Raw genomic sequence first — 57,671 nt, forward strand, 5'->3', positions numbered from 1 at the left:
TCGGGAATCGGGAATCGGGAATCGGGAATCGGGAATCGGGAATCGGGAATCGGGAAAAGGCTAAGGGTTCGTCATCCCAGCGCAAGCTGGGATCCATGTTGCCGTTGCCCGAGCAACTTCAAAAGCAAGATCGAAATGGACGACCGGCTGCGCTGTTGTAACGCGCCTCCAGCTGCGCTGGAGTGACGACAGCAAGCCGCTCTCCTTACCTCTCGCCCTCGGCCGCAAGCCCCGGGCGCACGTACCGGTCCAGGATCGACTGCAGCGGCGACAGCTCCGGATACTTCGGCAGCACCTCGTCCAGATAGGCGACGAAGCGCGGCGCGTCGGCCAGGTACTTCGGCTTGCCGTCGCGATGGTGCAGGCGCGCGAACAGGCCGAGGATCTTGAGATGCCGCTGCACGCCGGCGAAATCGGCACCGCGGCGGAAGTCGTCGTACGCGGCGGGCACCGGCATTCCAGCCGCGGCGGCGCGGACGTGGTAGCGCTCGAGCCAGGCATCGACGCGCTGCGGCGGCCAGCTGTGGAAGGCGTCGCGGAACAGGCTGACCGGGTCGTAGCCGACCGGGCCGCAGACCGCGCCCTGGAAGTCGATCACCGCAAATCCACCGGCGACCGGCATCAGATTGCGCGGCATGAAATCGCGGTGCACGAACACCTGCGGCTGTGCGAGCAGGTTCTCGATCAATGCCTCGTGCGCCCGGCGCAGGCCGGCGCGGTCGCCGTCGTCGAGCGCAACCCCCAGGTGGCGGACGAGCAACCACGGTTCCAGCAGGTCGAGTTCGAACTGCAGCATGGCGCGGTCGTAGCGCGGCAGGTCCGGTGGGCAGGCGATCGCCTGCAGTTTCAGCAGCTGCTCGAACGCGGCCTCGAACAGGATGTCGGCGTTGGCGCCGTCGATGATCTGCAGGCAAGTGTCGCGGCCCAGGTCTTCCAGCAGCAGGAAGCCGGCGTCGAGGTCCTGCGCCAGCACCTGCGGCACGCGTACGCCGGCGTCCAGCAACAGCTGGCGGATGCGCAGCCACGGGCGCGCATCCTCGAGGTCCGGCGGCGAATCCATGACGATCCGGCTGCCCTCGGCACCGACCGCACGCCAGTAGCTGCGGAAGCCGGCATCGACCGAGGCGCGCTCGAGTTCGAGCGCGGGATCGCCGGTGACGGCGCGCACCCAGGCCAGGCGGGCGGCGGCACGGGCGGCCTCGGGGACGAGCGCGGCGATCTGGATGGCGGTCATGCGCGCAAGGGTAGCAAGCGGGCAACGCGTTCAAGAAGCCGGTCTCGGATCCGCTGCCCTCGTAGGAGCGCGCCATGCGCGCGATGCCGCGGGCATTTCGCCGCCATGGGATTCCGGTCATCGGCGTACCTTCCGGCCGACGACCGGACTGCCCATGGCCGAGGCTGGACACGTCGCCGGCATCGCGCGCATGGCGCGCTCCTACGAAAAGGCAGCCGGCGCCAGCAGCGACTCAGATCTTCAGGTACCGGCCACGGCGGTCCATCGCGACCATCAACAGCCACCAGAATCCGACGAAGGCGAGCGCGAACGCGAGCAACGGACCATAGGGCCGAAGCGCAACGTCATCCAATCAGCGAAGCCAATCCGGTAGATCGCCTCCCGCCCGCCCGCCGTGGCGACCGCGCAAGCAATCGGCCTCAGCGACGCTGCAGGGGGACCCACCATGCATAGGCGGCGAACATCGCCGCCAAGGCCAGCCCATCCAGCGCGAGGATCATCGGCAGATGACGGACGCTGGCGTGCGCGACCAGCAGACCGGAAGCCGCGACCAGCAAGCCTGGCGACAACGCCAACCAGGCCTTGCCGAAGGCGACGCCGACGCGCCTGCCGCAGGCGCGACAGGCGATGCTGGCCGACGGGCCGAGCAGCAGCTTGCGCGACGGCGACAGCGCGCGGCGGCCGCAGTGCGGGCAGTCGCTGGCCGTCACCGCTCGAGCCGCCTCAGGCCTGCGGCAGCGGCGTGCCGCCGTACTCCTCCACGAAGGCATCGAACTCGCCCACGGTGTAGGGGCCATGCGCCCACACCGTCGCCGGGTAACCGCCCGAGGTGATCGTGGTCGTGGGGATGTGGACCGTGGTGTCGCTGCCGAAGCGATCGACATCGCCGCCGAAGTCGTCGAATGTGTGGTGCATCCAACTGCGCAAATGCTCGAGCTGCTCCGCCGGCATGCCGTTGACCCAGTCGACGAACTGCTGGCGCTGCTGCGCGTCGGTCAGATCGTAGCCCTTGAGTTCGGCGTACTTCGCCAGCAGCGGCACCGGGCTGTGACCGTCGCCGCTCTGGTCGACCAGGGCGTCGGCCACTTCCGGGGTGAAGCCGGCTTGCTGCAGGAATTCGGCCGAGGTGGCGTTGTCGTGCTTGTTGGACTCGTTGACATTGGCCACCAGGCCGATGCCCACCGCCGCCACCGCCACCAGCGCGATGCCCACCGGACCGCCCCAGGCACCGATCAGACCGGCTCCCGAGGCCAGGGTCAGCGCGCCACCTGCGGCGGAGACGCCCCACAACGCGGCGGTGGCGTAGTCGCCTTCGGCGGCGGCCTTCAACCCCAGCGCGAAATCGGCCACGGCGGTCACCCCGGTGGCGATCTTGCCGGCGAGTGCGCTACCGAGCGCCCGGGTTGTGGTGCCATCGGCGCCGCGCGCCACCAGGAAATCGGCGGTCTTCTGCGTCAGGCCGAAGGTGTCGGCGCCGGCCTTGAGCCAGTTGGCGTAGCTGCCCGGCTCGTTGAAGGCGCGGGCGGTCGAATTGAGAAAGGCGAAGCTGGTGGTGGCCACGCCTGCGGCGCGGAACAGCTGGCCGATGCCGGTGTTCTTCTCGAAGCCGTTGATGCCCTGAAGGTTCTGGTTGAGCCTTTCCAGGCGTGCGTTGGCAGCTTCCGGGGTGTCGCCGGCGGTCGGCAGCGCCTGCTTCAGTTCGCCCACCGCCTGCTGCAACTTGGCCTTGTCCACCCCGTAGGCGGTGGCGAGCGCGGAACTGTCGAGCCGCGCCAACGCCGCTTCCGCACGCTGCATCGAAGCCGGATTCGCCGGATTGGCACCCTGCAGGTCCGGCAGCACATTGGCCTTGACGTAGCTGTTGGCGACCTCGCCCAGCAGCTTGCGGCCGCCCTCGCTGACCTTGGCGTAGAGCGCGTAGTCCTTGAGCCGGGTATCGGTGGCGATCTCCGGGTGGCGCCCGAGCGCGGTGCTGAGCGCGAGCTGGTTCTCCGGATCGTCGAGCAGCCCCGTGATCGTGTCGTCGTAGCCGCCGGCCTGCTGCAGCGCATCGATCTGCTGCTGCAGCTGGATGCCGTGCTGCGCGATCTCCTCCTGCATGCCCTCGAGCTTCTGCTCCCAGGCCGGGCCCTTGCTGGCGACGTAATCGTCGATCGCCTGTTGCAACTGTTCGGGGGTCATGCTGCCGCCGTGGTTGGCAACCAGCCAGTTCAGCTCTTCGGTCTCCTGGATGTAAGCATCGACCTTGTCGTTGAGCGCGCCGCCGGCGAACTGCTGCACGCCGTCGATCACGATGTCGCGGCTGGCGCCCACGGCCAAGGCATAGGCGGGGCTGCCGCCCTGCGCGAGGTGGTTGGTGAGGGCGTTGATGTCGCCGAAACCGGTCCGTTCGGCGATGAGCCGGATCGCCTCGTCGCCGTCGGCACTGCCGCTTGCGCGGTCCATCACCGTGAGCAGGGTCGCCATGCCCTCGGGCCCGATCGGCCCGCCACGGTCGTTCAGGGCGTAGGCTTCGAACGCGGGCACGGTGCCCTTCAGCAGCGCGCCGGCGAGCTCACTGTCGAGATTCTCGGTCAACGTATCGAGGCGTTGCGCTGCGGTCAGTGCCGGCACCGCGTCGCCGTCGCCGTTTTCGGGCGGCGTGTCCAGCGGCTCGGTGGCCCAGTCTGCGGCATCGCTGATGATGCTGCGTGCGGTGGGATCGGCCAGCAGCGCCTGGCGCGTGGCGGCGTCCGCCTCGGCATAACCTTCGCCCAGGATCTGCAACCGCTGCGCGGGGTCGGTCCCGGCCTGCGCCGCGATCACGATGTCCTGCGTGCTGTCGCCCGCGGCCACTTCGGTGTCGAGCGGCATCTCGCCATCCCGGAGCAGCTCCGCCGCCCGGCGCGGCAGCGCCTCGGTGGTGATGCCCTGGTCGCTGACGCCGCCGACCTGGTCGACGTAGCGCTGCACCGTCTCGTACGCCTCGAGTTTCTGGCCGTCGGTGGCGGTGCTGTCGGCGATGCGGTCGACCGTGGAGACCACCTTCGGATCGAAGCGGGTGTCGTGCCCGCCTTCCACCAGCAATTGCATCGCCCTGCCCGGCAAGGCATCGGCCACGATGCCTGCATCACCGACGCCACCGACCTGGTCGACGTAGGTCTCCACCGTGCCGTAGGCGGCGGCGCGGTCGGCCAGGCTCACGCCTTCGGGCAGCAGCGGATCCACCGCCGCCGCGACTTCCGGCCGCACCGCGGTCGGCAGGCCGGCGTCCTTCAGCAGCTGCGCAGCCTGCCGCGGCAGGACCTCTTCGAGGATGCCCTGATCGCCGATGCCGCCAACCCGGTCGACATACGCCTGCAGCGCCTGGTAGCCGGACACGGCCTGGTCGACATTCGCCCCCGGATCGGCCACGGCGTCGACCGCCACGGCCACCCGCGGATCGATCGCGGTGGGAATGCCGGCCTGGTCGAGGATCCGCAGCGACTGGCCGGGCAACGCGGACGGCTCCACGCCCTGGCCGCCGATACCGCCGGCCTGGTCGGCGTGCTCCTGCACGGCGAGATAGGCCTCGTGCTTCTGTTCCGGCGTGGCGTCATCGGCGATGACGCCGTCGACCGCCCGGGTCACCTCCGGATCGACCGAAGGCGGCGGCAGGTTGAGCTCCTCGCCAACCGGCAGCAGCTCGGGCGAGCGCACCTGCGGATTGATGTCGAGGATCGCCTGCGACGTGGTGCGGTAATCGTCGGCAATGCTGGCCAGCGTTTCGCCTTCGCGAACGGTATGCGTTGCCGGGGGAGGTGCGGGCGGCGGCGGCGGTGGCGGCGGTGGGATGTAGACGGTCCGGTCGTCGATGAGCTGAGCCATGGCGGCGTGGTCGTGATCGTGGCGGGAGGCTGAAAGTGCCGCTGCACTTTTGAACGCATGGCGAACGCCGGCGCGCCATGTCTCGTGCATGTCATCACCACGTCACCGGCTTGTGCGCGCCAATCACGTTTTGCTGCCCCTTGCACGCACTGCATGGTGCTGCCGCGCCGTCAAGTGGGGAATGCCCCAGGGAGGGTTGGCGCCTGCTGTCATCGATCCGGCAGGCGTGAACGCCGTGATTGCGCAACCCATGGCGATCTCGGGCCGCCGCTCCGGTCGTGACTGGCGCCGACCTGCCCACTGCGACCGCGCCTGCCCTTCTTCAGATCTTCAGGTACCACCCGCGTCTGTCCATGACGTAGACCACGCCCCACCAGAACGCGACGAAAGCGATCGCGAACGCCAGTGACGGCACGTAGGGGCCAAAGCGCGGCGTCATCCACGCGGCGAAGCCGACCCGATAGATCGGTTCCCACCAGCCGATGGCGACCAGCAGGTAGACCATTGCACCGGAGCCCGCGTATGCGGCGATGGCGTTGACGCCGAAGCGGCGGCCGAGCGCCGGCCAGCCGCGGCGGTCGACCAGCACGTACGCCGCGGCCAGCGCCAGCATGGCCCAGCCGCCGGTCCACAGCACGTAGGGCGAGGTCCACAGCTGCTTGTTGAACGGCACCGCCTGCGCCCAGAACGCGCCGAGCGCCAGTGCGGCGATACCGACGAGACACAGGCGGCCAATGCGGCCGGCGCGCAGCCAGCGGCCGGCGCACAGGCCGAGCAGCGTGGTGGCGATGGCGCCGAGCGTGCTCACCAGGCCCTCGGGATCGTGGCCGCGACCGCTGGCGGCATCGTATTGGTACAGCAGCGGGCCGAGCAACACGGTGTCGACGCGGCTGGCCAGGTTGTGCCACGGCGCAACACTGCCGCCCGCCGCCAGCAGCGCCCAGTATCCCAGCAGCAGCGCGGCGAGCAGGTATCCCTGCGTGCGCGCTCGGGTGTACAACGCCAGCGAACCGACCACGAGGAAGCAGATCCCGATCCGCTGCAGCACGCCCCACGGCCGGTAATGCGCGAGCTCCAGCGTCCACCAGGCCAGCAGGTGCAGGGCGAGCCCCAGTGCGATGATGCGCAGCGCGCGAACGAGCACGCCGTGCTGCAATGCGCGCGGATCGCCCCCGCTTTCCACGCGCGGCACCAGGCCGAGGGCGATCGAGACGCCGACCACGAACAGGAAGAACGGGAAGACCAGGTCGGTCGGCGTGCAGCCGTGCCATTGCGCATGCTGCAGCGGCGCGTAGACATGCCCCCAGTCGCCGGGATTGTTGACCAGCAGCATCGCCGCCACGGTGAGCCCGCGCAGGGCGTCGACGGAGGCGAAGCGCGGCAATGGCCGGCGCGGCATGCTTGCCGGCTGCGCGGCTTGCGTTTCCCGCACCGGAAAGCCTCTAGTCACGGAAACGGCGCGGCGGGAGGCTGCGATGGCGATCCGGCCGCACCAGGAAAGCCGCCTTTGCGTTGTCCGAAGCCGGTTTCTCCTCCTTTGAAAAAGGGGGACACAGGGGGATTTGCTCTTCGTGAAGCAAAAGCAAATCCCCCCAGCCCCCCTTTTTCAAAGGGGGGAAAGCTGCGGGCTCGGACTCATGAATCATCCGGTTTGCCGCCGATCCAGGTGCGCGCCACCTGCAGCTCCGCGTCGAGCAGCACCAGGTCGGCGCGGCAGCCGGGCGCGATACGGCCGTGGCTGGCTTCCAGTTCAAGGCACTGCGCCGGATAGGTCGAGGCCATGCGCGCGGCCTCGTCCAGCGGCAGGCCGAGCAGGTGCACCGCGTTGCGCACCGCGGTGGCCATGTCGAGCGCGGAGCCGGCCAGCGCGCCGGCGGCGTTGCGGCAGACGCCGTCGACCACGGTGATGCGCTCGCCATAAAGCGCATAGCTCGGGTCGTCCGATCCCACCGGCGGCATCGCGTCGGTCACCAGGAACACCTTGCCGCGCGGCTTGGCGGCGACCGCCAGGCGCAGGCTGGCCGGGTGCGCGTGCACGCCGTCGAGGATGATGCCGCACCAGCTGTCGCGGTCCTCCAGCGCGGCGCCGACCGCGCCGGGCGCGCGCCCCTGCAGCGGGGTCATCGCGTTGTAGAGATGGGTGAAGCCGCGCACCCCGGCGTCGAGACCGGCGCGGATCTCCTCGTAGGTGCCCGCGGTGTGGCCGGCGAAGACGATGGCGCCGCGCTCGACCAGCGCACGGATGCGCTCGGTGGGCACCCGCTCCGGCGCCAGCGTGATCAGCGTCGGGCCGTTGTCGAGTGAGGTGGCGAGCGCGATCTCGTCCGCGTCCGGTACGCGGAACTTGCCGGCATCGTGCGTGCCCTTGCGCGCCGGCGCCAGGTACGGTCCCTCCAGATGGATGCCGAGCACGCCCGGCGTGTCCTGCGCGATCGCGTCGCGCACCGCGGCGATCGCGGCGCGCATGACCTCCACGTCGTCGCTGATCAGCGTCGGCAGCAATGCGGTAGTGCCGAATCGCCGGTGCGCTTCGGCAATGGCGCACACCGCTTCCACCGTCGGCGCGTTGTTGAACAGCACGCCGCCGCCGCCGTTGACCTGCAGATCGATGAAACCCGGCAGCAGCGACCCGCCCTGGAGGTCGAACGTGCGGGCATCCTGCCGCCGCGCATCGCTGGCCGCCGGCATCGCCGCGATGCGGCCGTCGTCGCCGACCAGCACGGCGAGGTTGTCGCGAAAGCCGTCGTCGGTCAGCACGCGGCCGTTGACCAGCACCGTCGCCATCACACCGTCTCCGTCACCTTGTTGAGATGCGGCGGCGCGTCCGGATCGAACCCGCGCGCGCGCGCCAGCGCCTCGACCGCACGATAGAAGCTCTGCACCGTCAGCAGCGGCGCCACGGCGGGGTGCGGCGCCGCTGCCACCGGCAGGGTCAGCCCCGGAGACGATCCGGCGTCGTCATGCCGCGAGGCCGTCCACGTGGTCGCACCCCGCGCGCGAAACTCCTGTGCCAACGCCAGGGTGCCGCTTTCGGTTTCGTCGTTCTGCGCCAGCACCAGCACCGGGAACCCGGGCCCGACCAGCGCCATCGGGCCGTGCTTCACCTCGGCCGAACTGTAGGCCTCGGCGTGCAGGCCGCAGGTTTCCTTGAACTTGAGCGCGGCCTCCTGCGCCGCGCCCAGTCCGAGCCCGCGTCCCAGCACGAACAGGTTGCGTGTCCGCACCAGGCCGTCCACCAGCGGCGACCAGTCCTGCGCCCATGCCTCGCGCATGGCGTCGGGCGTCCGCGGCAGCGCATCGAGCAGCGCGGCGTCGTCCTTCCAGCAGGCGGCCAGCTGCAGCAATGCGGCCAGCGACGCCAGATAGCTCTTGGTCGCGGCGACGCTGCGCTCGCTGCCGGCGTGCAGCGGGATCACGGTGTCGGCAAGCGCGGCCAGCGGCGAGTCCTCGACGTTCACCATCGCCACCACGCGGGCGCCGGAGCGGCGTGCGTCCTCGGCGTTGTGCAGCAGGTCGGGGCTCTTGCCGGACTGCGAAATCACGATGTAAAGCGCGCCCTGCAGCTGCTGGCGCGCGGCGTACACCGACCCGACCGACGGCGACGCCGAGGCGGTCACCCGCCCGAGCTGGGTCTCGAACAGGTACTTGCCGTAGGTGGCGGCGTGGTCGGAACTGCCGCGCGCGCAGGTAACCACGAACGGCGGCGGATCGCGCCGCAAGTCGCGTGCGAGTTCCGCCACCACCGCGGCGTTGCGCTCGAATTGGCACGCGACCACGTCCGCCGCCTCCGCGGCCTCGCGGAACATCCAGCTGGTCCCGCCCTGCGTCGTCTCCGTGCCGGAGGCGGCCGGTCTGTGCATGCTCATTCCTGTGTGGGTGCGGGCGTGCGCGGCCGCATCGGCGCGGTGGAGCCGCGCACCACCAGCTGTGGCACGAAGCCGTGGTTGTGGACGGGCACCGCACCGTCCGCGTCGTGGCTCTGGCGCAGCTGCGTGATCAGCAATCGCGCCGCGTGGCGGGCGATGTCCTCGGTCGCCTGCTTGGCGGTGGTCAGCGGCGGCCACGACTGCTTGGAGAACGGACTGTCCTCGAAGCCGGCGATCGACAGGTCGTACGGCACATTCATGCCGGCCGACTTGGCCGCGGCCAGCACACCGGCGGCGATCTCGTCGTTGGAGCCGAAGATCGCGGTCGGCGGATCGCGCAGCGCCAGCAGCCGGCGCGCGCCGCGAAAGCCGTCGTCGAAGGTGTAGTCGCCCGGGATCACCAGGTGCTTGTCGAGGGTGATGCCGTAGTCCTTCAACGCCTTCTCGTAGCCCAGGTAGCGCTCGGAACTCGAACGGTGCTCCTCCCCGCCCCACAGGAAGCCGATGCGCTGGTGGCCGAGCTGGATCAGGTGCTCGGTGACCTCGTAGGCGGCGTCGCGGTCGTCGACGAAGACGCAGGGGTGGCCGTCCTGCGGGTCCTCGGCCGCGGCGATGATCCGCACCAGCTTCACACCGCGTTCGGTCAGCGCCTCCAGCAGCTCCATGCGCTCGGACATCGGCGGCGCCAGTACCAACCCCGCCAGGCGCGAGCGCCGCATCCAGTCGCACAGCTCGTCCACTAGCAGCGGCGAGCTGGCGTCGCAGGGATGGATCTGCAGGTCGAAGCCGGTCTCGCGGCAGGCCGCCAGCACCCCGTTCTGCACGCTGATGATGTAGTACGGGTTGGGATTGTCGTAGGCCACGCCGATCACGAACGCGGTCGCGCTGCGCAGGTTGCGCGCCGACGGATCCGGCTCGTAGTCGAGTTCGGCGACCGCGTGCAGCACCCGCGCGCGCGTGGCCTGCATCACCGACGGCTCGTTGTTGATCACGCGCGAAACGGTCTTCAGCGATACCTTCGCCCGTTCGGCGACGTCCCGGATGGTCGGTCTGCGCACTGGTTCGTCTACCTCGCCATGGAGCGGCTCATGATGCCGCGGGTCAACGCCTGCTGCCCATGCCGACGCGGTGGCCGCTGCGCGCATAGAACAGGATGTACAGGTAACACGGCAGCATCAACAGCAGGAACACCAGCTGGAAATCGAAGTGCTGCTTGAACACCGCGAATGCCTGCGGAATGATCGCGCCGCCGGCGATGCCCATCACCAGCAACGCCGAACCGGTCTCGGTCGACCGCCCCAGCCCGCGGATCGCCATCGGGAAGATCGCCGGCCACATCATCGCGTTGGCGAAACCGAGCGCGGCGACGAAACCCACCGACAGATAGCCGCCGGTGAAGAACGCACCGGTGGTGAACACGATGCCCAGCACCGCCGACACGCTGAGATAGCGCTCCTGCGAGATGAAGCGCGGGATCAGCACCAGCCCCGCCAGGTAGCCGAGCAACATCGCGAACAGGGTGAACGAGGTGAAGAATTTGGTCCGGTCCAGCGGCAGGTTCAACGCCTGTCCGTAAGTGCCGATGGCGTCGCCGGCCATGACCTCGGCGCCGACGTAGGTGAACAGGCACAGCACACCCAGCCACAGGTGCGGGAACTGGAAGATGTTGCGCCGCGCACGCGGTGTGCCGCCATCGGCGCCGGTGTCAGCGCCGGTCTCGGCATTGGCTTCGGCCGGCTTGAGTTCCGGCAGCGGCGAGAACAGCACGCCGACGGCGACCAGCATCAGCAGCCCGGCCATCGCCAGATAGGGGGTATGGATCTTGGCGGCGAAGGTGTCGAGCAGCTGCGCGCGCGTGGCGAGGTCGGCGGCCTCGACCTGCGCCGCCAGGTCGCCGATGCCGTGCAGCACCAGCGTGCCCAGCAGCAGCGGCGCGAGGATGCCGGCGGTCTTGTTGCAGATCCCCATCAGCGCGATCCGTTGCGCGGCGCTGTCGATCGGCCCGAGGATGCTGACGTAGGGATTGACCGCGGTCTGCAGCAACGCCAGGCCACCGCCGATCACGAACAATCCCGACAGCGCGCCGGGGTACCAGCGCTGGGTGGAGAACTCGCCGAACAGCATCGCCCCCACCGCCATCACCGCCAGGCTCAGCGCCAGGCCCTTCTTCATCCCGGTCCATTTCAGCACCCAGGCCGCGGGCAGGGCGAGGAAGAAATACGAGAGATAGAACACCATCAGCACCAGGAAGGCATTCACCTCGTCCAGCTCGAAAGCCAGCTGCACGAAGGTGATCAGCGGCCCGTTGATCCAGGTGAAGAACCCGATGATGAAGTACAGCAACCCCATGATCGCGATGGCCATGGTGAGGTGCGAGCGTGCGCTCATGGTCGCGACAGCAGACATCCTGGCGTCTCCCGTGTGATGGATTCCGGCCTGCACCGGAGCTTGCCGGCCACGCGTGTCTTGCCGAGGCCATTCGAGTCCAACGTTGTCATATCTTTCTTGGATTTACCACGATTCGCACCGAACAATTGCGACTACCTGCTGTTGTCCTGCAGCATTTGTCTCACGGAGACTCTATTTGTCCCGCCGACGACAGGGCATATTAATGCCATCTATGCCAGCTATAGATGTTGATATTCAATCAAACCAACAGAAATGATACCAATGAACACAAAACTGCAACAAACCCGACGCGGCCTGTTGACATCGTTGTCAAACTGTTTCCAAACTCGATCACAGCTTCCGGTGCGCATCGCACCGGGACCCGCACACCTTCCAGCAACGGGAATCACGTGGCCGCCACTGCAAGCCCACTGCGGATCGACGCCATGAGCGGCAGCGCAAGGCCGTTCATCGCCGCCGACGTCGGCGGCACCCACGTCCGCATCGGTCTGGTGCGGCGCAACGACGACCCGTCGCACCCGATCGCGGTGCTGCAGTACCGCAAGTATGTCTGCGCCGAGTGGCCGGGCCTGGTCGACATCATCGAGGATTTCCTCGGCCGGCTGGACGGCGTGCGGGTCGAGGAGGGCGCGATCGCCAGCGCCGGCTATGCGCTCGAGGACGGCTCGGTGATCACCGTCAACCTGCCCTGGCGGATCTCGCTCAACGCCATCCGCGACCGTCTCGGTTTCCGCGAGTTCCGCCTGGTCAACGACTTCGAGGCGGTGGCTCACGCCGCCGCCTACGTCGATGCCAGCCAGGTGCTGCAGCTGACCGGGCCGGAGACCGCCCCGCGCGGCCCGACCCTGGTCGTCGGCCCCGGCACCGGCCTGGGCGCGGCGGTGTGGATCCCGACCGCGAAGGGGCCGGTGGTGCTCGCCACCGAGGCCGGCCAGGCCGCGCTGACTACCGGCAACGCGCTGGAGGCGGCGCTGCTGCGCGAGCTGCAGCGCGAACGCGACCACGTGCCGAACGAACACGCGTTGTCGGGGCCCGGCCTGATGAACCTGCACGCCGCGCTGGCGGCGCTGCGTGGCGCGGCGCACGACTACCGTTCGCCGGGCGAGATCACCGCGGCGGCGCTGGACGGCAGCGACCCGCTGGCGCGCGAAAGCCTGGAGGTGTTCTGCGGCCTGCTGGGCAGCACCGTCGGCGACATGGCGCTGCTGTACGGCGTCAACGGCGGCATCTACCTGGCCGGCGGAATCCTGCCGCAGATCCGCGAATTCCTGCTGCGCAGCAGCTTCGTCGAGCGCTTCCTCAACAAGGGTCCGATGCGCGAGGCGCTCGAGCGCATTCCGGTGAAGCTGGTCGAGCACGGACAGCTGGGCGTGATCGGTGCGGCGACCTGGTACCTGTACCGGCGTGAGGCGGCGTGAAAGCGCAGGGCCCGCTGTCGGCGAGGGGACGAGGCATGCCGCCGATGGCCGGGCGTCATGCGGAACGGAGACACACAGGCACGGCCGCGGGATGCGAACGCTCCCGTGCCGCAATTCAAACAGTGACGGGAGAGACACCATGACATACCGCAAATCCGTTCTTTCGGCCGCGATCGTGACCTGCCTGGCGTTCAATGCGCAGGCGCAGGATCCTGCCGACAGCCGCGAAGACGCCACCGAGTTCGAGACGATCACCGTGACCGGTATCCGCGCCAGCCTGGAGCGCTCGCTCGACACCAAACGCAACAACGACACCGTATCGGAGGCAATCACCGCCGAGGACATCGGCAAGTTTCCCAACACCAACGTCGCCGAAGCGATGTCGCAGATCCCCGGCGTCTCGCTCGACCGGCGCTTCGGCCAGGGCGAGCGGGTGAGCATCGACGGTACCGACCCCAGCCTCAACCTGACCTTCCTGGACGGGCATCCTGTCGCGCAGGCGATCTGGCTGTACGGCGAACAGCCGAACCGCGGCTTCGACTACACCCTGCTGGCACCACAGATCCTGGGCCGTCTGGAGGTAATCAAGTCCTCCGAGGCCCGGCTGCCCGAGGGGAGCCTGGGCGGTACGGTGCTGATGCACACCCGCCAGCCGCTGGACATGGAGGCCAATGCGATCGCCGGCTCCGTCGGCTACAGCTACAACGACCAAGCCGGCAGCGGCGCCCCGAACGCCGCGCTGCTGTACAGCTGGAAGAACCCGGTGGAGACCTTCGGCATCGCCGTATCGGCGCAGCACTACGAAGAGAAGGTCGACCGGCAGGGGCTCGAGGTTTTCGGCTATGCGCCGGCTTCGACCTTCGCCAACGCCGCTTCGCCGGACCTGGACCCGGACGCGATGGTGCCGAACTCGATCAATGCGGCCTGGTTCCAGCAAGAGCGCGAGCGCGACAGCGCCGTGGTCAACCTGCAGCTCAAGCCGAGCGATGCACTCGAGTTCAATCTGCAGGGCCTGTACATCCGCGAGAACTTCGACAACTACAACCAGTCGCTGTACAGCTTCCTGACCTGGAATCGGGGCACCGAGGCAGCGGTGGACGAACTGAACCAGGGACCGGACGGCGTGGTCACCGGCGGCCATTCCAATGCTCATGCCGATCCCGAAGGCGGCACCGTCATCTACGACAACAATGTCCGCGAGTCCGAGGTCACCACCAAGGGCCTGGACCTGCGCGGCTCCTGGCAGGGCGATGTCTGGGGCGTGAAAGGCCAGATCGGCCGCAGCGAGTCCGACAACAGCAATCTCGCCCAGTACTTCATCGAGCCGGTCTACAACGGCGGCTTCAGCTGGGACATCGACAAGGGCATTCAGTTCGACGATCCGGACGCCGCCCGCGATCCGGCCAACTGGGGATCTAATGGCTGGCTCGGCAACAACGGCATCTTCTCGACCGACAGCGAGGACAGCTACGGCCAGGTCGATTTCAGCGTCCGCCTCGACGGTGTCTTCAACCTGCTGCAGTTCGGCGCGCGCCGGGCGAAGCACGAGGAGAGCTTCGCGCTCAACGTCTACAGCGGCGTCAATACCGGCTTCCTCGACGAAGTCGGAACGATCGGACTCACCGACATCCGCGGCTTCCATCCCGATCACGGTCATCACCTCCAGGTCGGCCGCGACAACGTGATCGACTGGATCCGCAACAGCCCTGTCGATTACGACAGTCCCGATCCTGCCAGCTATCTCAACAACACCTGGGCGCTGGAACAGACCAACACCGCCGGCTATGTGCAGGCCAACTTCTCCACCGGCGCCGTACGCGGCAATGTCGGCCTGCGCTACGTGGAGTCAGAGATCGAGGGCAGCGGCTTCGTCTACAGCGGCACGCCGACGCTGGACGACCTGGACAGCAAATGGCAGACCCGAACCGGCAAGGAGGACTTCCTGCTGCCGTCGGTCAATCTGGTATTCGATCCGGGCAACGACTGGGTGTTCCGCTTCGCCGCCGCCAAGGTGATCGCCTGGGCACCATACAATCAGCTGGTCAACAACACCTTCCTCAACGACACCACGCTCACCGGCGCCGGCGGCAATGCCGAGCTCTCGCCGTACGAGTCGACCAACTTCAACCTGTCGGCGGAGTGGTATTTCGCCGAGCAGGCGGTGATCGCAGCCTCGGTGTTCTACAAGGACATCGACAACTACGTCGACACCAGCGCCACCATCGAGCGCCAGTACAACTCGATCCGCGACAACGATCCCGCCGCCTGGGCGGGCCTTGTGGGCAGCAACGGCTGTACAGAGGATGGCTATTGCGACTACAGCATCTCGCGACCACGCAACGCCGGCGGAGGCGAGGTCAGGGGGCTCAACCTCAACTACCAGCAGCCGTTCGGCGACAGCGGTTTCGGTCTCACATCCAGCTACACGTACGCCGACGGCGAGAACAACACCGGCAATCCGCTGCCCTATCAGTCGCGGCACAGCGTTGCCCTCAGCCCGTACTACGAGATGGGCCCGATCAGCGCGCGCCTGACTTACAACTGGCGCGACCACTACCTCGCCGGCGGCTACGTGGCCGGCGCCGCGCCGGCCAGCGTCGACGACTACGCAGAACTCGGCGCCAGTCTCGGATGGAACTTCAACGACAACTGGTCGCTCACGATCGATGCGCAGAACCTACTGGACGAGGAATACTTCCAGTATCTGGGCGACAAGAGCCTGCCGGTCGGCAAGTACCACACCGGCCGCCGCTACATGGCGACCGTCCACTTCAAGTTCTGACCCATCGGCATGATGTGATGAACAGCAGGCCCGGGCGAACCGGGCCTGCGCCTTTCAGGAGAAGCGCATGAAACTCCCGCATCGCCATGCCCGTCGGCTGCAGCTGGCTGCAGCCGTAATCCTGCTCGCGATACTGGCTCCGGTCGCTGCCAGGCCGTTGCCCGGGTCGACGCCGATACCGATTCCCGCCACGCTGCAGTCCGGCCAAGGCCGCTACGAGCTGCACGTAAACCCGACTGTCGCCGCCCGAAGCGCGCCAGCGGCCCGGGTTGCCCGCCACTTCGCCGACCTGGTCCAGCGCACCCATGGGTTGACCTTGCAAACCATCGATTCCGAGCATGGCGCCGGCGTGACGTACACGCTCGACCCGACCGCCACCTCGGACGATGAGGGCTACGTCCTGGACATCGACGACGACGGCGCGCGAATCCTGGCCCGCGACGAACGCGGCCTGTTCTACGGCGCCGTCACGTTGTGGCAGCTCCTGGACGCCGAGGGCCGGCTTCCGGCCGTGCGCATCGAGGACGCACCGCGCTTCGGCTGGCGCGGGCTGATGCTGGACTCGGCGCGGCACATGCAGTCGGTCGAGGAGATCAAGCACCTGCTCGACGCCATGGCCCTGCACAAGCTCAACGTCTTCCACTGGCACCTGACCGACGACCAGGGCTGGCGCATCGAGATCAAGCGCTATCCGCGCCTGACCGAGGTCGGCGGTTGCCGGATCCCGGCCGGCGACGCCGGCACCGATCCGGCGACCGGGCAGACGCGCCCGTACTGCGGCCACTACACCCAGGCGCAGATCCGCGAGATCGTCGCCTATGCGGCCGAGCGCCACATCACCGTGGTGCCGGAGATCGACATGCCCGGCCACGCGCAGGCCGCGGTGGCGGCCTATCCGGAACTGGGCACGGTGGCGGGCGAGACCGCGGTGTCCAACGAGTGGGGGGTCCACACCTATCTGTTCAACGTCGAGGAGGACACGTTCGGATTCCTCGAGAACGTGCTGACCGAGGTGCTGGCGCTGTTCCCGTCCGCATACATCCACGTCGGCGGCGACGAGGCCGTCAAGGACCAGTGGCAGGCGTCGGAGCAGGTGCAGGCACGCATGCGCGCGCTCGGCGTGGCGGACGAGACGCAGCTGCAGGCATATTTCATCAGCCGCATGGAACGTTTCCTGTCCGCCCACGGCCGCAGGCTGATCGGCTGGGACGAGATCCTCGAGGGCGGCCTGCCCGCCGATGCGACGGTGATGTCGTGGCGTGGCATCGAAGGCGGCATCGCGGCCGCGCGCCAGGGCCATGACGTGGTGATGTCGCCTTCCTCCGATCTCTATTTGGACTACCTGCAGACCGATTCGCCGAACGAGCTGCCGGGTCGTCCCGCGACCATTCCGCTGCGGCAGGTCTACGCCTTCGAACCGGTCCCCGAGGCGCTCGACGCCTCGCAGGCACGGCATGTGCTCGGGGTGCAGGCCAACGTCTGGACCGAGCACATGCGCGACTACGCCCGGGTGCAGCATGCGGTCTTCCCACGGATCGCGGCCCTCGCCGAAACCGGCTGGTCGCCCGCGGACAGGCGCGACTACGACGATTTCCTGGTCCGGCTGCCGGCGCAGCTGCGGCGCTACCGCGCGCTCGGCATCGCCTATGCGCAGACGCCGTTCGAGGTGCGCATGACCGTGGAAACCGCGGACCGCGGCACGGGCACCATCGAGGTGGCCCTGTCGAACCCGCTCGGCTATGACGGCATCGGCTATACCACCGACGGCGAGGATCCGACCGCCGAATCACCAGCGTACGAAGCGCCGCTGGTCCGGCCACTGCCGGCCGAAGTGCGCGCGCGGGTGTTCGTCGATGGAGAGGCGCTGGCCGATGCCAGCGTGCAACGCTTCGATGCCGCTTCGTTGCTGCGCCGCAGCGACGAGGCGCTGAAGATGTGCACCGGCGCGCTGATGCTGCGGCTGGAGGACGACGGCCCCGCCGACGGCGACCGCGCGCGGTTCAACGTCGACATCTTCAATCCCTGCTGGCAATGGGATGGCGCCGACCTGGACGGCATCGCCGCGGTGCAGGTCCGCGCCGGCCGCATCCCCTATTACTTCCAGCTGCATCATGACGAGTCCAATCGAAAATTCCGCACGCCGAAGTCCGCACACGGCGAGCTGGAGATCCACGCCGGTTGCGACGGCGAGCTCCTGGCCAGCGCGCCGCTGCCGGAACACCCCGATGCCGATGGCTTCATCGTCCTCGATGCCGCGCTGCCGGAGCAGGCGGGAACGCGGGACCTGTGCATCACCTTTACCGGCGACACGCGGCCGACGATGTGGGTGCTGGATGAGGTGCGGTTGATCCCTCGATAAGTGCGCCGTACGGACGATTCACATCAGACGCCACACCACGCCGGCAGGGCTATCGCGGGCATGGCCCGCCTTCTACGGCCGCGGCAGCTCTTGCCGTTGTAGGAGCGCCTCATAGGCGCGAGGCCCGCATGGTCCCGGTCCACCGCGCGTCCGGCGACGTCGGTATCGCGCGCATGGCGCGCTCCTACGAAAGCGGACCGCCTCTGCCGCTGTTGTAGGAGCGCCTCATAGGCGCGAAGCCCGCATGGTGCCGGTTCACCGCGCGTCCGGCGACGCCGGTTTCGCGCGCATGGCGCGCTCCTACGAAGGGCGGGTCCGGCCTCGGTCGAGATGGAGCAATGCATCCCGCCACGGCGTCAGCCGTACCGCCAGCCCCGCGACGACGCCCAGCGTGTTCGCCAGCGCATCGGCGCGCTCCATCTGCCGGGTCTCGGTCAGTGCACCCTGGGCGTACTCCAGTCCCACACCCAACAGCACCAGCCCGATTCCGGCGCCCAGCAGCGATGGCCAGCGCGCGTAGAGCTGCACTGCGCCGGCGGCGAGCACGAAGTACGCGATGAAGTGTCCGAGCTTGTCGCCGCTTTGCACCGGCGGCATCGGCGGCGGCGGTGCCAGCGACAGCACCACCACGATCGCGATCGCAACGCACCACAGTCCGGTCCACAGCCGCGGCCGGCGGAACGGCTTCAGCGCGCGTCCCAGGCGCAGCCGACTCACAGCCGGTGGCTCAGGTCGCCAGCGAGGAAGGCGTGATCGAACGTGACCTCGCGCGCGAAGCCCATCGCCTGGAAGCGTTCGCCCATCGCATCGGGCAGGGTCAGCGTCTTGACCTGCTGCCGCAGCGCATAGCGGCCGGCCTCGTCGCTGGCGCGCCTCTCGTGCTCGGCCAGCAGTTCCGGCAGGCCGTTGCCGAGCAGGAAACTCGCCTGCGTACAGTAGCCGGCGAAGTCGAATCCGGCGCCGGTGCCGGCCTCGGCCAGGGCGGTGAAGTCGACCGAGGCGGTGAGATCCTGCAGTCCCGGGCGCGCAAGCACGTCCGCGACCAGCTGGTGGCGGTGGAACGCACGCAGCGTGCCGTCTTCGCGCTGCGGCCGGTAGTACTCGCGGCGCGGATGGCCGTAGTCGACGAACAGCAGCGCGCCGCGGTCGAGACCGCCGATCACCGCCTGCAGCCAGTACGGCAGCTGCGGCAGCAGTTCGGAGCGGTAGCCGTCGGCGAACGGCGCATCGAGCTGGCGCTCGACGTGGCGCACCGCGGCGGCGAGCAGCGCATCGGCGGGCCGGTCGACACGGACGAAGCCGCCGTCGTCGCCGAGTGCAACGTGCTCCTCGAACACCTCGCCCTCGCGCAGGGTGAAGCGCGGCGTCGGCAGCGCATCGATCACCTCGTTGGCGAACAGCACGCCGTCCCAGCGCGCCTGCGGCGGCCCGTCCAGCCACGCGACCCGCGCGAACGCCGCCGGTGCCAGGCACTGCTGCAGGTGCATGCGCTGGCGCTCGCGCAGGTCGGCGCTGGGTTCGAGGATGGCGTAGCGGGCCGGCATGGCGTCGATCGCCAGCAGCCGCCCGATCGCGTCCTCGGCGAAACGGCCGCTGCCGCCGCCGATCTCGACGAATTCGGCGGCGGCGCCGAGCTCCCGCAGCACCGGCGCCACCGCCTCGGCCACGCACTCGGCGAACAGCGGCCCGAGTTCGGGCGCAGTGACGAAGTCGCCGGCGGCGCCGAACTTGGTCGCGCCGGCGCTGTAGTAGCCCAGACCAGGCGCGTAGAGCGCCAGTTCCATGAAACGCGAGAACGGGATCGCGCCGCCGGCCTCGGCGATGTGTGCACGGATCAGCGCCTGCAGGCGCTCGCTGTGCGCGAGTGCATCGGCGTCCGGGGCGGCAATGGGCATGCGGGCTCCTGAATGTTCTGTTGCCAGTTTACGGAAAGCGGGTGGAATGCCGCGAGGTGGTGCGGGGTTCGGGCGCCCGACCAATGCCAAGACCAAAAGCAAATCCCCCTCAATCCCCCTTTTTCAAAGGGGGAAGCACAATCGCGCTAGTCGCTGTGATACCGGCATGGCTTGGGCACAGCCCGACGACTGACGGGGTGCCCCAGACATCTGTTGAGTATCGATGCCTGCCACGCAAAGACGCTTCGCACGAATGACGCTATCGTGTCTGCCGCACCATAGACACGGAGCCGCCATGGCAGACCGCCCCGTCGCCCTCGTCACCGGCGCCGCACGCCGTCTCGGCGCGGCCATCGCGCGCCGGCTGCACGCCGACGGCTACGACCTCGCCCTGCACTATCGCAGCTCGCAGGCCGAGCTCGATGCATTGGTCGTCGAACTCGAGACCGCCCGTCCGGGCAGCACCCTGGCGCTGCAGGCGGAGCTGGGCGAATTCGACCGCCTGCCGGAAATGATCTCCGCCACCGTCGGCCGCTTCGGCCGCCTCGACGCGCTGGTCAACAACGCCTCGGCCTATTTCGCCACCCCGCTCGGCGAGGCGACACCCGCGCAATGGGACACGCTGTTCGCCAGCAACGCGCGCGCGCCGTTCTTCCTCGCCCAGGCCGCGGCGCCACACCTGAAGGCGGTGCGCGGCGCGATCGTCAACATGACCGACATCTATGCCGAGCGGCCGCGCCCCGGACACGCCCTGTATTGCATGGCCAAGGCCGCGCTGGTGATGGCGACCAAGGCGCTGGCGCTGGAGCTGGCGCCGGATGTGCGGGTGAACGCGGTCGCCCCCGGCGCGATCCTGTGGGGTGACGACGAGACCGACGAAGCCCGCAAGCAGCGGATGCTGGCGCGCACGCCGCTGGCGCGCACCGGCACGCCGGAGGAGATCGCCGGCACCGTGGCCTGGCTGCTGCGCGACGCCGGCTACGTCACCGGCCAGGTGATCGCGGTCGACGGCGGGCGCCTGATCGCTGGCTGAGCCGGACAACCCGCCAGTCCAGACCGTTCGACATTCACGCCCTCCGCCGCCCCCTGTAGGAGGGGCTTCAGCCCCGACCCGGCGAAGTCGCGTCGGGCAACAGGGCGCGCGGTGCCGGTCGGGAAGCTGCGTGCGGGGCTGTCCGTGCTCCGCTCGGTTTCCGGGGTCGGGGCTGAAGCCCCTCCTACAGGGACCACGGGCGTGGAAAGCGGATGATTGGACTATCTGCTTGCCGTTCACCTTGATCCGCGTTGGTCCGCGTCGATCCGTGGCGAAGCGTTTCGCCGGCCGTCAATCCTTGGCGAATGCCCGCTCCAGATGCAGCTCACGGAAGGCGGCCGGTGCATCGTGCGAGACCGCATAGCGGTACAGCACCGCAGAGTACACGCCGCTCAGCGCCGCCTGGAACACCCCCAGCAGCAACACCGCGACCAGGAACAGTCCGCCCACCAGGATCGCCAGGCCCAGCCACGCCTGCAGGGCCAGCACCGTCAACCCGATACCGAGCAGCACGGTGCCGAACGTGATCAGCCCGAACGCCGCGCCGATGCCGATGTTGCCGATCGCGTTCTCGCCCCAGGTACGCTTGAGCAGCGACATGCTTTGCTTGAGCGCGTCGATCGGGCCGACGTCGCGACTGACCAGCACCGGCACCACCAGGAAGGTCGCCAGGGTCCAGGCCGCGCCCAGTCCGCTGCCGACCAGGCGCACGATGAAGTTGTTGTCGCGGTTCTTCAGCGACTGCAGCAGCACGCCGACGGTGGCGGCGATCGCGGCATAGCCGAGGATCGCCGGCAGCCGCCGTTTGGCCGCATCGAAGCCGTCGGACAACGTCGGATTGCCGCCGTCCAGGCGGACCATCGCCGCCGCCACCAGTGCGCTGTTGCAGAAGATCATCACGCTGTACTGGCAGAAATAGAACAGGAACCCGAACACCACCGATCCGGCGCCGAAGCCTTCCGCGAACACCCCCAGCAGCGACATCGGGATCAGGAACGTCGCCAGCACCACCAGGGTGGCGGCCCCGGAGATGACCGGGAACAGCATCAGTTCCTTGTCGGACCGCAGCACTGCCGCGCTGGCCTTGACCAGCGCCCAGCTGCGCGAAAATTTCTCGAACATGCCCTGCCTCCCCCTGTGACCTTCAGTTATCCTGCCGCCCGGTGCCTCCCGCGACAAGCGTCTGAAGTCATGACGGGCCTCCGGCCGGAATGTGACCCCAGGTCCGCCGGTTGGTCCCATAGAACCTCGATTGTCTGAAGCCGTGCACCGGCCGCCGGGATCGCCCGGCCCGCCCATCGGCGGCGTCGCGACTCCCGTCGCTTCCATAAACAGCCCGAACAATGCGGGAGCGACGGAAGTCGCGATGCCGCTGACTTTCCCGCTCCGCGATCTCCTGTTCGCCGCCGGCCGCTCGCAGGCCCTGCCGGCTCAGGCAATTCCCGCGAGGACGACCGGCGTCATCGGCGTATCGCGCTCGGGCGATGCCGCCCACAGCTCGGCCAGGGTGCGCCCGCTCCGCGGCTCGACGATCTCCGGCGCGATCTCTACCAGCGGGCGCAGCACGAAGGCATGGCGCAGCTCCGGCCGCGGCAGCCGCAGAGCCTGCCCCGGACTCGATCCGGGGTGATCCGGCCCCTCCAGCACCAGGTCGTCATAGAGCACCAGGTCGAGGTCCAGGGTGCGGTCGCCGAAGCGCGGACCGCTGCGGTCGCGGCCGTGCGCATCCTCCAGCGCGTGCAGCCAGGCATCGAGCGCGTAAACGTCCAGGTCGCTGTCGATCACCGCCGCGGCGTTGAGGAAGTCGGCGCCGTCGAAGCCGACCGCGCGGGTGCGATAGACCCGCGACACGACCGCGCCGGGAAACCTCGCCTCCAGCGCGGCGATCGCCGCCGCCAGGTGCCGTTCCGGCTCGAGGTTGCCACCCAGGCTCAGGCAGGCGCGGCCCATCTCAGGTGGCGTCCGGCTGCCCGCCCTGCCCCTGCAGCCGCGCCAGCGCCGCAGCCACGTCGGCGCCGCCCGGCGCCTGGAACAGCCGCAGGCCGAACTCGGGCAGCACCGCCAGCAGATGGTCGAAGATGTCCGACTGGATGCCCTCGTACACGGTCCATGCGGTGGTCGCGGTGAAGCAGTACACCTGCAGCGGAACGCCGGTGGCGCCCGGTTCGAGCTGGCGCACCATCAGGGTCATGTCCTGGCGGATCTGCGGGTGCGCACGCAGATAGGCCTCCACGTAGGCGCGGAAGGTGCCGATATTGGTGACCCGGCGGGTGTTGACCGGATCCTTGCCGGCGGACTCCAGCTGCGCGTTCCATTCCTCCAGCTCGCGTTTCTTTGCATCCAGGTAGCCGTCGATCAGGGCGATCCGGCGCAGGGCGTCGCGCTCCTGCGGTTCCAAGAACCGCACCGACGACTGGTCGATCAGCAGCGCGCGCTTGATCCGGCGCCCGCCGGACTCCTCCATGCCGCGCCAGTTCTTGAACGAGTCGCTGATCAGGCGATAGGTGGGGATGGTGGTGACCGTCTTGTCCCAGTTCTGCACCTTGACCGTGTTCAGCGCGATGTCGATGACGTCGCCGTCGGCGCCCAGCTCCGGCATCTCGATCCAGTCGCCGACCCGCAGCATGTCGTTGCCCGACAGCTGCACGCTGGCCACCAGCGACAGGATGGTGTCCTTGAACACCAGCAGCAGCACCGCCGTCATCGCGCCCAGGCCGGACAGCAGGATCAGCGGCGAGCGGTCGATCAGCGCGGCGATCGCCAGCACCGCGGCGATCAGGAACACCACCAGCTTGGCGACCTGCAGGTAGCCCTTGATCGGCCGCGAACGCGCGCGCGCGGCGTCGCGGGCATACAGGTCGCCGAGCGCGTTGAACAGGTTGCCCAGCGCCAGCGCCACCGTCAGCACCACGTAGGCGCGGGCGACGTTGCGCACCACCAGCACCGCCGCCTCGGGCAGATCCGGCACCGCGGCGATGCCGAACGAGATCACCAGCGCCGGAACCACGTGCGCCAGCCGCGACAGCACGCCGCTCGCCAGCAGCGCATCGTCCCAGTGCATCGGCGAGGCCTGCACCAGCTTGCGCACGATGCGCAGCAGGATCCGCCGGGTGATCCAGCTGGCGAGCGCGGCGCCGAGGGCCAGCGCCAGCAGCCCGAGCAGGGTGCCGGCGTAGGGCACGCCCGCCAGGGCGGGAATGGCATCGATCAGACGTTGCATGCGGACAGGTTAGCAGGGCACCGCGACACGCCGCATCGTCAATCCGCGCGACCGCGCTCGATGATCACCCCGACCGCGCGCGCGCCGCGCACCGCGCCGGGCTTGCTCAGCTTCAGCCGCAGCCAGTCGACGCCGAACTCGTCGAGCACGAGCTGCGCGCAGCGTTCGGCCAACGTCTCCACCAGCCCGAATTCGGACTGCGACACGTACTCGATCAGGCGCTTGCTGACCGCCTTGTAGTTCAGCGTATCGGCGATGTCGTCGCTGGCCGCCGGAACGCGGTTGTCGAATCCCATCTCCAGGTCGAACAGCAGCGGCTGGCGGATGCGCCGCTCCCAATCGTAGATGCCGATGACGGTCTCGATTTCGAGCGCTTCTATGAAGACGATGTCCATGGGGCCGGGAATGGGGAATCGAGAATGGGGAATGGTAAGAGCAAAGGCAGGCGCGCGCTTTTACGATTCCCGATTCCCCATTCCCGATTCCCGGCCTGCCGCCGCCAGCGGCGGCAGGCTCGCCATTTCCCACCGCGGCAGCGCCCGCACCGTCGCGTCGTCGCGCTGGCCGGCGGCCAGGCGCAGGGCGCCGGCGAAGGCGATCATGGCGCCGTTGTCGGTGCACAGCTCGGGGCGCGGGAAGCAGACGCGGCCGCCGCGGGCGGCCGTCATCGCCTGCAGGCGCGCGCGCAGGCGGCGGTTGGCGCCGACGCCGCCGGCGACCACCAGCACTTCGCCGGCGGCCGCCTCCAGCGCACGCTCGCACTTGACCGCCAGGGTCTCGACCACCGCGTCCTCGAAGCCGCGCGCGATGTCGGCCCGCGTCCGTTCGCTCTGGTCGCTGTCGCGCCAGGCCAGCAGCACCTGGGTCTTGAGCCCGCTGAAGCTGAAATCCAGCCCGGGCCGGTTGGTCATTGGCCGCGGGAAGCGGTACGCGCCCGGCTGGCCCGGCTCCTTGTCGGATTGCGCCGCCAGCGCCGCCAGCTGCGGCCCGCCCGGATACGGCAGGCCCATCAGCTTGGCGGTCTTGTCGAAGGCCTCGCCGGCGGCGTCGTCCAGGGTCTCGCCGAGCAGGCGATAGCGGCCGATGGCCTCGACCGCGAACAGCTGGGTGTGGCCGCCGGAGACCAGCAGCGCCACGAACGGCGGCTCGGGAGGGTCGTCCTCGATCAGCGGCGCCAGCAGGTGCCCTTCCATGTGGTGCACGCCGAGCGCGGGCACGTCCAGTGCCCAGGCCAGCGACCGCGCCACCCCGGCGCCGACCAGCAGTGCGCCGACCAGGCCGGGACCGGCGGTGTAGGCGACGCCGTCGATGTCGGCGACCGTCAGCCCGGCCTCGGCCAGGGTCTGGCGGATCAGCGGCAGCAGCTTGCGCACGTGGTCGCGGCTGGCCAGCTCCGGCACCACCCCACCGTACTCGGCGTGCAGGGCGATCTGGCTGTAGACCGCCTGCGCGCGCAGCCCGGCCGCGCCCGCCAGCGCCGTGTCGTAGACGGCGACGCCGGTCTCGTCGCAGGAGGTTTCGATGCCGAGGACGCGCATGGGACGGGAAATGGGGATCCGAGAGCGGGAATTCACCCTGACGCCCCGCCGTGGCTTGCGGGCGCGGGGCCAGGGCGGCTATCATACGCGGCTCGCCGTGGCCTGCCCGGCGGAGATACCGTCCCGGAGATTCCATGCCAAGCGTCAAAGTTCGCGAAAACGAGCCGTTCGAGTTTGCCCTCCGCCGCTTCAAGCGCACCTGCGAGAAGGCCGGCGTGCTGGCCGAAACGCGCAAGCGCGAGTACTACGAGAAGCCGACCCAGGAGCGCAAGCGCAAGGCCGCGGCCGCCGTCAAGCGCCAGGCCCGCCGCGCCTCGCGCGACGTCACCAAGCGTCAGCGCCTGTACTGAGTCCCGCCCCGCGCCGAACGCGCGGAGCGACCGTACTCCAGCAAGAAGCCGGCCCGCGCGAGCGTCGCCGGCTTTTTGTGTTGGCGGCCGGGATTCGTGATTCGTGATTGGTGATTCGCAAGAGCGAAATGCCGCGTGCGTTAACCTGCGTCCGAATCGATGTCCGCGGCCCGCTTCTGCCTTTTCGAATCACGAATCACCAATCACGGCTCCCGAATCACGAATCCCCAATCACGGCTCCTCCCACCCATGACCCTGAAGCAGACCCTCACCGACGACATGAAGGCCGCGATGAAGTCCGGCGACAAGGCTTCGCTCGGCGTGATCCGGCTGATCAACGCCGCGATCAAGCAGAAGGAGGTCGACGAGCGCGTCGAGCTCGACGACGCCGCGGTGATCGCGGTGATGGACAAGATGGTCAAGCAGCGCCGGGACTCGGTGGCGCAGTACGAGGCCGCCGATCGCGAGGACTTGGCCGCGGTGGAGCGCGCCGAGATCGCGGTGATCGAGCGCTACCTGCCGGCGAAGCTGGACGAGGCCGCGATCCTGGCGGCGATCGATGCCGCCATCGCCGAGACCGGGGCGACCGGCCCGGCCGACATGGGCCGGCTGATGGGCGCGCTGAAGCCGAAACTGGCCGGACAGGCCGACATGGGCGAGGTCTCGCGGTTGGCGAAGCAGAAACTCGCCGGCTGAGGGCGTGCCGATGTCCGTGTCCGCGCCTTCCGGCATCGTGCTGCGCGCCGCAATGCGTGCGGACGTGCCGCAGATCCTCGCCTTCATCCGCGAGCTGGGCGAGTACGAGCGCCTGGCCCACGAGGTCGTTGCCGACGAGGCGGCCCTGGCTGAGAGCCTGTTTGGCGCACGCCCCGGCGCCGAGGTGGTGATCGCCGAAGTCGACGGCGCGCCCGCCGGTTTCGCGCTGTTCTTCCATAATTTCTCCACGTTCCTCGGCCGTCCCGGACTGTATCTCGAGGACCTCTACGTCCGCCCCGGCTTCCGCGGCCACGGCATCGGCCGGCGGCTGATGACGCACCTGGCCAAGCTCGCGCTCGAGCGCGGCTGCGGCCGCTTCGAGTGGTCGGTGCTGGACTGGAACGCGCCGGCGATCCTCTTCTACCGCGCACTCGGCGCGGTGGGCATGGACGGCTGGACCGTCCAGCGCGTCGACGGCGACGCGCTGCACCGGCTCGCCGCCGAGGATCGCCCCGACCCCTCGTAGGAGCGCGCCATGCGCGCGATGCCGCGGGCATTTCGCTGCCGTGGTGTCCGGGTACCGGCACGCTTTCCGGCTGGCGCAGGCGCCATCGATAGCCGATAACGGAAGCACCCGCGGCATCGCGCGCATGGCGCGCTCCTACGGGCCGTCCGCTCACGGGCGACAAACGGCCGTCTGTCCATCATGCTTGCGATCACTCCGTTCCGACTGCCGCACGCCGCATGCCCCGCTTCCCATCCGAACAGATCAGGCACGGGATCGAGAAAGTCCAGGACAGCCTGCCGGCCGCGGTGGTGCGGCGCTTCGTCGAGATCGACCTGCTCACCCATGCGGCGTCGCTGTCGTTCTTCACCCTGATCTCGCTGGCGCCGCTGCTGGTGCTGCTGCTGTGGCTGACCTCGCTGCTCTATCCCTCGGCGCAGGAGGCGCTGCTGGCACAGGTCGGCGAGCTTGCCGGCACCAGCGCCGAGAAGGTGGTCGGCACGGTGATCGACAACGCCAGGCGGCGGCCCGACCTGGGCTCGCTGGCCGGGATGTGGAGCACGCTGCTGCTGCTGCTCGGTGCGACCGTGGTGTTCGCGCGGCTGCAGAAGACGCTGAACCTGATCTTCCATACCGACGCCAAGCGCCTGGCGCTGCTGGCCTGGCTGCGCAAGCGGGTGTTCTCCTTCGGCGTGGTGCTGGCGCTGGGCTTCCTGCTGCTGGTCTCGACCCTGCTGTCCACCGTGCTGGACCTGGTCTTCTCGGGTGTGCCGTCGCTGCTGCCGGTCATCGGCAACGCCAGCGCGTTCGCGCTGTACGCGCTCGCCTTCGCCCTGCTCTACCACTACCTGCCGGACCGCCGCGTCGGCTGGCGCCGGGCGCTGCTCGGCGGCCTGATCACCGCCGCGCTGTTCGTGCTCGGCCGCTGGGGGATCGGCCTGTACATCCGCCAGGCGGCCCCCGGCAGCGCCTACGGCTCGATGGGCACCCTGGTGGTGCTGCTGGTGTGGATGTACTACGCGGCGATGGTGTTCTTCGTCGGCGCGCTGATCACCTCCGTGATCGATGAGCGTGCGGGCGGCACGGCGGACGGCACGGCCGCACCGCCTGCGCCCCCTGCGGCGTAATGCCGCGTCCCGGGAGCATGCTCCCGGCCGGGAAATGCGCTCTTGCCGCGGATTGACGCGGATGAACGCGGAGAAAGCCATTCGAGAATGGACGTCGGTCCGAGATCGATGATCTACGGGCCGAGGCGTCGGCAAGGAGCGACGCCAGTGAGGCGAGCGCCGCCATTCCGCCTTCGCGAAATCCATGGGTCTGCATGTCCTGGATCCCGGCCTGCGCCGGGTTGACGGCGTGTCGGGACCTGCCTTCAGATGCTTTATCCGCGTCAATCCGCGGCCAAGACGCTCTTCCTTCAGCACGCGGCCATACGAGCTGCCGGCCGCGGCCGGAGGGTGCGATCATGGCGCCATGGCCCGCATCCCCGACGCGTTCATTGACGACCTGCTCGCCCGCACCGACATCGTCGAGGTGATCGGCGCGCGCGTGCCGCTCAAGCGCCAGGGCAAGGAATACGCCGCCTGCTGCCCGTTCCACGACGAGCGCTCGCCCTCGTTCACGGTCTCGCCGACCAAGCAGTTCTATCACTGCTTCGGCTGCGGCGCGCACGGCAGCGCGATCAGCTTCCTGATGAACTACGACCGCATGGAGTTCCTCGACGCGGTCGAGGAACTGGCGCGCGGCACCGGCATGGAGATACCGCGCGAGACGCAGCAGCGCAACCAGGACGGCGACACCCAGGCGCTGTTCAACGCGCTGGACGCCGCCGCCGGCTTCTTCCGCAAGCAGCTGGTCGCCAGCGCCAAGGCGCGCGCCTACCTGGACGCACGCGGCGTCGACGAGGCCCTGCGCGAGCAGTTCGGGATCGGCTACGCCCCGGACGGATTCTCGGCGCTGAAGGATGCGCTCGGCAGCGACGAGCGCCGGCTCAAGCTGCTCGATCGCGCCGGGTTGTTGTCGAAGAACGACCGCGGCCACAGCTACGACAAGTTCCGCGACCGGGTGATGTTCCCGATCGCCGATCGCCGCGGCCGCACCATTGCTTTTGGTGGCCGCGTGCTGGACAAGGACGACGGCCCCAAGTACCTCAACTCGCCCGAGACCGCGCTGTTCCACAAGGGCCGCGAACTGTACGGCCTGTGGCAGGTGCGCCAGTCCAACCAGAAGATCGCGCGGCTGATCGTGGTGGAAGGCTACATGGACGTGATCGCGCTGTTCCAGCACGGCATCGCCCAGGCGGTGGCCACGCTCGGCACCGCGACCACGCCCGACCACGCCGAGCTGCTGTTCCGCAATGCGCCGGACGTGTACTTCTGCTTCGACGGCGACGCCGCGGGCCGCCGCGCCGCCACCCGCGCGATGGAGTCGGTGCTGCCGCGCATGCGCGACGGCCGCCAGGCGTTCTTCCTGTTCCTGCCGGACGGCGAGGATCCCGATTCGCTGGTGCGCGCCGAGGGCGCCGCCGGCATCGACGCACGCCTGCGCGAGGCGGTGCCGCTGTCGCGCTTCCTGTTCGACAGCCTCGGCGCCGACGTCAACCTCGGCACGCTCGACGGCAAGGCGCGCCTGGCCGAACGCGCCCAGCCGATGCTGTCGCAGATCCCCGACGGCGCCTTCGCCGACCTGATGCGCCAGCGGCTGACCGAACTCACCGGCGTCGGCGCGCGCGGCAGTGCGCCGCAGACGCACGTGCCCACCCACCGCGTGCGCCGCGGCGGATCCATGGTGCCCGCGCCCAAGCGCAGCCTGGTGCGGGCCGCCATCAGCCTGCTGCTGCAGCGCCCGGCGCTGGCGCTCGAACTGCCCGATTCCTACCGCTTCACCGCGTTGCGCCAACCCGGCATCACCCTGCTGACCGAGCTGATCGCACTGGTGCACGCGCGCCCGGGGATCACCACCGGCTCGCTGCTGGAGCATTTCGAGGGGCGCGAGGAAGCCGAGGCGCTGCAGAAGCTCGCCGCCCAGTCGATGCCGGGCGAGGAGGCCGGCTGGCGCGACGAATTCGTCGGCGCGATCGCCCAGCTCGACCGCCAGACCCTGCAGCAGCGCGTGGACGAACTGCAGGCCAAGCAACGCGAGATCGGCCTCGACGCCGCCGACAAGGCCGAGTTGCGCGAACTGCTGCAGAGCGGAGCGCGCTGATCCGGCGTCGCGCATGCCGCGCGCGTGACGCGGCGAATGACGTCCGTCGGCACGCCGGTTTTCTCAACCGGAAGTGAACCAGCTAGGGATCACCCCAGCTGTGCTGTCACGCCGCGTCGTCGGATGATCCGACGGACCGTTCCAGCCCACCGAATACCCCGCCCTCCTCGGAGTCACAGATGAGCACGATCGACGACGCAGTCAACACCATCCAGGACCGTCTTTCGCAAGGCCTCCTGGACTGGGACGTCAGCCACGGCGACCTGACCGACATCAGCAGCACGTTGTCAGGGCTCACCCCGAGCGAGCGCAACCAGGTCGTCAGCCAGCTCGAGGCCGACGACCTGAAGAACTGGGCGCAGGAAGTCCACGGAAACATGGGCAGCCTGAGCGCCGGCGAACGCCAGGACCTGTTCAAGAATCTCGCGGAGGGGCTGGACGGCGAACAGCTCACGCGGGTCGTCAACGCCTTCGAATCGGAAGGACTCGGCGACAGCGTGCGCGAACTCGGCACCGCGGTGGCGACGCATGCCGACTCGGCCACCAAGACCGACTTCGTGTCCCACATGGCCGACCGCACCAACAGCGGCGACGACAACTACAATCCGGAGCCGACGCACAAGAATGACGTCACCGACACCCTGCGCGCGGATCCCGATGCGCAGGCGGTCGCGGAGGTGCTGGGCAGCCTGGAAGGCGACGACTTCGACACCGCCGTCGGACACCTGGACGGAGCGCAGCTCGACGCGGTGCTGCAGGCCGGCATCTACCAGGCCGAAACCAGCACCCGCAACGGCAACATCACCAACTTCGACAGCACCGTCGCCACCCGGATCGTCGAAGCCGCCGCGACCAGCAACGATCCCAGCGTCAAGGGCGCGGTGTTCACCGCGGCTGCAGAGCGGCTGGAGCTGATCCAGAAGGGCGGCGACAACGGCGCCGTCATCGGCGATATCGGCGTCGACAGCCGCCACGAGCCCGCCCGCACCGGCCTGAGCGACGCGATGCTCGGCCTGCTGCAGAGCGACACCAACGGCGTGGTCACCGAGATCCGCACCCAGTACGACCTCAGCGGCACCTCGCTGACGACCCTCAACCGCGAGTTGATCGGCGCCGGTCGCGAAGCCGACATCAGGAACGTGATCCTGCAGCTGCAGCAGGGCAACGACGGCGGCGGCAACGCCTACGAAACGGTCGCCGGCAGCGACGTGGTCGCACGCAACCTGGGCCTGTTCACCGGTTCCGCGGTCAACGCGATTTCCGACCTGAACACCGAGCGCAAGGACCAGGCGGAAACCTTGAAGGGCATCTTCGGCACCGCCTACGGCGCGGCCGGCGCGGCCAATCCGGGCGCCGGCGTGATCGCGTCGGTCGGCAACGGCATCACCACATCCGCGATCAACAGCATCATCGGCAGGTTCGAATCCAGCGACGGCGACACCGCCACCGAACTGGCGCAGGCGTTCTACGAACTGTCGATCCCGCGCGATGCCGACGGCTACATCGACGACTCGTCCGACAGCACCATCCAGGACCTGAAGACCGAGTTCGCGGCCGTCACCTCCACCGACATCGACTGAGCATCGCCCCCCGCTCCGCCCCGGCGGCGGAGCGGTGGCATCCACTGGCAAGCCCGGCCCGCCGCAGCGCAAGACGGTGGCCGATGCCGTGTGCCGTCGCCGGGTTCGCTATAGTGCCGGCACCCAAGCCCGGCCCGCCTGGAGGACCCGATGCCCCGTCTGCATGCGTTCCTGCTGTCCTGTTTCGCGCTCGCCGCCACGCACGCGGCCGTGGCGGCGTCTCCACCCCCGGAACGTCTGCAGACCGGCAACCGCGTCACCGAAAACGTACCGGAAATCCCGGCCGAGCTGCTGCAGCGGCTCAACCGCTACCAGAACACCCGCGGCGCGAGCGTCGCCGGGTGGACCCGTGAGGGCTGCCTGCTGATCGGCACCCGTTTCGCCGAGACCACCCAGGCGCACCGGGTGTGCGAGCCGCTGGGCATGCGCGAGCAACTGACCTTTGAGCCGGAACGCATCGGCATCGGCGACACCGCGCCGGCGGGCTCGGGACTCGATGGCTTCGTCTACAGCAAAGACATCGGCGGCGACGAGTTCTGGCAGCTGTTCTGGTACGACCTGGCCACGCGCGAGAGCACGCTGCTGACCGACGGCAAGCGCAGCCGCAACCAGGGACCGCTGTTCTCGCACGACGGCGCGCAACTCGCCTGGAGCAGCACCGCGCGCAACGGCACCGACACCGACGTCTGGGTGATGGACTTCGCCTCCCGGCAGGCGCGCCCGGTGGTCACCGAAGGCGGCAACTGGAGCGCGGCGGACTTCTCGCCTGACGGCCGCCGCATGCTGGTCACCCGGTACGTCTCGATCAACGAGTCGTATCCGGGCGAGGTGGACCTGGCCAGCGGCGAAGTGCGGATGTTCCCGGTCGACGGCGGCAAGGCCGGGTTTGGCGATTTCCGCTACGCGCCGGACGGCGAGGGCGTGTTCTACGTCTCCGACGAGCCGATCGACGGCGAGCCGCAGGAGTTCCGCACCCTGCGCTACCACGCACCCGGCAGCGGCGCGCCGAAGATCGTCAGCGGCCATATCCCGTGGGACGTCAGCGGTTTCGAGGTCTCCGACGACGGGCGCCACCTGGTCTACGCCACCAACGAGGACGGCATCGCCCGGCTGCATCTGCTGCGCCTGCCCGCGCTGACGCCGGTCGCGCTGCCGGAACTGCCGGTCGGCGTGTTCGGCGGCGCCAGCTTCTCGCCCGACGGCAGGCGCCTGGCGCTGACCCTCAACACCGCCACCTCGCCCAGCGACGTCTACGTGATCGACCTGGCAGGCGGCGGGCTCGCGCGCTGGACCCGCAGCGAGGTCGGCGGGCTGGACAGCGACGCCTTCGTCGCGCCGACGCTGGTCCGCTATCCCACCTTTGACGCGGTCGACGGCCGGCCGCGCACCATCCCGGCGTTCTACTACACACCGAAGACGCCGGCGACGGGCGGGAAATACCCGGTGGTCGTGAGCATCCACGGCGGCCCGGAGGGCCAGGCGCTGCCGACCTTCAACCCGACCTTCCAGTTCCTCGCCAACGAACTCGGCGTGGCGGTGCTGGTGCCCAACGTGCGCGGCTCCTCGGGCTACGGCAAAACCTATCTGCAGCTCGACAACGGCATGCAGCGCGAGGACTCGGTGAAGGACATCGGCGCGCTGCTCGACTGGATCGCGCAGCAGCCGGAGCTCGACAGCGAGCGCGTCGGCGTATACGGCGGCAGCTACGGCGGCTACATGGTGCTGGCGTCGATGATGCACTACAGCGATCGCATCCGCGCCGGCATCAACATCGTCGGTATCTCGCACTTCGGCACCTTCCTGAAGAACACCGAGGACTACCGCCGCGACCTGCGCCGGGCCGAGTACGGCGACGAGCGCGATCCGGAAATGGCGGCGCACTTCGAGCGGATCTCGCCACTGAGCAATGCCGAACGCATCGCCGCGCCGCTGTTCGTCGCCCAGGGTCGCAACGACCCGCGGGTGCCGTACACCGAGGCCGAGCAGATCGTCGAGGCCGTGCGCAACAACGGCCAGCCGGTGTGGTTCCTGATGTTCGACGACGAGGGTCATGGCTTCGCGAAGAAGTCCAACAGCGACTACTTCGGCGCCGCGGCGATGTTGTTCTGGCAGCGGTTCCTGCTCGACAGCGGGACGGGCGCGGCGGACTGAATGCCCCGCCGCCGGCGTCGCAGGCCGCATCGCCGGCCTGCGTGCGGGCGGCGTGCCGTCAACCGATGTGCTGGAACTCCAGCAGCGGCGCGGGCGCCAGCCACGGCAGCAGCCAGTGGTCCACCAGCAGGAACGCGAACAGCGCCATCAGGTAGACCACTGAATAGTTGAACACGCGCATGGCGAAGAATTCGTCCGGTGGATCGAGCAGCCGCCATGCGTACCAGAGGAACATGCCGCCCAGCACCAGCGCGCCGCCGAGATAGAACACGCCGCTCATGCCGGTGACCCACGGCAGCAACGTGACCAGCAGCAGCAGCACGGTGTAGAACAGGATCTGCCAGCGGGTGTAGGTGACCCCGTGGGTGACCGGCAGCATCGGGATCAGCGCGCGCGCGTAATCCTCGCGGCGGAAGATCGCCAGCGCCCAGAAATGTGGCGGCGTCCACACGAAGATGATCAGCACCAGCAGCAGCGCATGCGGATCGAGGGTGCCGGTGATCGCGGCCCAGCCGAGCGCCGGCGGCGCCGCACCGGCGATACCGCCGATGACGATGTTCTGCGGCGTGGCGCGCTTGAGAAAGCCGGTGTAGACCACGGCGTAGCCGATCAGCGAGGCGAAGGTGAGCCCGGCGGTGAGCGGGTTGACCAACACGATCAGGATCGCCATCGCCGCCGCGCCCAGCAGCACCGCGAACACCAGCACCTGCACCGGTCTGAGCGTGCCGGTGGCCAGCGGCCGGTGCGCGGTGCGCGCCATCAGCTTGTCGATGCGCTGGTCGATGAGATGGTTGATCGCGGCGGCCGAGGCCGCGGCCAGCCAGATCCCGAGCAGGCCGAACAGCGCCAGCCGCAGCGGCGGCAAGCCCGGCACCGCCAGGAACATGCCGACCAGCGCGGTGAACACGATCAAGGCCACGACGCGCGGCTTGGTCAGGCTCCAGTATTCGTGGGCGATGCTCGGCATGCTAGCGTCGCCTCCCCGCCCGGCGCGCCCGTCCACGACGTGGCGCGCTCATGCCGGCTCCTCCAGCCGCGCCAGCAGCGACACCAGTACGAACAGCAACAGCGCGGCGCCGGCATTGTGCAGCACCGCCACCGACAGCGGCAGCGACAGCTTGACGTTGAGGATGCCCAGCAGCACCTGGCCGATGGCCAGCCCGCCCAGCATGCCGCCCCAGCCACGCAGGCCGGGCGTGCGCAGCAGCCGGGCCGCGATCCACATCAGGGCGGCGAAGACCACCACGGCCATCATCCGGTGCGCCATCTGGATGGCGATCCGCGCCTCGCCGCCGAGCACGCCGCCCTCATAATCGGCGCCGAGGCCGCGCCAGAGCACGAAGCCCTCGCGGAAATCGCTGCGCGGCCACCACTGCCCGACGCACCGTGGAAAGTCGTTCCAGTGCGCGCTCTCGGTGACCCAACCGCCGCCGCCGCAGGCCAGCGCCGCATAGTTGGCGCTGACCCAGCCGCCGAGCGCGATCTGCAGCGCCAGCAGCACCACGCCGGCGATCAGCCAGCGCCGCAACACGATCGCACCCGCCAGCCGGATCGGCACGTCGGTCGCGCGCCACGCCATCCAGGTCAGCAGCGAGAAGGTCAGCAGGCCGCCGAGCAGGTGACCCATGACGATGATCGGCTTGAGCAGCAGCGTCACCGTCCATTTGCCGAGCAGCGCCTGGAACACGATCACCGCCAGCGTCAACGCAGCCGCGCGGGCGAGATCGAGATTGGACCAGCGCATCGCCGCAAACAGCAGGATCGCCTCGCCCAGCCCGGCCAGCCCCAGCGCAACGCCGTGATGCCCGGCCATGTAGGCCGGAATCGCCCCCGCCACCAGCAGCGAGGCGCCGACAATCTGGGCGATTCCGTAACGGCGCCGGCGCGCGGCCAGCAGCGCCAGCACCAGCACCAGCACGCCGAGCGCGGCGGCGATGTGGCGGTGCACCTGCTCGCGCCAGGCCTTGTGCGCCTGCAGCGGACGGATCTGGCTGGCGGCGTGATCGCTGACCTCTTCCGGCGCCTGTGGCCAGGCGGCGCGCCCGTAGCAGGTCGGCCAGTCGGGACAGCTCAGGCCGGCGTCGGACAACCGCACGAACGCGCCGAACACCACCACGCACAGCGTCAATACCACCGCGAACCAGGCGATGCGGTGGAAGTGCTTGTACAGCGTGGGGGAAAGGCGGCTCATCTGTTCGCGGTCATTGAATTTCGAGGCTCGGGAAGGGCTAAACCCCCGTCATCCCAGCGCAAGCGGGGATCCATTTTGCAGTTGCTCGTTGCAGGCCAACTTCCTAAGCGACGGCAGGATCAATATGGATCCAGCTTGTGCGGGGATGACGAGCAAGCGGCGACCAGCTCTTCCGGGACCGGGCCCCAGCCTAAATCACTTCAACTTCAATAGCCTGGCCATGTCGGTGCGCAGGTGCCCCGGATCGAAGCCGGGAGCGTAGCGCAGAATCACGAATCCGTTCGGATCGATCACGTACACCGGCACGCCGGCGGGATCATCGACGCGCGGCAGGCCCGCGCGCAGCGCCGGATCGGGCGCCAGCTCGCGCAACGCGGCGTTGCGCACGGCGGCCTCCGGCAATTCGCCGATCCACAGGATGTGCACGCGGTCGGCCTCGCGTCCGAACAGCTGCCACACGGTGTCGAGCTGCGTCGACAGCGTCACGCAGGGTTCGCCGCAGTCTGCCGGTGGCGCCAGGGCGATCCGCCACTGGCGTTCGATCGGTTGCCAGTGGTACGGGTCGCCGTCGCGCAGCCGCGGCACCACCTCGCGCAGGTCGCCCGGCGGCTGCAGCAGTTCACCGTGGTTGCGCGTGCCCTCCGGGCGCCAGCCGGAAAACCGCAGCACGCCGGCAACGACCGCGCTGCCGAGAAAGATCACCACGATCAGGATCAGCAGGCCGCGATTGCGGTTGCGCTGGCGGTCGGGGATGGATCGGGGAGCGTTCATGGCGTGCTGTCCTGAGGTCGCCTGCGACGACGGAAAGTGAGGACCAGCGCGGTGACCAGCACCGCGAGCGCGAGGCCGTACCACTGCACGGCGTAGCCGAGATGCCGCTCGGGCGGCAACGTGTTCGGCAGCACGTCGAGATCGCGCGCGTAGCCGCCGGGCAGGTCGGGGTCGAGCCGCAACACCCGCGGCGCCAGCGCCGGCAGTCCGAGCGCGCCGGCGACCGCGACGGGATCGAGCGCGATCGCCAGCAGGGTGCTATCGGCCTGCGGCTGCAACGCGGCGGCGGCGATCCCGGCCGACGGCGGCGGCGCCAGCAGGCCGCGGACGTGCGTGTCCGCCGGCGACGGTGCGATCGACGGCATGTCGCGGTCCGGAGGCAGCGGCAGCCAGCCCAGATCCACCAGCAGTGGATCACCCGCATCCGGCACGAACACGCGGTACACGCGCACGCCGGGGCGACCGCCGCGCTGCTGGTTGTCGAGCAACACCGGCGGCAGGTCCGGGTAACGGCCCTGCCCGGCGGCCCAGTCGTAGTCGCGCGCACCCGCGGGATCGGCAGCGACGGCCAACGGCTGCGCGTCACGCTGCTGCAGCGTGCGCGTCGCCGCGTCCAGCAGGGACTGCTTCTGCTGCTGGCGCCCGAGCTGCCAGCTGCCGAGTCCGGTGAACAGCGCGATGCCGGCAAGCGCCAGCGCCCAGCCGAACAGCAAGGTCCGGGATCGGGTCACGCCGGTTTACCGCGCAGCTGCGATAATAATGCGCGTTCGCGCAGCCGCGCGCCGGAGCCCGCCATGAGCGATTCGCTGAAAACCCTGCTGGTCGTCGCCTTCCTGATACTCATCCTCTGGAACCTCGGCGCGGGCCTGTACTACATGCTGGTCGACAAGGGCGAGACCAAGCGCACGGTGAACGCGCTGACCAAGCGCATCGGCCTGTCGGTCGCCCTGATCCTGCTGGTGATGCTGGCGATCTGGATGGGCTGGATCGAGCCGCATGGGGTCGGCGGCTAACGCCGCCGACGTGATTGGTGATTCGTGATTCGTGATTGGTTAAAAGCAGGAGATCGGCGGCACGCATGCCGCCGATCTTCCGCGAGGTGATCCGCCCTGCCGCTCTTGCGAATCACCAATCACGAATCACCAATCACGGCTCTTAGAGCACGTAGACAAACAGGAACAGTCCCAGCCACACCACGTCGACGAAGTGCCAGTACCAGGCCACCGCCTCGAAGGCGAAGTGGTTCTCCTTGGTGAAGTGGCCCTTGAGGCAGCGGAACCAGATCACCAGCAGCATGATCGTGCCGAGGGTGACGTGGGCGCCGTGGAAGCCGGTCAGCATGAAGAACGTCGAGCCGTAGATGCCCGAGCCCAGGGTCAGGTTGAGGTCGCGGTAGGCGTGGATGTACTCCTCGGCCTGGAAGAACAGGAACACGCAACCCAGCAGTACGGTCAGGCCCAGGAACAGCAGCAGACGCGTGCGCTGGCCGGCCTTGAGTGCGTGGTGGGCGATGGTGACGGTTACGCCGGAGGTCAGCAGGATCAGGGTGTTGAGCAACGGCAGACCCCACGCCGGGATGGTCTGAAAGCCGCCGCCGACCTCGCCCGGGCCGCTGGTCGGCCAGGCCGCGCTGAAGCCTTCCCACAGGTAGGTATTGGTCGCCACGCCCTTGACACCCTCGCCGCCCAGCCAGGGCAGCGCGTACTGGCGGGCATAGAACAGTGCACCGAAGAACGCGGCGAAGAACATCACCTCGGAGAAGATGAACCACACCATGCCCATCCGGAACGAGGTGTCGACCTGCTTGTTGTAATACCCCGAGACCGATTCGAGGATCACGTCGGCGAACCACTTGAACAGGATCGCCGCCAGGCCGGCGGTGCCGACCAGGAACACGGCCCGGCCCCAGCTGACGTCGTTGAACCAGCTCGCCAGGCCGAACATGGCGACGAACAGGGCGACCGAGGCGAACACCGGCCAACGGCTGCCGTGCGGCACGAAATAGAGGTTCGTGTCGTGCTGTTGCTGGGCGTGTGCTTGGGCCATGGCTCGGATTCCGGTTCGGGGACTGCGTGAGGGTGAGTTGGGTGGGGTCAGCGCGCCGCCAGCGGCGCGACGGTCGGCGCCGTCTGCGACAGGCGCTCGGTGGCGAAGTCGTTCTTGAAGAAGGTATACGACAGGGTGACGGTGTTGACCTCGGGCGGCAGCGCCGGATCGATGATGAAGCGCACCGGCATGTCGCGGGTCTCACCCGCCTCCAGGGTCTGCGCGGTGAAGCAGAAGCACTCGGTTTTCTGGAAATAGCCCGAGGCGCGCGCCGGCGCCACCGACGGCGTGGCGCTGCCGACGATCGCGGTGTCGCTGTCGTTGTGCGCGTAGTAGGTGGTCTCGTACTGCTCGCCCACGCGCACCTGCATCCGGGTCTGGTTGGGATGGAACGACCATGGCAGCTTCGAGTTGACGCTGCCGTCGAACTCCACCGTGACCATGCGCCCGGGCACCGATGCCGGCGCGGTCGCGGGCACCGCGGCCGCGCTGTTGTCCAGGCGGATGCCGAACACCTTCTCGCAGGCGATCCGGTACATCGGCACCAGCGAGAAGGTGAACGCGAACGCGGCCACCGCGATGCCGACCAGCTTCAACACATCGGTCCTGCGCGCGCTCATTGGCCGACCACCCCGGACAGGATGAAGACGGCGTAGATCGCGACCGCGATCACGGCGACGATCAACGCGGTGCGCCGCGCGCGCCGCCGTCCCGCGGCGACCCGCGGATCGCTCGCGCGCGACCGGTCGTCACGCTTCCCGGTCATTGCTGTGGCCCGCGGTGTCGAGGTGCGCACTGGTGTCGTCGTAGTCGAGATGCTCGAAATCACCGTGCGCCAGGTCGCCGTCGCGGATCACCGGCGGCGTGCTGAAGGTGTGGTGCGGCGCCGGCGAAGGCACCGTCCATTCCAGGCCGCGGGCCGCTTCCCACACGCGCGCCGGCGCCGGCTCGCCGCGCTTGAGCGAGTGATAGAGGATCGCGAACATCATGAACGGCGTGGCGAACATGCCGAACGCGCCGATCGAGCTGATCAGGTTCCAGTCGGCGAACACCACGTTGTAGTCCGGAATACGGCGCGGCATGCCGGCCAGGCCGAGGAAGTGCTGCGGGAAGAACAGCAGGTTGACGAACACCACGCTCCACCAGAAGTGGAACTGCGCCCAGCGCTGGCTGTACATCCGTCCCGACCACTTCGGCCACCAGTAGTACACCGCGGCGATGATGCCGAACAGCGCACCGGTGACCAGTACGTAGTGGAAATGCGCGACCACGAAGTAGGTGTCGTGGTACTGGAAGTCGGCGGGCACGATCGCCAGCATCAGCCCGGAGAAGCCGCCGATGGTGAACAGCACGACGAAGGCGATCGACCACAGCATCGGCGCCTCGAAGGTCAGCGAACCCTTCCACATCGTGCTGACCCAGTTGAACACCTTCACGCCGGTCGGGATCGCGATCAGCATGGTCGCGAACATGAAGTAGATCTCGCCGCCCAGCGGCATGCCGACGGTGAACATGTGGTGTGCCCAGACGATGAACGACAGGAACGCGATCGCCGCGATCGCGTACACCATCGCCTGGTAGCCGAACAGCGGCTTGCGGCTGAAGGTCGGCAGGATCTCCGAGACGATCCCGAACGCCGGTAGGATCATGATGTAGACCTCGGGGTGGCCGAAGAACCAGAAGATGTGCTGGTACATGACCGGATCGCCGCCGCCGGCGGCGAAGAAGAAACTGGTGCCGAAGAACTTGTCGGTCAGCAGCATGGTCACCGCGCCGGCCAGCACCGGCATCACCGCGATCAGCAGGAACGCGGTGATCAGCCAGGACCAGCAGAAGATCGGCATCTTCAGCAGGTCGATGCCGGGCGCGCGCATGTTGAGGATGGTGGCGATGACGTTGATCGCGCCCATGATCGAGCTGATGCCCATCATGTGGATGGCGAAGATCGTGAACGCGACGCTGTTGCCGCCCTGCAGCGACAGCGGCGGATAGAGGGTCCAGCCGCCGGCCGGGCCGCCGCCAGGCATGAACAGCGTCATCAGCAGCATGGTGAAGGCGAACGGCAGGATCCAGAACGACCAGTTGTTCATGCGCGGCAGCGCCATGTCCGGCGCGCCGATCTGCAGCGGGATCATCCAGTTGGCCAGGCCGACGAAGGCCGGCATCACCCCGCCGAAGATCATCACCAGCGCGTGCATGGTGGTCATCTGGTTGAAGAACATCGGCTCGACCAGCTGCAGGCCCGGCACCGTGAGCTCGGCGCGGATGACCACGCTCATCGCGGCGCCGATGACGAACATCAGGAAGCTGAACAAAAGGTACAGCGTGCCGATGTCCTTATGGTTGGTCGAGAAGAACCAACGCTCGACGAAGCCCTGCTTGTGCTCGTCGGACGGGTGGTGATCGGCGGTTGCGGTATGCGTGGACATGAACGTCTGCCTGGAAAACTTCGATTGGGGCCGATCAGCCGGCGGCGGGCGCGGCGATCTCGGGATCGGTGGATTCTGCGGAGGCTGCGGCCGGCGCGGCCTGCTCCTCCGGCTGCGGCTGTTCCGGCTCGGCCGGGGGCGCGTTCTTCGTCTTCTCGGCCGCCAGCCAGGCGTCGAACTCGGCGCGCGGCACCGCGCGCACCACGATCGGCATGAAGCCATGGTCCTTGCCGCACAGCTCGGCGCACTGGCCGCGGTACACGCCCGGCTCGGTGATCTCGGTCCAGGCCTCGTTGACCAGGCCGGGGATCGCGTCCTGCTTCCAGCCCAGGGCCGGCACCCACCAGGAATGGATCACGTCGTCGGCGGTGATCACGAAACGGATCTTGGTGTCGGTGGGCAGCACCAGCACGTTGTCGACGTCGAGCAGGTAGTTCGGATGGGCGTCGAGCTCGGCGCGGGTGACGGCGCGGTTCTGCCGCAGGCGGTCGCTGTCGCGATCCAGGCGGCTGGTGAAGGCCACGTCCTCGCCCAGGTACTCGTACTCCCACATCCACTGGTAGCCGGTCACCTTGACCGTCATTTCCGAATCGCGGGTGTCGTACATCGCGATCAGCTTGCTGGTCGCCGGCACCGCCATCACCACCAGGATGATGATCGGCACGATGGTCCAGATGATCTCGGCGGTGGTGTTATGGCTGAACTGGGCCGCGACCGCGCCCTTGGACTTGCGGAATTTCACCATCGCGAAGGCCATGGCGCCGAACACGAGGATGCCGATGGCCACGCACACCCACAGCACGAACATGTGCGCGTCGTAGGCGTGCTGGGAGGAGGCGGTCACGCCACGCCCCATGTTCAGCTGCCAACGCTGGGGATCGGCGGACTGCGCGAACGCGCTCGCGGACAGCGCCATCGTGGCGAGGCCCAGGGCCCATTGCTTGAAACGACCGGCTTGCATCACTTTCGAACCCCGAATGCCTCGTTGGCGTCTGGCTGTTGGCTGGCGGGAGCGCGGCCGAACCCGCACCCCGGCAGGGCCTGGGGCAGGACAATTCGGCCGCGTGCTGTGGAAAACCCGCAAATGGTAGCGGCGACAGGCATTTGCGGGCAAGTCGCACGTGCATCGATCCGGGCCGATACCGCAAGAAATCGGGCCCGAATGGGCCTGTCGCGAGGTGACCACAAGCCCTAGAATCGCCTGCCCTGCCCGCCCCCGGTGTGCCGTGTCCGCGATCCTGTCCCCCGAACTGCCCGACGCACCGCCACCGCCGCGCGCAGCGGTCACCACCCTGTGGAGCCGCGACGAAGCCGAGCACCTGCGCGAACTGCTGGCGCAGGCGCGCCTGCCCGAATCCGATCGCGCCGCGGTCCAGGCCGCCGCCGCCGACCTGGTGCGGCGGGTCCGCGCCCGCGCGCAGGACCAGGGCGCGATCGAGGCGTTCATGCAGCAGTACGACCTCGGCAGCGAGGAGGGCGTGCTGCTGATGTGCGTGGCCGAGGCGCTGCTGCGCATTCCCGACCAGGACACCACCGACAAGCTGATCCGCGACAAGCTCGGCGAGGCCGACTGGAAGCGCCACATGGGCCAGTCCGAATCGGTGCTGGTGAACGCCTCCACCTGGGGCCTGATGCTGACCGGGCACCTGGTCGACCTGGCCGACGACACCAAGCGCGACGTGCATAACGCCTTCAAGCGCGTGGTCGGCCGCGTCGGCGAGCCCGTGATCCGGCTGGCGGTGCGCCAGGCGATGCGGATCATGGGCCACCAGTTCGTGATGGGGCGCACGATCGGCGAGGCGCTGGCGCGCAGCCGCAAGGGCCGCAACGCCGCCTACCGCTACTCCTTCGACATGCTCGGCGAGGCGGCGCTGACCGACCAGGACGCACGGCGCTACCTACAGGCGTACCACGACGCGATCGATGCGATCGGTAAGCAGACCGCTGCGCAGCGCCGGGGCGACGCCCACGGGCCGGACGGCGATTTCGCCGCGTCCTCGATCTCGGTCAAGCTGTCGGCGCTGCATCCGCGCTACGAGCACGCCAAGCGGCGGCGGGTACTTGCCGAGCTGACCCCGCGCGTACTGGAGCTGGCACGGCGCGCCAGGGCCCTCGGCATCGGTTTCACCGTCGACGCCGAGGAATCCGAGCGCCTGGAGCTGTCGCTGGACGTGATCGCGGCCGCCTACGCCGATCCGTCGCTGGACGGCTGGGAAGGCTACGGCCTGGCGGTGCAGGCCTACCAGAAGCGGGCGCCGGCGGTGATCGATTTCGTGATCGACCTGGCCCGCCGCCACGGCCGCCGCATCCCGCTGCGCCTGGTCAAGGGCGCGTACTGGGACAGCGAGATCAAGCGCGCCCAGGTCGAGGGCCATGCCGGCTACCCGGTGTTCACCCGCAAGCCGAACACCGACGTCTCCTACCTGGCCTGCGCGCGGCGCATGCTGGCGGCGACCGACGCCCTGTACCCGATGTTCGCCACCCACAATGCGCATACCATCTGCGCGATCGAGCGCATGGCGGCGCTCTACCTGCCGGAGGCGGCCCGGTCGCAGCCGACGCCGTACGAGTTCCAGAAGCTGCATGGCATGGGCGACGACCTCTACGCCGAGGTCATTCCGGCCGACCGCATGGGCGTGCCCTGCCGCGTCTACGCGCCGGTCGGCAGTCACGAGGAACTGCTGCCCTACCTGGTCCGACGCCTGCTCGAGAACGGCGCCAACTCCAGCTTCGTCAACCGTATCAGCGACGAGGACGTGCCGATCGAGGACCTGATCCGCGATCCGGTCGAGACGGTCGACGCCTTCGACAGCATCCCCCACCCCCGCATTCCGCTGCCGGTCGACCTCTTCCGCAGCCAGGGTGCCGACAGGAGCAATTCCATGGGCATCAATCCCGCCGACGACGCGCAGCTGCGGCAGCTCGCCGAACAGGTCAACGCGGCGGTCGCCAGCGTTGCCGACACCGGCTGGCACGCCGCACCGCTGGTTCCGGGCGCGCAGCCATCCGGTCCCGACATCACCGTGACCAATCCCGCCGATCGCCGCCAGCGCGTCGGCCACTGGCAGGCCGCGGACGAGGCGACGGTCGAGCGCGCCCTGGCCAACGCGGTCGCCGCGCAGCCCGGCTGGGACGCGACGCCCGCAGCGTCGCGTGCCGCGATCCTCGAACACGCCGCCGGGCTGCTCGAATCACGCATGGCGCAGTTCATCGCCCTGTGCACCAAGGAGGCCGGCAAGACCATCCCCGACGGCGTGGCCGAGGTGCGCGAGGCGGTGGACTTCCTGCGCTACTACGCCGGCCAGGCGCGCAAGCTGTTCGTGCCCGAGCCGCTGCCCGGCCCGACCGGCGAGACCAACACGTTGCAGCACAACGGCCGCGGCGTGTTCGTCTGCATCAGCCCGTGGAACTTCCCGCTGGCGATCTTCACCGGCCAGGTAGCCGCCGCGCTGGCCGCCGGCAACAGCGTGCTCGCCAAGCCGGCCGAACAGACCAGTCTGGTCGGCTACTACGCCGTGCAGCTGCTGCACGAAGCCGGGATTCCGAGGGACGTGCTGCAGTTCCTGCCCGGCGACGGCGCCACCGTCGGCGCGGCATTGACCAAGGATCCGCGTGTGGACGGGATCGCCTTCACCGGCTCGACCTTCACCGCGCGCGCGATCAACCGCGCGCTGGCCGCGCGCGACGCGCCGATCGGCGTGCTGATCGCCGAGACCGGCGGCCAGAACGCGCTGATCGCCGACTCCTCGGCGCTGCCCGAACAGCTGATCAAGGACGTGATGGCCTCGGCGTTCACCTCGGCCGGACAGCGCTGCTCGGCCGCGCGCATCCTGTTCGTCCAGGACGACGTGGCCGACAAGGTGATCGAGATGCTGGCCGGTGCCATGGCCGAGCTGCAGGTCGGTGATCCCGGCCTGCTGTCGACCGATGTCGGCCCGGTGATCGACACCGACGCGGTGAAGATGCTCGACGAGCATGCCGAGCGCATGGCCGGCGAGGCGCGGCTGATCGCGCAGGCGCCCGGTGGCGATCATCTCGCCCACGGCACCTTTTTCCTGCCGCGCGCCTGGGAGCTGAAGTCGCTCGACCAGCTCGACCACGAGAAGTTCGGCCCGGCGCTGCACGTCATCCGCTGGAAGGCCGATCAGCTCGAACGCGTGATCAGTGCCATCAACTCCACCGGCTACGGCCTCACGCTCGGCATCCACTCGCGCATCGACGAGACCGTGGAATTCATCGCGTCGCAGGCGCGGGTCGGCAACGTCTACGTCAACCGCAACCAGATCGGCGCCGTGGTCGGGGTGCAGCCGTTCGGTGGCCAGCGCCTGTCCGGCACCGGCCCCAAGGCCGGCGGTCCGCACTACCTGCCGCGCTTCGCCACCGAGAAGGCGGTGACCATCAACACCACCGCCGCCGGCGGCAACGCTTCGCTGCTGACACTGGGGGACTGAGCCGCGTCGCCTCCTCCGCCGGGTTCCTTGGCCTCTCCCGCACGGCTCTCTTGTAGGAGGGGCTTCAGCCCGCGCCAGGCAGACGCATCGGTGCCAACCACGATGAACGCGCCGCCGCGCGTTGCGAAGGGAAACAACGGCAGAGAGCATTTACTGCTATCCCGCGGTCGGGGCTAAGGCCCCTCCTACAAAGGCAGGCGGTGGAGTGGGCCCTAGGGCTGTCCGAGCGACTCGCGCAATGCGCGGTCCTCGGCCTCGAGCGCGGCGATCGCGTCGGCGCGTTCGTTGACGAAGCGGTTGGCGACGCCTTCCTGCACGGCGGTGGAGTTGCGGCTGAAATGCGCCAGTTCGCCGTCGGCATTGCGGCGCCCGCGCTCGTCGTAGACGGCATCGATCACGGCGCGATCGAAGCCCGGCTCCCAGTCCTGCAGGCCGGCCTCGTGCACGCCGTTCACGGCGTTGGCGACGATGTTGCTGTTCGGGCCGTGCTGCACCGCCGTCGACCAGGCGACGTTCTGCAGCGCGCGCGAATGCTGGCCGAGGTCCAGGCCGGGCGTGGCCACGCTGCCGTCGGCCGCGGTGACGGTGGTGCGCGATTCGACCCGGTCCGCCTGCACGTCGTAATGGGTGCGCTGGATGTAATCGTGCTGGGCCTGCTGGAAAGCCGCCGGCTCGCGCGCGGCGACCTCGCGCCAGGTCTGGCTGAAGGCCGGGGTGCCCGGCCGCTGGCCGGCGAACTCCGCCGCCCAGGCTGCGCCCTCGTTGGCCAGGAATTCCTGCGGCCGGCCGGCCGCGGTGGACAGCTGGTAGCTGCCGTAGGACACGCCGCCGATGTCGCCGCGCCCGGTCGACACCGTGCCCGGCCCGCGGCCGCCGGTCTCGTAGTGTGCCGACAGGGAACCGAGCTCCGGCTTGTCCTGCGGCCCCGGCACGCTCAGTACGTCGCCCGGATAGACCGTCTCCAGATTGACGATGCCGTTGGCCAGCGCCAGGTCGCGCATGTCGACGCCGAAGGCGGTGGCGATGTCCTGCGGCGTCTGTCCCGGCTGCATGGCGTAGCAGACCGGGCCCTCGAGCTCGATCGGCTGCTGCGAGGCGATCGCCTCGGCGACCTGGCGCTGCGCGGCCGGATTGTCGAAGGCGCTGCCGGCCTCCAGGCGGGTCGCGGACAGGCCGGAGTCGGCCGACGTGCCGTCCCGGACCGTCGAAGAAGAATCGGAACCGCCGTTCGCGGTGGGATGGCTGCCGGTGGAATCGACGCTGTTGCTGTCCATGACGACCTCGTCGCAATCGCAAGATGCCTCAGGAATACCGCGGCGACCGCCGCCACCGACACTGGGGTCGACCCCAGAACCGCCGGCGGATGTCTCAAGCAGTGACGCTATTCACGGTTCCAGCATGCCTGCGGTAACGGCGGGCAGTCGGTCAGCAATTGCGGCGCGTCGGTACGCAGGTAGCGCCCGCTCAGCACGGTGCGCAGCGGGCAATAGTCGAAATCGCCGCTCAGCGTGGCCGCCCAGCCGTCGAACGCCAGCTCCAGCGTGCGCGGATGCTGCGCGAGTTCGCGCGCCTCGAAGCCAAGGTCGGCGCTTTTGAACGGCACGAAGCGGGCGCGCAGGCGATCGCCTTCGAGCGTTCCTTCGGCCACCGCGTAGCAGTCGGCGCCGGTGGCCACGCCATCGCCCGCACCACCTGCGCCGTGCACCTCCACCCGGTACGCGCCGGCGCGATCCGGCAGCGCGACCACCCGCAACTCAGCGAGCGCCGGGGCAGGCACCGCGTAGACGCCCTCGGCCGACGGCGGCGTGTCCGCTGCGGCGCAGCCGGCCAGCAGCAGCACCCCGATCGCCACCAGGTCGCGCGGCATGACGGACGAATTGAGGGCGGTGGCGGCGAATCGCATCGGCGGCGGTCCTGGTCCTCGGGCGCCATATCTCTACCACATCCGCTGATATCGCCAGGCCGCCGCCATCCCGGGAACGAGCGGCGTGCCGAAGCGACGCTCGTCCGCCACCCGCGGCTCTGCAGCCGCGGCCGGGCGGATTGCCCCACGTCACGGGTGGCTGCCTGCCGATGACGTGCCCGGTGCCCGTAGATGCCGCAACGGCAGCGGTCCGGTTCATCCGTGCGCTCGCCCGGTGCGTTCGCCCCACAGGCCGAGCGCCTCTTCGGCAAGCACGTCGGGACGCTCCTCGGGCCAGAACAGTTTGCTGTCCGCAAGCAGCCGCACGCCGCGGGAATTGCCGAACGCGTCATCGAGGAACCGCGGACTCCCAGCGGCGAAAATCGTGTCGGCGGCGCCCCACACGATCCGCGTCGGCGCCGCGGCACGCTTCAGCGCCGGGCCGATCCCCTCCAGCACGTTGCGTTCCAGTGCGACGGCATAGGCGTGCGCCATCTGCCTGCTCCGTTGCGAGTCGAGCAGCGGCGCGAAGTAGGTGTCGATCGCTTCGTCGGTGGGATGCGCGGGGTCGGCGTAACACATCCCGCCGATGCCCTCGGCCGAGCGCGCGAGCGGCTTGTTGGCGCGCCATACGCCCAGCCATTCGTCCACGAACCGGCCCTGCCTGGCCAGCTCGATGACCGGCAGCAACGCGGGCGGCGGGCAGTCGTTCTCCGCATCGCAGTTGGTCAGCAGCAGCGTGCGTACGCGGTCGCCATGCCGCGCGAGCAGCAGTTGCGCAACGGCGCCGCCGCTGTCGTTGGCCACCACGTCGACCCGAGCCACCCCCAACGCGTCGAGCAGGGCCACCAGCATGGACACCTGATCGTCCGGCGCGCAGCCCTGCCCGTCGGCGACCCGGGTGTAGCCCATGCCGAGGAAATCCGGCGCGATGCAGCGCCGGTACGGCGACAGCCGCGCCAGGGCGCCGCGCCACTGGAACCCGTTGAGCGGGAATCCGTGCAGGAACAGTGCGGCCTCGCCCGAGCCGCGCTCGACGCAGGCGATGTCGCCGAAGTCCGTCCGGACGTAGCGGCGCAGGCCGTGGAACTGTGCGGCATCGGGGTCGGATTGGAGATCCGCGGACCGCCCGGGACGCGGCACGCACCCGGCCAGGGCAGCGGCCGTGAGCGTGCCCGCGGAAGTTGCAAGAAACGCCCTGCGGTTCATGCCTGACCCTCCTCCACGGGCGCTTCCTCCGCGGAAGCCGTGACCGCGACCGCGGCCCAGTGCGCCCGCAGCTCGCGGTTGAAGTCCTGCCAGCGCTCCTCGGGGAAGAAGATGCGCGCCCCCTCGAACTCCACGCGCCGCGTCGTCCCCGGAATGGTCCGCTGCAGCCATTTCGACCATTCCAGTGGGAAATAGGCGTCGTCGGTGCCCCAGGCGACCAGCGTAGGGACCTGCAGCCGTCGCAACCTGTCCTCGATGGCCAGGGTGTGACGGCAATCGAACGCATTGACGAAGCGCTCGAGCTCGCGCATCCGCCCGGGCGCGTCGAGGAACGGGCGCAGGTAGGCTTCGATGGTCTCGTCCGTCACCGCCTCCGGCCGCTCGTACGCCGGCGCCAGCGCCTCGCGGTACGCCGCCTTGTCGGCGAGCATGCCGGTGAGCGCGCCTTCGAGTCCGCCCGCGGCCACCATCGCCACGAACGGCTGGAACGCTTCGGGCGGCCAGTTGTCGTGGGCATCGCAGTTGGACAGCACCAGGCTGCGCAGCCGCTGCGGATACAGCGCCGCGAAGATCTGGCAGATGCCCCCGCCGCTGTCGTTGCCGACCAGGTCCACCTGCTCGACCCCGAGTGCATCGAGGAACTGCGCCAGCATGTGCGCGTTCGCGGTCACCGAGACGTCCTGCCCTTCGGCCGCCTCGGTATGGCCGTGCGCGAGCAGGTCCACGGCGATACAGCGCCGCGCATCGTCCAGTGCCGCCAACTGGTGCCGCCACAGGTAGCCGTTGAGCAGGACGCCGTGGACGAACAGCGCCACCGGGCCGCTGCCGCGCTCGACGTAGCTGATCGTGCCGGACGGCGTCGCGGCCGTCCGGCGTCCATCGAAGAATCCGCGCGCGTCCGTCACGACCGCGCCCCGGTTTCGCGCAACTTCCGTGCGCACTCCTCGCAACACGCTTCGACGGTGCGGCCGCCGATCTTGACCTCGACGACATCCCCGTCTAGCGGGGAATCGCATGCGGCGCAAGTCTTCTGTGTCATGACGTTCTCCGTTTCATGCCCGCCATCCGGGCATGCGCAGGAGACCATCGCGGCAGCTCCGCCGCTGTCGAAAACTTTAGCGATCGGCGAGGCGCTCAGGCGCCCTTGGCGAGCGCCGAGCGCCGGAACGCGGACGGCGTGCGGCCGTAGGCCTGCTTGAAGGCGGCGGCGAAATGGCTGTGGCTGGAAAAGCCGAGGTCCAGTGCCAGCGCCGACACGTCGTCGCAGCGGACGACCAGGTCGAGCGCGCGCGCCAGCCGCAGGCGCAGGTGATAGCGATACATCGGAACGCCTTCGACCTGCTGGAAGGCCTGGGTCAGGTACACCGCCGAGCCGCCGATCTCGGCCGCGACCGCGGCCAGGCTCCAGCGCCGCCCGAGGTCGCTGGCCAGCAGCACCTTGACCCGGTCCACCAGCCGGCGCCGCGCGTGGGTGGCGCCGGTCGCGTGCGCGGTGCGCGCCCCCAGGCTGCGGCAGGTCAGCGTCAGCGCCAGGCTCTCCGCCTCCAGCGGTTCGATGCCGTCGTTCCGCAGGCTGTGGCGGAGCAGCGCCACCAGCGCCTGCGCGCGCGGATCGATGCGCAGCGACTGCATGCGGAAACCGGGCTCGTCGCGCTTGTGCAGCCAGCCGGCGGGCGCGATCTCGTGCAGCAACGACGGCGAGACCAGCAGACTCAGACAGGCATCGCCGCCGACCACCGGATGGCTGACCTGATAACCCTCCCACGCATTGAAGAACAGCACGTGATTGGCGTCGGCCACCGACTGGTCGCCGCCGACATGGCGCAGATAGAGGCCGCGATACGGAAACACCAGGTGCGTGGCGGAAGCGCATTCCTCCGCGCTGCGATGGCGGCAGTCGCCCGGGCACAGCACATCGCTGACCGCCACGGTATCGGTGTCGAGCAGGCGGCTGACCTTGAAGTCCGGCATCGGTGCGGGGGGCGTCGGTCGGTGCGCGTGCAGTCTATCGCAGCGTCTGCTTCCGCACCGCCGCTTCCGACGCACCCGTTGACCCGGGCGCCGACGCCAACAACCGGTCGGCAGCCTCGGCGATCTCCTGGATCGAAGATTCGGAATAGCCGTTGTGCGTATAGGCGAGCCGTCCCGCTCTGTCGATCATGAACAGCCGCGGCACCGCCTGCACGCCAAACGCATCGGAGATGGCGCCATCGCGGTCATGGGTCATGGTCACGGTCAGCTTCCTCAGCTGGCGCAGGAGCGTCCGATAGGTCCGCGGCGACTCCTTGAAGTTGACCACCACCACGTCCATCCGCTCGTGCCCCGCCGCCTGCTGCAGGGCCTCCAGCACAGGCAACTGCTTGCAGCAATAGCCGCACCACGACGCCCAGAAGCTCACCACCACCACCTTGCCGAGGCGGTCGCTGATACGCACCTCTTCACCCTGCGGCGTCTTCCCCAGCAGATCCGGCGGCTCCTCGCCGATCGCCGGCGCCGCGTGGGCCGACGCTGCAAGAAGGCAGCCCACCACCACCCCGACCATGTGGCCGATTGCCGATCTCCCGCTCATCTGTGCCCCTGTCATGACCATTGGTGGATCTTGCACCTTCTCCGTCCGGATCGCTCGCATGACAGGATCGCGCTATCGTCAAACACCAAGGCTGAGCCCCGCGCGCGGCAGGTCCTTGGCTACCGCCGCTTCACTGGCATCGTTGGCCGGGTATGCTCCCACCCCGATTCCCGAACCGGCTAGACCGCCCGCAGTGCGCATTGATCGAGGCGTTACATGTAGGTGGAGCAGGCCCAGCCGCGTATGGCATAGCCGGATGCCTCATCCCCGACCACGCCATCGATCTGACCGACGATGATCGATTCGGCAAGGCCGGGATCCAATAGGTGCCGGAGTCTGCAATCGTCCTCTTTCCAAAGGATTCTTGTACCTAGCCGGCTTGACATCCGGGCTCGGAATGGATTTAAACCCCACCACCGAGTCATGTTTGTATCCGTCGACGAAGTTGACCGGATTGTTATTCATCGTGTCGAATCAAATCTCCAGCGATCGGAAATCCGTCTTCAATGCCACGGCACTGTCCAGAGCGACAGGGACACCGGCCGGCATTGCCTCCAACCTGGCGGTCCATTGTGCCTCGCACCAGCCCGCCAACTCGACACAGAACTCGAATGGGATCTGCATGCGCGCCGGAATGGCACGCCCCGCGACCTGTTCGGGAGCAAAGCGGCACCCTTTCACCGATAGCGCCACCTCGCGTTCGAACAGATGGCGGTAGCCGTTGCCAGCGCTGCCGGTGAACGTCGTACCGACAAGTTCCGCCCTGCCGGTAACGTCGACATTGACGTCCGCGACGACATGAGCGCTGACTCCGGACCTGAGCGCAGCGCTGGGATACCTAGGCGCCGACATGGTGTCAACAAGAGCGCCGGTCCTTGCGCTGCCGATGCGCAGCAAGACCGTACCGTCGCCGGCATCCTCGCCGATCACCTGGAGTGTGAGCCCCGTGCGCGTTTCAACAGTCTGGCCGTCCACCTTGCCGGGCTCGAACTCAAATCGCTTCACGACAGATCCGAGCCGACCGGCGATCAGATCCTGCTCCGGGTGCAGGTTGTGCCATGCGAGCGCCGTGACGCGGCCGGACTCATCGATGACGATGTCTGCCTTGACCCACAATTCCATCAGATCGCCCTTCGGCGACGCCGACGCGGCGAGGCAGCAGCATCCGGCGACCAGCAGCACGACAAGATAGCGAAATATCATGGCGCCCCTCTCTTTTTAATAATTCGCACATGAACTGAACTTCCTTGGCTCTATTGATTATATACATGCATATGTCGGCATGCTAAAGAGAACGGCCATGGGCGGGCGCGATCTGTTCCTCATTGACCTTCGACTCTTCATGGCGAGAAGCTTCCTTGGGGCAGAAGTGACCCTGCAGAGCTTCCAGATGACGTTCGGCGAGGAGCACATGACTGAGGGCACTGTGAAAACCGAGGTTACGTAGCTCGTTTTACAGACCCAAACGTGGGGCTATGGTTCCGACTTCTCGTTTCCTCGCTTAACCTCATCCTTATTCTCATTCTTTTGCCCCAGTTCCTCCCAAGGAATCAGGAACGCAGCGGCCATTACTAGGAGAACAACCAAGAACACGGGGACTGCGCCTACAAGATTCTTCTCGGACAGAAAAGGTTCGCCGCTAACATTTGAATGCCTAAGTGCTGACCCAAGGAAAATCAGCAAAGAAACCAGAACCCCAGATATCAATATCGCAACCTTCTTGGCCATGTTACATCCCACATCTCATGACGCATGAGCCGAATTGATACGTCATAAGCACCGTTGAACCCACATTTACGACCGGAGTTACTCGGGCTGCAGCCTTGACTGCAAACTTGTCAGCTTTGACCGACATGCATGCATCAGCAATATCAGAAATAAACTGCTTTGCTCCCAATTCTGCGCCCTTGAATGCGGAGTATTGCCCTGCATTCTTCGCGACCGATTCAAAGCTAGTACCCACTACCGCATCCGCCCCGCAAGCGAGTGTGCACCCTCCCATTCGCAAGCTTACGTTCCCAAGATCTCTAAACGAGTTTGCCCATCCTTGTAGTGCGTCACGACCCATTGCACCACTAAGAGATCCGTTCTCTGGGTTGTTCCCCATCTGGCCTTCAACCCATTCATTAGTCGATTGCAAACCCAGCGGATCAACCCAACGGATCGGATTTCCACCCACATAGGCATAGATGTCGGGCTTCGCTACGCCCATTCCCTATTCGCGCAACTTGCTACTTTCTCCGCATATACCACACCAGCAAGAAGATTACCCCGAATCCCGCGCCAACCCAATACGGCCAACTCTGGGTGAAGGCCTCGACGGAGAAGAAACTAATCCCGTTTCGATTCGCTGTTCGGTACATTCTGTTAGCCACGAGCATAAGTATTGCTACTGCAATACAAGCTACTCCTATTAGACTCACTGGCGGCTTCATGTTCATTTAGTTCAAACAACCTGCTGCGCACCAACCTGACTTAGCAGAATCGGAGAAGGTTCCGAGAATACCTACTCCGCCGACTAATTTGCTCGCGCACTTCTCGCCGGCTTCCCTCAATCCATGTTCTAGTCCCTTCATCGCAGCTTCCGTGTGCACATTCATCACGACCTCCGTCGCATTCCTGCCGATGAACTCACCAAGAACACATTTCAAAACGCATGCGCCGAACTGCCCGCCGCGCCTGCCTATGTCAAGCGCCGCACCCCGGTAATCAGCATTCCTAGTTGCGTCGCTGACTGCATGTTGAGCTGCTCCATGATTGATCAAGTGCTGGTGGTCGTAGCCGTACTGAGGGAACGGGCTGCCTTGAAGTCCCAATGGGTCCGTGTTCGAAACTGGATTTCCCTCCACATAGGCATACGTGTTGAGCCCACCTGCCAATCCGATCGGATCAGACTGGAGATAACGTCCCGTGAACGGTTCATAGTCGCGGAAGCCGTTGTGGTACAAGTTCGACTCGGCATCGAAGTACTGACCCGGGAAGCGGATGTTCAGGCTGCCGACGCCGCCCAGGTCGTTCTGTCCAGTGGTGCTATCGAAGGCGTAGTTGTTCGCCCGCCAGACCCTGGCCTTGCTCTGGTTAGTCACGTGCTCGGGCCGCCCCAGATGGTCGTTGTGGACATAGTGCTTGGCGCTGCCATCGGCAAAGCCCAGCAACTCGCCACCCAGCCAGATGTAGTGGCGCCAGTAATGGGCACCGCCGGAGGTAATCCCACCCCTTTCCGCCATCAGCTTGCCGCCCGGGCCATAGACATAGAAGGCATTCTTCGGCGAGCCCTGCGTCTTGTAGACCCGCTGGCCGAGAGCATTGACCCAGTAGATCGTCCTGACCCCGTTGGAGTCGGTCACGGTGTTCAACCGGTTGAACGGATCGTACGTGTAAGTCTGGATATTGCTCCCTTGCCGGGTCATGTTGCCGTTGGCGTCGTAGTACAGCGTCCGGGTGAGCCCCCCCGACAAGCTCAGCAATCGATTGCTGGCCGTATCGGTCGCATGGCTGGTAAGGCTTCCGTCGCGGATCTGTTCCAGCCGATTGCCATTGGCATCCCAAGTGAACGATTGCTTGGCGTAACTGTATCCGCCGTCTGAACCCAGCAGCCGGTCCAGCGGGTCGTAGGTATAGTTCTGGGTCAAGTTGCTGTTGGTACCGACCGTCATGCGAGTGATGCGATCATTCATGTCGTACAGGTAGTCCAGGCTCTGCACGTTGGTGGAACCGTTTTTGGTGTAGATGCCGGTCAACCGTCCATCAATGTCATAGGCGCGGGTATGGGCAAGGCCGTTGCCGTAATTCAGCCCTGCCATCGGCCCGAACGGCCGATAATCGATGTTGTTGGCTATCGTGTGGGTGGCGCCGTTGATCGTCGCGGTGACCGCCCTGACCCGACCGTAGCGATAGCCATACCCCACGGCGACATTGTTGGGATAGCTGATGCCGGTCAGCCGCCCCATGTTGTCGTAGGCATAACTCTGGTCGAAGCCGGCGTTGCCGATCTTCTGCTGCCGGGTTACGGGTAGGCCTTCCGGCGTGTAGGTGTAATCGATCTGCCCGTAGGGATCGACGACCTGGCACAGCCGGCCCTTGCCGTTGCTGCAGCTGTCGTAGGCGAAGCTCTGGGTCTGGCCACCTGCCTGGACGGAGATCGCCCGGCCCATGCTGTCGTAGCCGTAGGTGGTGACGGTGCCGTCGGCCCGGGTCATCCTGGTCCGGCGGCCGTACGAATCGTACTCGAAGGTGGTGGTGCCGGTATCGCGGCTAGCCTGCGCCCACAGCTGGCCGAAGCCATCATGGACGTAGGTGGTGGGCTTGCCGCGCGGATCGGTGACTTTGGTCAGGCGGCCGGCCGCGTCGTATTCAAACTTGGTGTACTTGGCCATCGCATCCTTGATCTGGACCAGACGATCGAGCGCGTCGTAGGTGTAGGTCGTGGTATGCCCGAGCGCGTCCTTGACGGTCCTGACGTTGCCATTGCCGTCGTAGGTGTAGGTGACGCTCTGGCCGTTGTTGCCGCGTTGCCGGCGTACGCGGCCGAGTTCATCGTAGTCGGTGTAGGTGCGGTACAGCAGGGTGCTGACCGTCCCGGCCGGCGTGGCGTCCGGACCGTCATCGCTGGCGATCTCCTGCCTATCTCCGGGCAGGAACACCGGATCGTCGCAGACGCCCGTGACCGGATTCGGCTCGCACGGCGGCGGCGGTGGCGGCGCCGGGTTCGCCACCGAGACCGCCACATTGGGCGAGCTCGATCCGAACCAGCTCGAGCCCTTGAGCATGCGCCACTGGAAGTTGTAGCTGCCGGTCGTGGACGGCGCCGTCACGCTGAAATTGAAGGTCGCGGTGCCGCCCGGCGCCACGTTGCCGGGCAATCCCGCCCGGTTGCGTCCCCATGTGCTGTTGTTGGCCGGGTTCTGCGACCCCAGCTGGTAGCCGCCGGAGGTGCTCCAGGTGGTGTCGCCGGTATTCTTCATGCGCACCGTGACCGAGTAGCTCTGCCCGCGCGTCATCGGATTGGGCACGGCCTGGCTCACGAACTGCGCGTTGTCGACGGGTACCCAGGTATCGCGATAGACCTCGGTGCGGGTGACATTGCCCATGGCGTCATAGGCGTATCGAATCGCGGCATAGTCGTCGCCGCCCTCGGGCTCGCGAATCGACGTCAGGCGCCGGTTCGCCGCATAGGCGTATTCGCGGTAGTGCCCATCCGGCGTGGTGACACGGGCCAACAATCCCGCGGCGTCGTACGCATAGGAAGTATCCGCGGCAGTCCCATTGGGATAAGTCCGGACCCGGGTGACCCGCCCACGCCCATCGTAGGTGTACTCGGTCACGTCACCGTTCGGGCCGGTCACCTTGCCGGGCAGGCCGAGTCCGTTGTAGTTCTGGTAAGTAGTCTGGTGGCCGAAGCCATTGCGGACGCTGGTGGGTAATCCTGTGGTTCCGAATGCGTGGACGACAGAATCTCCGGCGCCGGGCAGCGGGCCGTCGATCGTTACCGTGGCCAGTATGCCGTTGGCGTGGGTCGTATAGGCGTAGGTGGTCTTGCGCGTCTGGCTGGCGATGCCGTTCTGGCTCAAGTTCTTGGTGGTCACCGATACCAGCCGCTGATTGCTGTCGTAGGCATAGGTGGTTTCGTACTGGCCAGCGAGCGTTTCACGCGTGATGCGGTTGTGGGTAGGGTCCCAGGCATAGGTCGTGAGGCGCTCGGCCGCGGTGCCCGCCGCCTCCCGCTTTTCCAACAGCTGCCCCTTGGCGTTGTACTTGAATTGGGCCTGGTTGCCGTTGTGGTCCTCGCTGGCCAGCGGATAGCCGTTGCTGTCGTAGACGTTGAGCTTGGTGGTGGTCAGTGGACAATGCGTCGATGGATGCCCGAGGACCGACGCGAGCTTGCCGTTTTCAAACTCGTAGGTGGTCTGCTTGCCCAGCGGATTGGTTTCCACGACCCGACGGATGCTGCCGGCCGAGGCGGTCGAAGCGCTGGCATTGGTGACAGGATCGCCTGCGCCTCCAGCTACGATCATCG

General features: G+C 68.0%; 46 protein-coding genes and 1 pseudogene (1 of these 47 running past the window's edge). 14 read left to right on the top strand and 33 right to left on the bottom strand.

Annotated features, from left to right (window positions below; translation table 11 throughout):
- Positions 1-205: 205 nt before the first annotated feature.
- Positions 206-1,219 (bottom strand): aminoglycoside phosphotransferase family protein, encoded by a 1,014-nt coding sequence (locus tag FXO19_RS17325; RefSeq protein WP_187775838.1) that lies wholly within the window; start codon positions 1,217-1,219, stop codon positions 206-208.
- A 169-nt stretch (positions 1,220-1,388) separates the two neighbouring features.
- On the opposite strand from FXO19_RS17325, the gene FXO19_RS17330 reads away from it, so the two are divergent.
- A complete protein-coding gene (locus FXO19_RS17330) occupies positions 1,389-1,607 on the top strand; it encodes a hypothetical protein (protein ID WP_149196374.1) in 219 nt (72 codons plus the stop codon).
- A 46-nt stretch (positions 1,608-1,653) separates the two neighbouring features.
- Here the strand turns inward: FXO19_RS17330 and FXO19_RS17335 are convergent, their stop codons facing one another.
- The 7 genes from FXO19_RS17335 to FXO19_RS17365 form a co-directional block, all read right to left on the bottom strand.
- Entirely contained in the window at positions 1,654-1,944 is a 291-nt protein-coding gene (locus tag FXO19_RS17335) for a hypothetical protein (protein WP_149196375.1), read from the bottom strand.
- A 13-nt stretch (positions 1,945-1,957) separates the two neighbouring features.
- Positions 1,958-5,080: a LysM peptidoglycan-binding domain-containing protein gene (locus FXO19_RS17340; RefSeq protein ID WP_187775833.1), complete on the bottom strand. Its 3,123-nt coding sequence runs from the start codon at positions 5,078-5,080 to the stop codon at positions 1,958-1,960.
- Between the two features lie 322 nt (positions 5,081-5,402).
- Positions 5,403-6,479 (bottom strand): acyltransferase family protein, encoded by a 1,077-nt coding sequence (locus FXO19_RS17345; protein WP_187775834.1) that lies wholly within the window; start codon positions 6,477-6,479, stop codon positions 5,403-5,405.
- A 236-nt stretch (positions 6,480-6,715) separates the two neighbouring features.
- Positions 6,716-7,864 (bottom strand): N-acetylglucosamine-6-phosphate deacetylase, encoded by a 1,149-nt coding sequence (gene nagA / locus FXO19_RS17350; protein ID WP_149196377.1) that lies wholly within the window; start codon positions 7,862-7,864, stop codon positions 6,716-6,718.
- Complete coding sequence (locus FXO19_RS17355) at positions 7,864-8,886, bottom strand: SIS domain-containing protein (RefSeq protein ID WP_149196431.1); 1,023 nt, start codon at positions 8,884-8,886, stop codon at positions 7,864-7,866. Before FXO19_RS17355 ends, nagA begins: the two co-directional genes overlap by 1 nt.
- Positions 8,887-8,942: 56 nt before the next feature.
- A complete protein-coding gene (locus tag FXO19_RS17360) occupies positions 8,943-10,004 on the bottom strand; it encodes a LacI family DNA-binding transcriptional regulator (RefSeq protein ID WP_149196378.1) in 1,062 nt (353 codons plus the stop codon).
- A 43-nt stretch (positions 10,005-10,047) separates the two neighbouring features.
- On the bottom strand, positions 10,048-11,352 hold the full coding sequence (locus tag FXO19_RS17365; protein ID WP_149196379.1) for a sugar MFS transporter: 1,305 nt from the start codon (positions 11,350-11,352) through the stop codon (positions 10,048-10,050).
- Between the two features lie 428 nt (positions 11,353-11,780).
- Between FXO19_RS17365 and FXO19_RS17370 the strand changes: the two genes are divergently transcribed.
- The 3 genes from FXO19_RS17370 (at position 11,781) to FXO19_RS17380 (ending at position 17,914) form a co-directional block, all read left to right on the top strand.
- Complete coding sequence (locus FXO19_RS17370; protein ID WP_149196380.1) at positions 11,781-12,773, top strand: glucokinase; 993 nt, start codon at positions 11,781-11,783, stop codon at positions 12,771-12,773.
- A gap of 139 nt (positions 12,774-12,912) precedes the next feature.
- Positions 12,913-15,555: a TonB-dependent receptor gene (locus FXO19_RS17375; protein WP_149196381.1), complete on the top strand. Its 2,643-nt coding sequence runs from the start codon at positions 12,913-12,915 to the stop codon at positions 15,553-15,555.
- A 67-nt stretch (positions 15,556-15,622) separates the two neighbouring features.
- Positions 15,623-17,914, top strand: coding sequence for a family 20 glycosylhydrolase (locus FXO19_RS17380; protein WP_149196382.1), 2,292 nt, complete (start codon positions 15,623-15,625; stop codon positions 17,912-17,914).
- 300 nt (positions 17,915-18,214) lie between these two features.
- Here the strand turns inward: FXO19_RS17380 and FXO19_RS17385 are convergent, their stop codons facing one another.
- Both FXO19_RS17385 and FXO19_RS17390 read right to left on the bottom strand, forming a co-directional pair.
- On the bottom strand, positions 18,215-18,631 hold the full coding sequence (locus FXO19_RS17385) for a VanZ family protein (protein ID WP_425481494.1): 417 nt from the start codon (positions 18,629-18,631) through the stop codon (positions 18,215-18,217).
- Entirely contained in the window at positions 18,628-19,809 is a 1,182-nt protein-coding gene (locus FXO19_RS17390) for a class I SAM-dependent methyltransferase (protein WP_149196383.1), read from the bottom strand. The genes FXO19_RS17385 and FXO19_RS17390 overlap by 4 nt, the downstream gene beginning before the upstream one ends.
- A gap of 295 nt (positions 19,810-20,104) precedes the next feature.
- On the opposite strand from FXO19_RS17390, the gene FXO19_RS17395 reads away from it, so the two are divergent.
- Positions 20,105-20,842, top strand: a complete 738-nt coding sequence (locus FXO19_RS17395; protein ID WP_149196384.1) for a pteridine reductase — start codon at positions 20,105-20,107, stop codon at positions 20,840-20,842.
- A gap of 291 nt (positions 20,843-21,133) precedes the next feature.
- Here the strand turns inward: FXO19_RS17395 and FXO19_RS17400 are convergent, their stop codons facing one another.
- The 5 genes from FXO19_RS17400 to tsaD form a co-directional block, all read right to left on the bottom strand.
- Complete coding sequence (locus FXO19_RS17400; protein ID WP_149196385.1) at positions 21,134-21,964, bottom strand: DUF6159 family protein; 831 nt, start codon at positions 21,962-21,964, stop codon at positions 21,134-21,136.
- A gap of 309 nt (positions 21,965-22,273) precedes the next feature.
- Positions 22,274-22,792 (bottom strand): 2-amino-4-hydroxy-6-hydroxymethyldihydropteridine diphosphokinase, encoded by a 519-nt coding sequence (gene folK / locus FXO19_RS17405; RefSeq protein WP_149196386.1) that lies wholly within the window; start codon positions 22,790-22,792, stop codon positions 22,274-22,276.
- Between the two features lies 1 nt (position 22,793).
- Positions 22,794-24,062 carry a mechanosensitive ion channel family protein gene (locus FXO19_RS17410; protein ID WP_149196387.1) on the bottom strand — a complete coding sequence of 423 codons (1,269 nt, stop codon included), beginning with the start codon at positions 24,060-24,062 and terminating at the stop codon, positions 22,794-22,796.
- Between the two features lie 38 nt (positions 24,063-24,100).
- Entirely contained in the window at positions 24,101-24,457 is a 357-nt protein-coding gene (folB, locus tag FXO19_RS17415) for a dihydroneopterin aldolase (RefSeq protein ID WP_149196388.1), read from the bottom strand.
- Between the two features lie 60 nt (positions 24,458-24,517).
- Entirely contained in the window at positions 24,518-25,600 is a 1,083-nt protein-coding gene (gene tsaD / locus FXO19_RS17420; protein ID WP_149196389.1) for a tRNA (adenosine(37)-N6)-threonylcarbamoyltransferase complex transferase subunit TsaD, read from the bottom strand.
- 134 nt (positions 25,601-25,734) lie between these two features.
- On the opposite strand from tsaD, the gene rpsU reads away from it, so the two are divergent.
- The 7 genes from rpsU (at position 25,735) to FXO19_RS17455 (ending at position 34,086) form a co-directional block, all read left to right on the top strand.
- Complete coding sequence (gene rpsU, locus FXO19_RS17425) at positions 25,735-25,950, top strand: 30S ribosomal protein S21 (protein WP_111267721.1); 216 nt, start codon at positions 25,735-25,737, stop codon at positions 25,948-25,950.
- A 249-nt stretch (positions 25,951-26,199) separates the two neighbouring features.
- Positions 26,200-26,646: a GatB/YqeY domain-containing protein gene (locus tag FXO19_RS17430; protein ID WP_149196390.1), complete on the top strand. Its 447-nt coding sequence runs from the start codon at positions 26,200-26,202 to the stop codon at positions 26,644-26,646.
- Between the two features lie 10 nt (positions 26,647-26,656).
- Positions 26,657-27,172 carry a GNAT family N-acetyltransferase gene (locus FXO19_RS17435; RefSeq protein ID WP_149196391.1) on the top strand — a complete coding sequence of 172 codons (516 nt, stop codon included), beginning with the start codon at positions 26,657-26,659 and terminating at the stop codon, positions 27,170-27,172.
- 218 nt (positions 27,173-27,390) lie between these two features.
- On the top strand, positions 27,391-28,278 hold the full coding sequence (locus FXO19_RS17440; RefSeq protein ID WP_149196392.1) for a YihY/virulence factor BrkB family protein: 888 nt from the start codon (positions 27,391-27,393) through the stop codon (positions 28,276-28,278).
- Positions 28,279-28,624: 346 nt separating this feature from the next.
- Entirely contained in the window at positions 28,625-30,355 is a 1,731-nt protein-coding gene (gene dnaG / locus FXO19_RS17445) for a DNA primase (protein WP_149196393.1), read from the top strand.
- 179 nt (positions 30,356-30,534) lie between these two features.
- Positions 30,535-31,935, top strand: a complete 1,401-nt coding sequence (locus FXO19_RS17450; RefSeq protein ID WP_149196394.1) for a hypothetical protein — start codon at positions 30,535-30,537, stop codon at positions 31,933-31,935.
- Positions 31,936-32,085: 150 nt separating this feature from the next.
- Positions 32,086-34,086 (top strand): S9 family peptidase, encoded by a 2,001-nt coding sequence (locus FXO19_RS17455; protein ID WP_149196395.1) that lies wholly within the window; start codon positions 32,086-32,088, stop codon positions 34,084-34,086.
- Between the two features lie 58 nt (positions 34,087-34,144).
- Here FXO19_RS17455 and cyoE read toward each other — a convergent pair whose 3' ends face one another.
- The 4 genes from cyoE to FXO19_RS17475 form a co-directional block, all read right to left on the bottom strand.
- On the bottom strand, positions 34,145-35,053 hold the full coding sequence (gene cyoE, locus FXO19_RS17460; RefSeq protein ID WP_149196396.1) for a heme o synthase: 909 nt from the start codon (positions 35,051-35,053) through the stop codon (positions 34,145-34,147).
- A 48-nt stretch (positions 35,054-35,101) separates the two neighbouring features.
- On the bottom strand, positions 35,102-36,277 hold the full coding sequence (locus tag FXO19_RS17465) for a COX15/CtaA family protein (RefSeq protein WP_149196397.1): 1,176 nt from the start codon (positions 36,275-36,277) through the stop codon (positions 35,102-35,104).
- Between the two features lie 195 nt (positions 36,278-36,472).
- Entirely contained in the window at positions 36,473-37,048 is a 576-nt protein-coding gene (locus FXO19_RS17470) for a hypothetical protein (RefSeq protein WP_149196398.1), read from the bottom strand.
- Positions 37,045-37,779, bottom strand: coding sequence for an SURF1 family protein (locus FXO19_RS17475; protein WP_149196399.1), 735 nt, complete (start codon positions 37,777-37,779; stop codon positions 37,045-37,047). The genes FXO19_RS17470 and FXO19_RS17475 overlap by 4 nt, the downstream gene beginning before the upstream one ends.
- 63 nt (positions 37,780-37,842) lie before the next feature.
- Here FXO19_RS17475 and FXO19_RS17480 point away from each other — a divergent pair, with 63 nt between their 5' ends.
- On the top strand, positions 37,843-38,061 hold the full coding sequence (locus FXO19_RS17480; RefSeq protein WP_149196400.1) for a twin transmembrane helix small protein: 219 nt from the start codon (positions 37,843-37,845) through the stop codon (positions 38,059-38,061).
- A gap of 142 nt (positions 38,062-38,203) precedes the next feature.
- Here the strand turns inward: FXO19_RS17480 and FXO19_RS17485 are convergent, their stop codons facing one another.
- The 5 genes and pseudogenes from FXO19_RS17485 to coxB form a co-directional block, all read right to left on the bottom strand.
- Entirely contained in the window at positions 38,204-39,094 is an 891-nt protein-coding gene (locus FXO19_RS17485; protein WP_149196401.1) for a cytochrome c oxidase subunit 3, read from the bottom strand.
- 47 nt (positions 39,095-39,141) lie between these two features.
- On the bottom strand, positions 39,142-39,714 hold the full coding sequence (locus FXO19_RS17490; protein ID WP_149196402.1) for a cytochrome c oxidase assembly protein: 573 nt from the start codon (positions 39,712-39,714) through the stop codon (positions 39,142-39,144).
- Entirely contained in the window at positions 39,711-39,860 is a 150-nt protein-coding gene (locus FXO19_RS19330; RefSeq protein ID WP_187775835.1) for a hypothetical protein, read from the bottom strand. The genes FXO19_RS17490 and FXO19_RS19330 overlap by 4 nt, the downstream gene beginning before the upstream one ends.
- Positions 39,861-39,909: 49 nt before the next feature.
- Positions 39,910-41,523 (bottom strand): annotated as a pseudogene (gene ctaD, locus FXO19_RS17495) (cytochrome c oxidase subunit I); the annotation flags it as partial.
- 34 nt (positions 41,524-41,557) lie between these two features.
- A complete protein-coding gene (coxB, locus tag FXO19_RS17500; RefSeq protein ID WP_149196404.1) occupies positions 41,558-42,484 on the bottom strand; it encodes a cytochrome c oxidase subunit II in 927 nt (308 codons plus the stop codon).
- Positions 42,485-42,719: 235 nt separating this feature from the next.
- Here coxB and putA point away from each other — a divergent pair, with 235 nt between their 5' ends.
- Positions 42,720-45,974, top strand: a complete 3,255-nt coding sequence (gene putA / locus FXO19_RS17505) for a bifunctional proline dehydrogenase/L-glutamate gamma-semialdehyde dehydrogenase PutA (RefSeq protein ID WP_255516493.1) — start codon at positions 42,720-42,722, stop codon at positions 45,972-45,974.
- A gap of 212 nt (positions 45,975-46,186) precedes the next feature.
- Here the strand turns inward: putA and FXO19_RS17510 are convergent, their stop codons facing one another.
- The 9 genes from FXO19_RS17510 to FXO19_RS17550 all read right to left on the bottom strand — a co-directional run.
- A complete protein-coding gene (locus tag FXO19_RS17510) occupies positions 46,187-47,248 on the bottom strand; it encodes a LysM peptidoglycan-binding domain-containing protein (RefSeq protein ID WP_149196405.1) in 1,062 nt (353 codons plus the stop codon).
- Positions 47,249-47,355: 107 nt separating this feature from the next.
- A complete protein-coding gene (locus tag FXO19_RS17515; protein WP_149196406.1) occupies positions 47,356-47,877 on the bottom strand; it encodes a hypothetical protein in 522 nt (173 codons plus the stop codon).
- 216 nt (positions 47,878-48,093) lie between these two features.
- Positions 48,094-49,086 (bottom strand): alpha/beta fold hydrolase, encoded by a 993-nt coding sequence (locus FXO19_RS17520; protein WP_149196407.1) that lies wholly within the window; start codon positions 49,084-49,086, stop codon positions 48,094-48,096.
- On the bottom strand, positions 49,083-49,991 hold the full coding sequence (locus tag FXO19_RS17525) for an alpha/beta fold hydrolase (protein ID WP_255516489.1): 909 nt from the start codon (positions 49,989-49,991) through the stop codon (positions 49,083-49,085). Before FXO19_RS17525 ends, FXO19_RS17520 begins: the two co-directional genes overlap by 4 nt.
- A gap of 229 nt (positions 49,992-50,220) precedes the next feature.
- Positions 50,221-51,057 carry a helix-turn-helix transcriptional regulator gene (locus tag FXO19_RS17530; protein ID WP_149196409.1) on the bottom strand — a complete coding sequence of 279 codons (837 nt, stop codon included), beginning with the start codon at positions 51,055-51,057 and terminating at the stop codon, positions 50,221-50,223.
- A gap of 34 nt (positions 51,058-51,091) precedes the next feature.
- Entirely contained in the window at positions 51,092-51,628 is a 537-nt protein-coding gene (locus FXO19_RS17535) for a TlpA family protein disulfide reductase (protein WP_187775836.1), read from the bottom strand.
- A gap of 501 nt (positions 51,629-52,129) precedes the next feature.
- Positions 52,130-52,858, bottom strand: coding sequence for an energy transducer TonB (locus FXO19_RS17540; RefSeq protein WP_149196411.1), 729 nt, complete (start codon positions 52,856-52,858; stop codon positions 52,130-52,132).
- Between the two features lie 270 nt (positions 52,859-53,128).
- Positions 53,129-53,383, bottom strand: coding sequence for a hypothetical protein (locus FXO19_RS17545; protein WP_149196412.1), 255 nt, complete (start codon positions 53,381-53,383; stop codon positions 53,129-53,131).
- Positions 53,384-54,096: 713 nt separating this feature from the next.
- Positions 54,097-57,671: the 3' portion of an RHS repeat-associated core domain-containing protein gene (locus FXO19_RS17550; protein ID WP_187775837.1), read on the bottom strand. It continues 1,057 nt past the right edge of the window; only the last 3,575 of its 4,632 coding nucleotides appear in the window; its start codon lies off the right edge, out of view — the gene reads right to left on this strand; the stop codon is at positions 54,097-54,099.

Source organism: Luteimonas suaedae (genome assembly GCF_008312895.1).
Taxonomy (GTDB): Bacteria; Pseudomonadota; Gammaproteobacteria; order Xanthomonadales; family Xanthomonadaceae; genus Luteimonas; species Luteimonas suaedae.

Excerpts from the sequence above, each read along its gene's own strand:
- FXO19_RS17330 (WP_149196374.1), top strand. The coding sequence starts at position 1,389 with ATGGCCGAGGCTGGACACGTCGCCGGCATCGCGCGCATGGCGCGCTCC.
- FXO19_RS17340 (WP_187775833.1), bottom strand. The coding sequence starts at position 5,080 with ATGGCTCAGCTCATCGACGACCGGACCGTCTACATCCCACCGCCGCCA.
- FXO19_RS17345 (WP_187775834.1), bottom strand. The coding sequence starts at position 6,479 with ATGCCGCGCCGGCCATTGCCGCGCTTCGCCTCCGTCGACGCCCTGCGC.
- nagA (WP_149196377.1), bottom strand. The coding sequence starts at position 7,864 with ATGGCGACGGTGCTGGTCAACGGCCGCGTGCTGACCGACGACGGCTTT.
- FXO19_RS17355 (WP_149196431.1), bottom strand. The coding sequence starts at position 8,886 with ATGTTCCGCGAGGCCGCGGAGGCGGCGGACGTGGTCGCGTGCCAATTC.
- FXO19_RS17365 (WP_149196379.1), bottom strand. The coding sequence starts at position 11,352 with ATGTCTGCTGTCGCGACCATGAGCGCACGCTCGCACCTCACCATGGCC.
- FXO19_RS17370 (WP_149196380.1), top strand. The coding sequence starts at position 11,781 with ATGAGCGGCAGCGCAAGGCCGTTCATCGCCGCCGACGTCGGCGGCACC.
- FXO19_RS17375 (WP_149196381.1), top strand. The coding sequence starts at position 12,913 with ATGACATACCGCAAATCCGTTCTTTCGGCCGCGATCGTGACCTGCCTG.
- FXO19_RS17380 (WP_149196382.1), top strand. The coding sequence starts at position 15,623 with ATGAAACTCCCGCATCGCCATGCCCGTCGGCTGCAGCTGGCTGCAGCC.
- FXO19_RS17390 (WP_149196383.1), bottom strand. The coding sequence starts at position 19,809 with ATGCCCATTGCCGCCCCGGACGCCGATGCACTCGCGCACAGCGAGCGC.
- FXO19_RS17395 (WP_149196384.1), top strand. The coding sequence starts at position 20,105 with ATGGCAGACCGCCCCGTCGCCCTCGTCACCGGCGCCGCACGCCGTCTC.
- FXO19_RS17400 (WP_149196385.1), bottom strand. The coding sequence starts at position 21,964 with ATGTTCGAGAAATTTTCGCGCAGCTGGGCGCTGGTCAAGGCCAGCGCG.
- folK (WP_149196386.1), bottom strand. The coding sequence starts at position 22,792 with ATGGGCCGCGCCTGCCTGAGCCTGGGTGGCAACCTCGAGCCGGAACGG.
- FXO19_RS17410 (WP_149196387.1), bottom strand. The coding sequence starts at position 24,062 with ATGCAACGTCTGATCGATGCCATTCCCGCCCTGGCGGGCGTGCCCTAC.
- folB (WP_149196388.1), bottom strand. The coding sequence starts at position 24,457 with ATGGACATCGTCTTCATAGAAGCGCTCGAAATCGAGACCGTCATCGGC.
- tsaD (WP_149196389.1), bottom strand. The coding sequence starts at position 25,600 with ATGCGCGTCCTCGGCATCGAAACCTCCTGCGACGAGACCGGCGTCGCC.
- rpsU (WP_111267721.1), top strand. The coding sequence starts at position 25,735 with ATGCCAAGCGTCAAAGTTCGCGAAAACGAGCCGTTCGAGTTTGCCCTC.
- FXO19_RS17430 (WP_149196390.1), top strand. The coding sequence starts at position 26,200 with ATGACCCTGAAGCAGACCCTCACCGACGACATGAAGGCCGCGATGAAG.
- FXO19_RS17435 (WP_149196391.1), top strand. The coding sequence starts at position 26,657 with ATGTCCGTGTCCGCGCCTTCCGGCATCGTGCTGCGCGCCGCAATGCGT.
- FXO19_RS17440 (WP_149196392.1), top strand. The coding sequence starts at position 27,391 with ATGCCCCGCTTCCCATCCGAACAGATCAGGCACGGGATCGAGAAAGTC.
- dnaG (WP_149196393.1), top strand. The coding sequence starts at position 28,625 with ATGGCCCGCATCCCCGACGCGTTCATTGACGACCTGCTCGCCCGCACC.
- FXO19_RS17450 (WP_149196394.1), top strand. The coding sequence starts at position 30,535 with ATGAGCACGATCGACGACGCAGTCAACACCATCCAGGACCGTCTTTCG.
- FXO19_RS17455 (WP_149196395.1), top strand. The coding sequence starts at position 32,086 with ATGCCCCGTCTGCATGCGTTCCTGCTGTCCTGTTTCGCGCTCGCCGCC.
- cyoE (WP_149196396.1), bottom strand. The coding sequence starts at position 35,053 with ATGCCGAGCATCGCCCACGAATACTGGAGCCTGACCAAGCCGCGCGTC.
- FXO19_RS17465 (WP_149196397.1), bottom strand. The coding sequence starts at position 36,277 with ATGAGCCGCCTTTCCCCCACGCTGTACAAGCACTTCCACCGCATCGCC.
- FXO19_RS17470 (WP_149196398.1), bottom strand. The coding sequence starts at position 37,048 with ATGAACGCTCCCCGATCCATCCCCGACCGCCAGCGCAACCGCAATCGC.
- FXO19_RS17480 (WP_149196400.1), top strand. The coding sequence starts at position 37,843 with ATGAGCGATTCGCTGAAAACCCTGCTGGTCGTCGCCTTCCTGATACTC.
- FXO19_RS17485 (WP_149196401.1), bottom strand. The coding sequence starts at position 39,094 with ATGGCCCAAGCACACGCCCAGCAACAGCACGACACGAACCTCTATTTC.
- FXO19_RS17490 (WP_149196402.1), bottom strand. The coding sequence starts at position 39,714 with ATGAGCGCGCGCAGGACCGATGTGTTGAAGCTGGTCGGCATCGCGGTG.
- FXO19_RS19330 (WP_187775835.1), bottom strand. The coding sequence starts at position 39,860 with ATGACCGGGAAGCGTGACGACCGGTCGCGCGCGAGCGATCCGCGGGTC.
- coxB (WP_149196404.1), bottom strand. The coding sequence starts at position 42,484 with ATGCAAGCCGGTCGTTTCAAGCAATGGGCCCTGGGCCTCGCCACGATG.
- FXO19_RS17510 (WP_149196405.1), bottom strand. The coding sequence starts at position 47,248 with ATGGACAGCAACAGCGTCGATTCCACCGGCAGCCATCCCACCGCGAAC.
- FXO19_RS17515 (WP_149196406.1), bottom strand. The coding sequence starts at position 47,877 with ATGCGATTCGCCGCCACCGCCCTCAATTCGTCCGTCATGCCGCGCGAC.
- FXO19_RS17520 (WP_149196407.1), bottom strand. The coding sequence starts at position 49,086 with ATGAACCGCAGGGCGTTTCTTGCAACTTCCGCGGGCACGCTCACGGCC.
- FXO19_RS17530 (WP_149196409.1), bottom strand. The coding sequence starts at position 51,057 with ATGCCGGACTTCAAGGTCAGCCGCCTGCTCGACACCGATACCGTGGCG.
- FXO19_RS17535 (WP_187775836.1), bottom strand. The coding sequence starts at position 51,628 with ATGGTCGGGGTGGTGGTGGGCTGCCTTCTTGCAGCGTCGGCCCACGCG.
- FXO19_RS17540 (WP_149196411.1), bottom strand. The coding sequence starts at position 52,858 with ATGATATTTCGCTATCTTGTCGTGCTGCTGGTCGCCGGATGCTGCTGC.
- FXO19_RS17545 (WP_149196412.1), bottom strand. The coding sequence starts at position 53,383 with ATGGCCAAGAAGGTTGCGATATTGATATCTGGGGTTCTGGTTTCTTTG.